At 50.3% G+C, this 57,521-nt stretch carries 48 protein-coding genes and 2 pseudogenes; 20 read left to right on the top strand and 30 right to left on the bottom strand.

The genetic code is table 11. The annotated features are described in order from the left end of the window. Positions 1-382: 382 nt before the first annotated feature. The 5 genes from BMY01_RS15360 to BMY01_RS15335 form a co-directional block, all read right to left on the bottom strand. Positions 383-2,713, bottom strand: coding sequence for a DNA translocase FtsK (locus tag BMY01_RS15360; RefSeq protein ID WP_074748995.1), 2,331 nt, complete (start codon positions 2,711-2,713; stop codon positions 383-385). A 399-nt stretch (positions 2,714-3,112) separates the two neighbouring features. Beyond that, complete coding sequence (gene glcF, locus BMY01_RS15350; protein WP_074748993.1) at positions 3,113-4,462, bottom strand: glycolate oxidase subunit GlcF; 1,350 nt, start codon at positions 4,460-4,462, stop codon at positions 3,113-3,115. Continuing rightward, positions 4,463-5,557 carry a glycolate oxidase subunit GlcE gene (gene glcE / locus BMY01_RS15345; protein ID WP_074748992.1) on the bottom strand — a complete coding sequence of 365 codons (1,095 nt, stop codon included), beginning with the start codon at positions 5,555-5,557 and terminating at the stop codon, positions 4,463-4,465. Between the two features lie 49 nt (positions 5,558-5,606). After that, positions 5,607-7,064: an FAD-linked oxidase C-terminal domain-containing protein gene (locus tag BMY01_RS15340; RefSeq protein ID WP_074749002.1), complete on the bottom strand. Its 1,458-nt coding sequence runs from the start codon at positions 7,062-7,064 to the stop codon at positions 5,607-5,609. A 24-nt stretch (positions 7,065-7,088) separates the two neighbouring features. Beyond that, a complete protein-coding gene (locus tag BMY01_RS15335; protein WP_074748991.1) occupies positions 7,089-8,027 on the bottom strand; it encodes a 2-hydroxy-3-oxopropionate reductase in 939 nt (312 codons plus the stop codon). Positions 8,028-8,465: 438 nt separating this feature from the next. Between BMY01_RS15335 and BMY01_RS15325 the strand changes: the two genes are divergently transcribed. Further along, complete coding sequence (locus tag BMY01_RS15325) at positions 8,466-9,620, top strand: NAD(P)/FAD-dependent oxidoreductase (protein ID WP_074748989.1); 1,155 nt, start codon at positions 8,466-8,468, stop codon at positions 9,618-9,620. A gap of 7 nt (positions 9,621-9,627) precedes the next feature. Here the strand turns inward: BMY01_RS15325 and BMY01_RS15320 are convergent, their stop codons facing one another. Next, positions 9,628-10,785, bottom strand: coding sequence for a glycosyltransferase family 4 protein (locus BMY01_RS15320; protein ID WP_074748988.1), 1,158 nt, complete (start codon positions 10,783-10,785; stop codon positions 9,628-9,630). A gap of 676 nt (positions 10,786-11,461) precedes the next feature. Between BMY01_RS15320 and BMY01_RS15315 the strand changes: the two genes are divergently transcribed. After that, the gene (locus tag BMY01_RS15315; protein WP_081353971.1) at positions 11,462-11,740 is read left to right on the top strand and encodes an MliC family protein; all 279 of its coding nucleotides are present in this window, start codon (positions 11,462-11,464) and stop codon (positions 11,738-11,740) included. Positions 11,741-11,974: 234 nt separating this feature from the next. Here the strand turns inward: BMY01_RS15315 and BMY01_RS17590 are convergent, their stop codons facing one another. Together BMY01_RS17590 and BMY01_RS15305 are read right to left on the bottom strand one after the other, a co-directional pair. Further along, positions 11,975-12,250 carry a hypothetical protein gene (locus BMY01_RS17590; protein ID WP_139176950.1) on the bottom strand — a complete coding sequence of 92 codons (276 nt, stop codon included), beginning with the start codon at positions 12,248-12,250 and terminating at the stop codon, positions 11,975-11,977. A 426-nt stretch (positions 12,251-12,676) separates the two neighbouring features. Next, positions 12,677-13,792 carry a hypothetical protein gene (locus BMY01_RS15305; RefSeq protein WP_074748986.1) on the bottom strand — a complete coding sequence of 372 codons (1,116 nt, stop codon included), beginning with the start codon at positions 13,790-13,792 and terminating at the stop codon, positions 12,677-12,679. A gap of 353 nt (positions 13,793-14,145) precedes the next feature. Between BMY01_RS15305 and BMY01_RS15300 the strand changes: the two genes are divergently transcribed. Continuing rightward, positions 14,146-15,180: a glycosyltransferase family 2 protein gene (locus BMY01_RS15300; RefSeq protein WP_254772786.1), complete on the top strand. Its 1,035-nt coding sequence runs from the start codon at positions 14,146-14,148 to the stop codon at positions 15,178-15,180. Here the strand turns inward: BMY01_RS15300 and BMY01_RS15295 are convergent. Further along, a complete protein-coding gene (locus BMY01_RS15295) occupies positions 15,177-16,154 on the bottom strand; it encodes a polysaccharide pyruvyl transferase family protein (RefSeq protein ID WP_074748984.1) in 978 nt (325 codons plus the stop codon). The two genes, BMY01_RS15300 and BMY01_RS15295, sit on opposite strands and share 4 nt — an antisense overlap. 340 nt (positions 16,155-16,494) lie before the next feature. Continuing rightward, positions 16,495-17,208 carry a DVUA0089 family protein gene (locus tag BMY01_RS18475; RefSeq protein ID WP_254772784.1) on the bottom strand — a complete coding sequence of 238 codons (714 nt, stop codon included), beginning with the start codon at positions 17,206-17,208 and terminating at the stop codon, positions 16,495-16,497. Positions 17,209-17,361: 153 nt separating this feature from the next. Here BMY01_RS18475 and BMY01_RS18660 point away from each other — a divergent pair, with 153 nt between their 5' ends. Together BMY01_RS18660 and BMY01_RS15285 are read left to right on the top strand one after the other, a co-directional pair. After that, complete coding sequence (locus BMY01_RS18660; RefSeq protein ID WP_302848435.1) at positions 17,362-17,496, top strand: hypothetical protein; 135 nt, start codon at positions 17,362-17,364, stop codon at positions 17,494-17,496. A 537-nt stretch (positions 17,497-18,033) separates the two neighbouring features. After that, positions 18,034-19,461, top strand: coding sequence for a TonB-dependent receptor (locus tag BMY01_RS15285; protein ID WP_081353974.1), 1,428 nt, complete (start codon positions 18,034-18,036; stop codon positions 19,459-19,461). A 111-nt stretch (positions 19,462-19,572) separates the two neighbouring features. On the opposite strand, the gene BMY01_RS15280 is transcribed toward BMY01_RS15285, so the two are convergent. Then, the gene (locus BMY01_RS15280; protein WP_074709224.1) at positions 19,573-19,866 is read right to left on the bottom strand and encodes an EF-hand domain-containing protein; all 294 of its coding nucleotides are present in this window, start codon (positions 19,864-19,866) and stop codon (positions 19,573-19,575) included. 654 nt (positions 19,867-20,520) lie between these two features. Between BMY01_RS15280 and BMY01_RS15275 the strand changes: the two genes are divergently transcribed. Both BMY01_RS15275 and BMY01_RS15270 read left to right on the top strand, forming a co-directional pair. Then, positions 20,521-23,703 carry an efflux RND transporter permease subunit gene (locus BMY01_RS15275; RefSeq protein ID WP_074748983.1) on the top strand — a complete coding sequence of 1,061 codons (3,183 nt, stop codon included), beginning with the start codon at positions 20,521-20,523 and terminating at the stop codon, positions 23,701-23,703. Then, positions 23,648-24,856 carry an efflux RND transporter periplasmic adaptor subunit gene (locus BMY01_RS15270; RefSeq protein WP_254772783.1) on the top strand — a complete coding sequence of 403 codons (1,209 nt, stop codon included), beginning with the start codon at positions 23,648-23,650 and terminating at the stop codon, positions 24,854-24,856. The genes BMY01_RS15275 and BMY01_RS15270 overlap by 56 nt, the downstream gene beginning before the upstream one ends. Positions 24,857-24,938: 82 nt before the next feature. Here the strand turns inward: BMY01_RS15270 and BMY01_RS15265 are convergent, their stop codons facing one another. Continuing rightward, the gene (locus tag BMY01_RS15265) at positions 24,939-25,523 is read right to left on the bottom strand and encodes a thermonuclease family protein (protein ID WP_254772782.1); all 585 of its coding nucleotides are present in this window, start codon (positions 25,521-25,523) and stop codon (positions 24,939-24,941) included. A 116-nt stretch (positions 25,524-25,639) separates the two neighbouring features. After that, positions 25,640-26,053, bottom strand: a complete 414-nt coding sequence (locus BMY01_RS18875) for a surface-adhesin E family protein (protein ID WP_368086251.1) — start codon at positions 26,051-26,053, stop codon at positions 25,640-25,642. 57 nt (positions 26,054-26,110) lie between these two features. Here BMY01_RS18875 and BMY01_RS15255 point away from each other — a divergent pair. Then, a pseudogene (locus BMY01_RS15255) lies at positions 26,111-26,440 on the top strand (IS481 family transposase); the annotation flags it as partial. 23 nt (positions 26,441-26,463) lie between these two features. On the opposite strand, the gene BMY01_RS15250 reads toward BMY01_RS15255, so the two are convergent. Both BMY01_RS15250 and BMY01_RS15245 read right to left on the bottom strand, forming a co-directional pair. Further along, a complete protein-coding gene (locus BMY01_RS15250; protein ID WP_074748979.1) occupies positions 26,464-27,111 on the bottom strand; it encodes a hypothetical protein in 648 nt (215 codons plus the stop codon). Between the two features lie 68 nt (positions 27,112-27,179). Then, the gene (locus tag BMY01_RS15245) at positions 27,180-27,578 is read right to left on the bottom strand and encodes a hypothetical protein (protein ID WP_074748978.1); all 399 of its coding nucleotides are present in this window, start codon (positions 27,576-27,578) and stop codon (positions 27,180-27,182) included. A gap of 327 nt (positions 27,579-27,905) precedes the next feature. Between BMY01_RS15245 and BMY01_RS15240 the strand changes: the two genes are divergently transcribed. From BMY01_RS15240 to BMY01_RS15230, 3 genes are all read left to right on the top strand, one after another. Further along, a complete protein-coding gene (locus BMY01_RS15240) occupies positions 27,906-28,382 on the top strand; it encodes a hypothetical protein (RefSeq protein ID WP_254772781.1) in 477 nt (158 codons plus the stop codon). 177 nt (positions 28,383-28,559) lie between these two features. Continuing rightward, positions 28,560-29,273, top strand: a complete 714-nt coding sequence (locus tag BMY01_RS15235) for a protein-L-isoaspartate(D-aspartate) O-methyltransferase (protein ID WP_081353970.1) — start codon at positions 28,560-28,562, stop codon at positions 29,271-29,273. A 5-nt stretch (positions 29,274-29,278) separates the two neighbouring features. Continuing rightward, positions 29,279-31,717 (top strand): spermine/spermidine synthase domain-containing protein, encoded by a 2,439-nt coding sequence (locus tag BMY01_RS15230; RefSeq protein WP_081353973.1) that lies wholly within the window; start codon positions 29,279-29,281, stop codon positions 31,715-31,717. Between the two features lie 172 nt (positions 31,718-31,889). Here the strand turns inward: BMY01_RS15230 and BMY01_RS15225 are convergent, their stop codons facing one another. Then, positions 31,890-33,338 carry a 3'-5' exonuclease family protein gene (locus tag BMY01_RS15225; RefSeq protein ID WP_074748976.1) on the bottom strand — a complete coding sequence of 483 codons (1,449 nt, stop codon included), beginning with the start codon at positions 33,336-33,338 and terminating at the stop codon, positions 31,890-31,892. 357 nt (positions 33,339-33,695) lie between these two features. Here BMY01_RS15225 and BMY01_RS15220 point away from each other — a divergent pair, with 357 nt between their 5' ends. The 3 genes from BMY01_RS15220 (at position 33,696) to BMY01_RS17915 (ending at position 35,861) form a co-directional block, all read left to right on the top strand. Beyond that, positions 33,696-34,205 carry a DUF2127 domain-containing protein gene (locus tag BMY01_RS15220; protein ID WP_254772780.1) on the top strand — a complete coding sequence of 170 codons (510 nt, stop codon included), beginning with the start codon at positions 33,696-33,698 and terminating at the stop codon, positions 34,203-34,205. Between the two features lie 520 nt (positions 34,206-34,725). Further along, positions 34,726-35,145: a hypothetical protein gene (locus BMY01_RS15215; protein WP_074748974.1), complete on the top strand. Its 420-nt coding sequence runs from the start codon at positions 34,726-34,728 to the stop codon at positions 35,143-35,145. Between the two features lie 62 nt (positions 35,146-35,207). Beyond that, positions 35,208-35,861, top strand: a complete 654-nt coding sequence (locus BMY01_RS17915) for a hypothetical protein (RefSeq protein WP_175463292.1) — start codon at positions 35,208-35,210, stop codon at positions 35,859-35,861. A gap of 444 nt (positions 35,862-36,305) precedes the next feature. Here BMY01_RS17915 and BMY01_RS18165 read toward each other — a convergent pair whose 3' ends face one another. Next, positions 36,306-36,632 carry a hypothetical protein gene (locus BMY01_RS18165; protein ID WP_139176947.1) on the bottom strand — a complete coding sequence of 109 codons (327 nt, stop codon included), beginning with the start codon at positions 36,630-36,632 and terminating at the stop codon, positions 36,306-36,308. A 164-nt stretch (positions 36,633-36,796) separates the two neighbouring features. Here BMY01_RS18165 and BMY01_RS17910 point away from each other — a divergent pair, with 164 nt between their 5' ends. Together BMY01_RS17910 and BMY01_RS15195 are read left to right on the top strand one after the other, a co-directional pair. Next, entirely contained in the window at positions 36,797-36,964 is a 168-nt protein-coding gene (locus BMY01_RS17910; protein ID WP_175463291.1) for a hypothetical protein, read from the top strand. Positions 36,965-38,186: 1,222 nt separating this feature from the next. Then, a complete protein-coding gene (locus BMY01_RS15195) occupies positions 38,187-39,146 on the top strand; it encodes a glycosyltransferase family 2 protein (protein WP_074748970.1) in 960 nt (319 codons plus the stop codon). On the opposite strand, the gene BMY01_RS18870 is transcribed toward BMY01_RS15195, so the two are convergent. The 12 genes and pseudogenes from BMY01_RS18870 to BMY01_RS15130 all read right to left on the bottom strand — a co-directional run bounded on the left by BMY01_RS18870 (position 39,143) and on the right by BMY01_RS15130 (position 52,935). Continuing rightward, positions 39,143-39,370, bottom strand: coding sequence for an adenylyl-sulfate kinase (locus tag BMY01_RS18870; RefSeq protein WP_074748969.1), 228 nt, complete (start codon positions 39,368-39,370; stop codon positions 39,143-39,145). The two genes, BMY01_RS15195 and BMY01_RS18870, sit on opposite strands and share 4 nt — an antisense overlap. A 202-nt stretch (positions 39,371-39,572) precedes the next feature. Beyond that, positions 39,573-41,081, bottom strand: a complete 1,509-nt coding sequence (locus tag BMY01_RS15185; protein ID WP_175463290.1) for a sialate O-acetylesterase — start codon at positions 41,079-41,081, stop codon at positions 39,573-39,575. Beyond that, the gene (locus BMY01_RS18155) at positions 41,071-42,909 is read right to left on the bottom strand and encodes a GSCFA domain-containing protein (RefSeq protein ID WP_217638687.1); all 1,839 of its coding nucleotides are present in this window, start codon (positions 42,907-42,909) and stop codon (positions 41,071-41,073) included. Before BMY01_RS18155 ends, BMY01_RS15185 begins: the two co-directional genes overlap by 11 nt. A gap of 306 nt (positions 42,910-43,215) precedes the next feature. Next, the gene (locus BMY01_RS15175) at positions 43,216-44,079 is read right to left on the bottom strand and encodes a class I SAM-dependent methyltransferase (protein ID WP_074748967.1); all 864 of its coding nucleotides are present in this window, start codon (positions 44,077-44,079) and stop codon (positions 43,216-43,218) included. A 156-nt stretch (positions 44,080-44,235) separates the two neighbouring features. Continuing rightward, positions 44,236-44,922, bottom strand: coding sequence for a class I SAM-dependent methyltransferase (locus tag BMY01_RS15170; protein WP_074748997.1), 687 nt, complete (start codon positions 44,920-44,922; stop codon positions 44,236-44,238). Positions 44,923-44,976: 54 nt separating this feature from the next. Further along, positions 44,977-46,110: a glycoside hydrolase family protein gene (locus tag BMY01_RS15165; protein WP_074748966.1), complete on the bottom strand. Its 1,134-nt coding sequence runs from the start codon at positions 46,108-46,110 to the stop codon at positions 44,977-44,979. A gap of 802 nt (positions 46,111-46,912) precedes the next feature. Then, complete coding sequence (gene rfbC, locus BMY01_RS15155; RefSeq protein ID WP_074748964.1) at positions 46,913-47,464, bottom strand: dTDP-4-dehydrorhamnose 3,5-epimerase; 552 nt, start codon at positions 47,462-47,464, stop codon at positions 46,913-46,915. Beyond that, positions 47,461-48,343, bottom strand: a pseudogene (rfbA, locus tag BMY01_RS15150) (glucose-1-phosphate thymidylyltransferase RfbA). The gene rfbC and the pseudogene rfbA overlap by 4 nt, the downstream one beginning before the upstream one ends. A 148-nt stretch (positions 48,344-48,491) precedes the next feature. Continuing rightward, positions 48,492-50,159, bottom strand: a complete 1,668-nt coding sequence (locus BMY01_RS15145; protein WP_217638686.1) for a polysaccharide biosynthesis/export family protein — start codon at positions 50,157-50,159, stop codon at positions 48,492-48,494. A 171-nt stretch (positions 50,160-50,330) separates the two neighbouring features. Further along, the gene (locus BMY01_RS15140; protein WP_074748963.1) at positions 50,331-51,497 is read right to left on the bottom strand and encodes a KpsE/RkpR family capsule polysaccharide export protein; all 1,167 of its coding nucleotides are present in this window, start codon (positions 51,495-51,497) and stop codon (positions 50,331-50,333) included. Continuing rightward, entirely contained in the window at positions 51,494-52,159 is a 666-nt protein-coding gene (locus tag BMY01_RS15135; protein WP_074748962.1) for an ABC transporter ATP-binding protein, read from the bottom strand. Before BMY01_RS15135 ends, BMY01_RS15140 begins: the two co-directional genes overlap by 4 nt. Further along, entirely contained in the window at positions 52,156-52,935 is a 780-nt protein-coding gene (locus BMY01_RS15130; protein WP_074748961.1) for an ABC transporter permease, read from the bottom strand. The genes BMY01_RS15135 and BMY01_RS15130 overlap by 4 nt, the downstream gene beginning before the upstream one ends. A gap of 358 nt (positions 52,936-53,293) precedes the next feature. Between BMY01_RS15130 and BMY01_RS15125 the strand changes: the two genes are divergently transcribed. The 4 genes from BMY01_RS15125 (at position 53,294) to BMY01_RS15115 (ending at position 56,503) form a co-directional block, all read left to right on the top strand. Beyond that, on the top strand, positions 53,294-54,055 hold the full coding sequence (locus BMY01_RS15125) for an Npun_F0296 family exosortase-dependent surface protein (RefSeq protein WP_074748960.1): 762 nt from the start codon (positions 53,294-53,296) through the stop codon (positions 54,053-54,055). Positions 54,056-54,721: 666 nt separating this feature from the next. Continuing rightward, positions 54,722-54,883, top strand: coding sequence for a hypothetical protein (locus tag BMY01_RS18470; protein ID WP_254772779.1), 162 nt, complete (start codon positions 54,722-54,724; stop codon positions 54,881-54,883). 53 nt (positions 54,884-54,936) lie between these two features. After that, positions 54,937-55,194 (top strand): LexA family protein, encoded by a 258-nt coding sequence (locus tag BMY01_RS18465; protein WP_254772785.1) that lies wholly within the window; start codon positions 54,937-54,939, stop codon positions 55,192-55,194. Position 55,195: 1 nt separating this feature from the next. Then, the gene (locus tag BMY01_RS15115) at positions 55,196-56,503 is read left to right on the top strand and encodes a Y-family DNA polymerase (RefSeq protein WP_074748959.1); all 1,308 of its coding nucleotides are present in this window, start codon (positions 55,196-55,198) and stop codon (positions 56,501-56,503) included. A 71-nt stretch (positions 56,504-56,574) separates the two neighbouring features. Here BMY01_RS15115 and BMY01_RS15110 read toward each other — a convergent pair whose 3' ends face one another. Then, complete coding sequence (locus tag BMY01_RS15110; RefSeq protein WP_439331412.1) at positions 56,575-57,318, bottom strand: DUF932 domain-containing protein; 744 nt, start codon at positions 57,316-57,318, stop codon at positions 56,575-56,577. Between the last annotated feature and the right edge of the window lie 203 nt (positions 57,319-57,521).

The following is a 57,521-nucleotide window of genomic DNA, read 5'->3' as shown; positions in this document are numbered from 1 at the left end:
TACTCCAACCTGACGGACGTCGTCTGGAACGGCCAGAGCAAAGTCATCCTCAACAACCGCATCGTACCGTACGACAAAGCGTTTTAGGACTGACTCGCTGACACACGCATAGCCGCCCGTTCTCCTGTCGGGGAACGGGCGGTATCATTTGAGCCATCCAGCGCACTTACTACCTGATGGTGTAATGGCGGGCGGCAGAGCTCCCTGCTTCTTGCCAAGCCGCATGATTTTGTCCCGCGCTCCGTTCAGTAATCCAGCTGTGGGATGGGTAGAGCTTAGCGCAACCAATCAGTAACAACGGGTTATGGCTGATCGCCTCCGCCCCATCCTGCCTTCGACTTGATCCCATTGCCAACACCGTCCTCGACGGCACCCTTCTATTCTATTCGTTCCGCGGAGGAACCAGGACCTCCCGGTTGCCGTTGCTTTGCATGGCCGAGACGAGACCTGCGCGCTCCATTTCTTCAATCAACCGCGCAGCCCGGTTGTAACCGATGCGCAGGTGCCGCTGCACCAGGGAGATGGAAGCGCGTCGAGATCTGAGCACGATGGCGACAGCTTCATCGTAAAGCGGATCGCTCTCGCCGCCTTCCTGTCCCGCTACTCCGCCATTTCCGCCTCCCCCGCCTTCCTCATCCGATGCGTCAAGCACACCCTCTACATACCGCGGCTCGCCGTGCTCCTTGAGATACTCCACGACCCGATGCACTTCCTGATCGGCGACGAAAGCGCCGTGAACCCGTTGCGGATACCCGCTTCCAGGGGGCAGATAAAGCATGTCGCCCTGTCCAAGCAAGGCTTCCGCTCCCATCTGGTCCAGGATTGTGCGCGAGTCCACCTTGCTTGATACCTGAAAAGCTACGCGTGTCGGAATATTGGCTTTGATAAGCCCGGTGATCACATCCACGGATGGCCTCTGAGTGGCGAGAAGCAGGTGGACTCCCGCCGCACGCGCCTTCTGGGCAAGCCGGGCAATCAACTCCTCGACTTTCTTGCCCACGACCATCATCAGATCCGCCAGTTCGTCTATCACCACGACAATCACCGGCATCTCCTCCAGCGGTTCCCGTGCTTCCGGGGTGAGGCTCAGCGGATTGAGGATGGGTTTCTCATTCTTGATCGCCTCGCGAATTTTCTGGTTATAGCCCCCCAGGTTGCGGACACCAAGCGCTGACATCAGCTTGTAGCGCCGTTCCATTTCGGCCACACCCCAGCGCAGGGCGCTGGCTGCCTGACGCATGTCGGTCACCACTGGGGCCAACAGGTGTGGAATGCCCTCATATACCGACAATTCAAGCATCTTCGGGTCCACCAGAATGAGACGCACCTGCTCGGGCGCAGCTTTGTAGAGCAGGCTAAGTAACATCGCATTGATCGCCACGGATTTGCCCGAGCCGGTCGTTCCCGCGACGAGCAAATGCGGCATCTTAGCCAGATCCGCCACTACCGGATGCCCGCCTATATCCTTGCCGAGGGCAATGGTCAGGGGCGATCCCATATCGGCATAAGCCTGTGAACTGAGAATTTCAGACAAGCGCACGACTTGCCGCTTGGGATTGGGAATTTCCAGACCCATACAGGTCTTCCCTGGAATGGTCTCGACGACACGAATGCTTACCACTGATAAAGATCGCGCCAGGTCTTTGACCAGATTGAGGATCTGGTTACCCTTCACGCCGACGGCAGGCTCAATCTCATAGCGTGTAATGACAGGACCGGGATATGCCGCCACCACCTTGACCTCTACCCCGAAATCCATCAGTTTCCGCTCGATCAGGCGGGAAGTGAATTCCAGTGTTTCCGTCGACAGAGTTTCCACTTCTTTCTTTGGCGGTTCATCGAGCAGGCGTAACGGCGGCAAAGTGGGATCAGGCAGGTCAGAAGAAAGCGGAGTCTGCTTTTGCCTGGTCACCTTGCGCGGTTTGGGGAGCGCGGCAACCGGTTGTTCAATGTGTAAAGGCGGATGTTCCAGCAGGCGCTTTTTTTCCACTTCCACCAGCTCTTCGCGCCTGATGGCGGAAACGGCGCCTACATGACGATCCTGCCTGCTCCGCCAGCCACGGCCGATAAACAGGAAGACGCTTTCTATACTGCGCCAGATAAGCAGGAAAAAACCTTCTATCGAGGCGCCTATCTGCTCGACCAGGCGCAACCAGGATAACCCCGTAAATAAACTGAAACCGATTGCAATCAATATCAGGAGTGCCAGCGTTGCGCCAGTAAAGCCCAGTACCTGGGATAGGCTCTTACTGAGCAGGAAACCCAGCACTCCTCCCGGCATCTGCGGTAAAACCACCTTGAGGGAGTAGAAACGCAGCGCTTCCATCCCGCTGCTCGCAACGAGTAACAGCAGAAAGCCGACCATCGAAACAAACCACGGGCGACGGTCAAATATGCTTCCATCGATGCGCCGATACATCCACCATACCAGGAAAAGGAAAAACAGCACCGACCACCAGGCAGAAACACCCAGCAAGTACAGCATCAGGTCGGACAGCCAGGCCCCTACCATGCCGCCAGGATTCTGCGCAGGCCCATCGCCACTGTGCGACCACCCGGGGTCGGCGCGCTCATACCCATAAAATATCAGCACCAGATAGAGCGCCACACCCAGCAAGGCAAGACTCGCCGACTCCCGCAGGAGCCGAACGACCCTGGGCGGCAAAGGGTCGGGACTGATTTTTTTTGCCATTGGCTTGTTGACGAAGCTCATGGATATAGCAGCAGGAACGGTAACAACATGGATTATATAAGAGTTGGATGGGGGGTTAAAAATAAAACCACTACAGCGGAATAAGCAACAGGAGGGCTCCTACCTCGCTTATTATCCCATTGGAATAAATCTTCCTTCCTTGAGGCTGGTCACTTTTGGCCGGTCACTTCCGAAAAAACTTCCTCGCAAGTTCGGCGTACCTCTGGTACGCCTGCCCTTCATCCCCGTTCCACTCTTCGACAGGCATATCACGAGCGCGGCTCGCCCCCTTCGACAGGCTCAGGGCAAACGGGAACAAGGGACTCAGGGTGAAGGCGAGAAAAAAGGATATGAGTCGAGAATCCGGCCTCGATACGCTCAGCGCGCACGAAAGAAGTTCCTGATAGAAGCATTGAAAAGCTAATCTTCAATCGTGCCAAGCTGAGCAGCCTCAAGTATCTCGTCCAGTATCTCGATCCAATGCTCGATTGGCAGTGCGGCTCCGCTGCGGATATGCATGAGGCAACCTATATTGGCGGTGGCGATCCGGTCCGGATGGCCCGATTCGAGTGCTACTACCTTGTTTTTCAGCAACTGCTGCGATAACTCCGGCTGCAGAATCGAGTAGGTCCCTGCGGAGCCGCAGCAAAGATGCGCATCCGGCACATAGGTCAAATCAAACCCGGCAGCAGTCAGAATCTTCTCCGCGACACCCCGGATGCGCATTCCGTGCTGTAAAGTACAGGGAGAATGGAATGCGAGCTTCTGCCTGGGGTTTTCCCTGCCGGCAGTCGATTTACTGAGAAGAGAAACGAGCGCTGGCATCTCCGCTTCCACGATCTCGCTGATGTCCCTAGTCAATTCTGAAATGCGCGCGGCTTTTTCCGCGTATGCGGGATCATGGCGCAAAAGATGACCGTATTCCTCCACGGTCGCGCCGCAGCCGCTCGCAGTCATGACAATTGCTTCGACGCCCCTTGTTTCCTCCTTTGCTCCTTCTGTTGCCCGCCCCTTTGTCCCCGGCTTCATTCCCGGCTCTTTTTCAGGCTTGGGCGCGATATAGGGCCACCACGCATCCACATTGCGGCGCATGTAATCCAATCCTTCCTGTTGGGCATTGAGATGGTAAGACACTGCGCCACAACACCCCGCATCCGGAGCGCTGATGAGTGATATGCCGAGCTTATCCAGCACACGTGCGGCCGCAGCATTGATATTGGGCGCCAGTGCCGGTTGAACGCAGCCCTGGAGCACGAGCATCCTGCGCTCATGCCGAGCAGCGTGAAGTGGCCGGCTTTCTTCCATGGGTGCAGCAGGGATCGAATCCTTCAGATCATCTGGCAGCAACGGACGGACAGCTCGGCCCACTTTCAACAGCGATGCAAACAGGCTCGGATTCGGCAATGCCTGCCGCAACACATATCGCATGCTTCCGGCAGCAAGGCTGCGTCCCACCTTCTTTTCGACAATGCCGCGGCCGATATCCACCAGATGACCGTAACGCACGCCCGATGGGCAGGCTGTCTCGCAAGCGCGGCAGGTGAGGCAGCGGTCGAGATGCAATTGCGTCTTTTCCGTCACCGGCTCGCCTTCCAGCATCTGCTTCATCAGATAGATGCGCCCGCGCGGGCTGTCGAGTTCGTCTCCCAGTAATTGATAAGTCGGACAGGTGGCGAGGCAGAAACCGCAATGAACGCACGTTCGCAATATTGCCTCAGCTTCCTTGCCCTCGGGAGTATCCTTGATGAAATCAGCGAGATTGGTTTGCATTTATAGTTCGGGATATAGACGGCCCGGATTGAAAATGCGCATCGGGTCAAATTTCTCCTTGAGCCGGCGGTGAATATTCATCATGACCGGCGGAAGCGGATGAAACACAGCAGCAGCGGGTATTTGACTACGGAACAGGGTGGCATGCCCCCCGGCATCCTTCGCGGTCTTGCGGACAAGCGCCTCCACAGTTTCATTATCCATCTCTGGATCGACGGAAAGCCATCGCACCGCACCGCCCCACTCGATCAACTGTTTTCCAGGCAAGGATAGAGGAACGGTGGTCGATTTAATAGACAAGCGCCAAAGTTGCTTTCCTGATCGAAAAAAAGGATGGGCCTGCTCCCGTATCGACTTCCAGAAAGACGAACTTTCGGCAATCTCTTCTCCTCCCAATACCGCACGCGCCGCACGCACGGCGGAAGTTGCGCCGGACAGTCTTACAGTGAGTTCACCGTCGCAGAAACAGGTTGCCGAAACCGGCAGCGGCTTGCCTGCCCAACGATTCATTGTCTCAATGGCTTCGGCTTCATTCATCGATAAACGCAGGGTGCGCTCCTCTGCCGGCAGGGGAAGCACCTTCAGGGAAACTTCCAGCAATAATCCCAATGTGCCCAGGGAACCTGCCATTAAACGTGGGATGTCATAGCCAGCCACGTTCTTCATTACCTGGCCGCCGAAACTCAGGTCGTCTCCCTTGCCATCGAGCATGCGCACCCCCAGCACGAAGTCTCGTGCGGCTCCTGCTGAGGCGCGGCGTGGTCCGGATAACCCCGTCGCGATACAGCCGCCGAGGGTGGCACCAATCCCGAAATGCGGTGGCTCAAACGCAAGCATCTGACCACGGGCATTCAATTCGGTTTCCAACTGCATCAGAGGGGTGCCCGCCCGAGCCGTCACGACCAGTTCGGTGGGTTCGTAATCCACTATACCCGCATAAGCTGTGGGATCGAGAATGCTCCCGCGCGCGCCATCTCGTCCTTTGTCCTGCTGGCCATAAAAATCCTTCGTGCCGCCGCTGCGGATACATAGCGGCGCATTACTTGCCGCAGCGGCGCGAATGGTCGCCGCAAGCTGATCAACGATTTCCTGCATATTGCGTCAGCCTGTCAGGCGATGAGGAATATATGAAATGGACATGACTTCAAAATCTCGGCAATTCGGGGAATTTCTCTTTGCCTCGATGCACGTGCATCGCTCCCTGCTCGGCGCAGCGCCGCAGGGTAGGTATGGCTTTTCCGGGATTCAATAAGCTCTCAGGATCAAAAGCCGCTTTTACCGCGTGGAACATTTCCAGTTCCCCAGTCTTGAATTGAGAACACATCTGGTTGATTTTTTCAATGCCAACGCCATGCTCGCCGGTTATGGTCCCCCCAGCCTCTATGCACATCCTCAGTATTTTTGCCCCGAATTCCTCGGTCAATTCCAGCTCTCCCGGATGATTGGCATCGTAAAGAATCAGCGGATGCAGATTGCCGTCACCCGCATGAAAGACATTCATGCAACGCAGCCCATACTCAGCAGAAAGCGCTTCGATTCCCGCAAGAACACTTGCGAGATTCTTGCGCGGGATGGTGCCGTCCATGCAATAGTAATCAGGGGAAACCCGGCCTGCGGCAGGAAAAGCAGCCTTCCGTCCCGCCCAGAACCTGACGCGCTCGGCTTCGTCGCGGGATGTCCTGACTTCCGTTGCGCCGCTCTGCCGCATAATCTCGTTGATGCGTTCGATTTCCTCCGCCACCTCTTCTTCCGCACCGTCGGATTCGCATAACAGGATCGCAGCCGCTTCGATGTTATAGCCGGCGTGAACATACTCTTCCACTGCCCCGGTCGTAATCTTGTCCATCATTTCCATTCCGGCCGGGATAATACCGGCGCCGATCACATTCGCCACCGCGTTCCCCGCATCGCGGATATCGTCAAACGCCGCCAGAACGACCTGAGCTTTCTCCGGGCGGGGGGTCAGTTTCACTGTCACCTCGGTCACGATACCCAGCATGCCTTCGCTGCCTGTCATGAGCGCGAGTAAATCGTAGCCGGGGGCATCCAGACCGCTGCCACCAATTTCGAGAATTTCGCCTTCAATGGTCAAAACACGCAGTTTGAGGATATTGTGCACGGTCAGCCCGTATTTCAGGCAGTGCACGCCTCCGGAGTTTTCCGCTACGTTACCCCCGATAGAGCAGGCAATCTGGGAGGAAGGATCAGGCGCGTAATACAGTCCGTAAGGGGCCGCAGCTTCGCTGATCGCGAGGTTGCGTACGCCTGGCTGCACCCTTGCCGTACGCCCTGCCGGATCGATCCCCAGTATGTTTTTCAGCTTCGCCAGCGACAACAACACCCCCTGAGGGTGCGGCAAGGCACCGCCGGAGAGGCCAGTGCCCGCCCCGCGGGCGACCACAGGAATCTTCAGTGCATGGCAGACTTTTAAAATTCCTGCCACTTCATCTTCAGTCCGCGGCAGCACCACGATCATGGGCGTTTGCCGATAAGCGGAGAGGCCATCGCACTCATACGGCCTCACGTCTTCGGTCTCATGCAGCACCGATTCCGCAGGCAGAAAGGTTCGAAGCTTTTTTACAAGTTCGAGGGCGTTGTTCATACGGTTCATTGCCGCCAATTCAACTCATTCAACCCATGATTTATCGTCCGAGCCTTCCGGGGGCTCGATCTCATGATTCGCCAATTTTTCCAGCATCCGTACCATTGCCGAACTATCCCATGCGGCACCACCGTGCGCAATGCACGCATTCAGCAATTCCTGGACAGTCGCCGTACCTGGCAGGCTCACACCCAATGTACGGGCATTGGACAAAGCAAGACCCAGATCCTTCTGATGCAGCTCGACGCGAAATCCGGGCTCAAACGCGCGCTCGATCATGCGCTCTCCGTGTACTTCCAGCACACGGGAGTAGGCAAAACCGCCCATTAACGCCTGGCGTACTTTCCGCACATCGGCACCCGCTTTTGAGGCAAACAACAGACCTTCACTCACCGCCTCGATAGTAAGCGCGGCGATGATCTGATTGGCAAGCTTGCAAACCTGGCCCGTGCCATTGGGACCGATCAGGGTTATCGTTTTACCCATTAACTCAAGAACCGGCTTCACCTGCACGAATGCCGAAGAAGTGGCGCCCACCATGATGGTGAGAGTGGCGTTTCGAGCGCCGATATCTCCCCCTGAAACGGGAGCATCCACGTATTCGCACCCAAGCTCATTGATTTCAGCCGCGAATTTCCGCGTCTCAGCTGGCGAGATAGTACTCATATCCATCACGATCCCGCCTTTACTTCGCGCCGTGCTCAATCCCTCCGCAACTCCCTTATCACCGAACAGCACCCGCTCCACATCACCCGTGTCCGGAAGCATGGTAATGATAAGGTCAGCATTCTGCGCGACTTCAGCCGGTGAAGAACACGCTTGCCCACCCTGCGTGAGCAATTCCGACGGCACACCGCTGCGGGAATGCAGAAATAAGGCATGACCGCCCCTGATCAGATGGCTCGCCATCGGCTTACCCATGATGCCAAGACCGATGAAACCAATTTTCGTTCTGCCCGTCATACCCGTGCCTGTGTACTGACTGTGATACCCGTGCCTGTGTACTGACTGTGTCAGTGATTATTCACCTTCGCTCCTCGTTTTCTGCCCCGATTTTCGCATGAGTCTAAGCTGGTCTGGTGTAAACTTTCGGTATCTGATGGAAATGGCAGTAAACATGAGCATATTCGTCTCAAATTTTTTCTCCATGCTCTGGAGCAAAAGCATCATGGGCAGACTGGAATTTTCCGGCACATCAAAAATCAAATCGACATTTTGGAGAAATCCACCCTGGAGCAGAATGATTGCATTTCAAAAATATCGTAGCAACTCTTACCGTATCGTCCCTGGCGATACGGTCCCCAACAGGGAAGCATTGAACGCAGCGCGAATCGAAACCGGAGCAGCCTCAGCAACACGTTGCAGTACGAGCAGCAACGTCAATAGGGCAAAAACTCAAGCATGAGCACACCACCAATCGTCATTATTGGCAGCGGCCTTGGCGGCTACACGGTCGCACGGGAATTCCGGAAACTGGATACTACAACGCCCCTTCTGATCATTTCCGCGGATCACGGCGGTTTCTATTCCAAGCCGATGCTTTCGAATGCCCTGGCGACAGGCAAAACACCTGCTTCCATAGTCACCGCGAGCGCCGAGAAAATGGCCGAGCAGCTTAAGCTGACAATTCGGCCTTATAGCCGCGTAAGCGCTATTGATCCATCCAGCAAAACAATAACTCTACAGGATGGAGAGAAAGTTTCCTACAGCAAACTCGTTCTGGCCATGGGAGCCGATCCAATCCGCTTGCCGCTGGAAGGAGAAGGTGCGAAAGACATTCTTTCGGTCAACGATCTGGAGGATTACCAGCGGCTATGCGACGCCCTGGGAGGAAAAAAGGATGTCACCATCCTTGGAGCCGGCCTGATCGGCTGTGAGTTTGCGAATGATCTAACGGCAGCAGGTTATCGGGTAAGGGTAATCGATATCAGTGTCCACCCGCTGGGTCGGCTTCTGCCCCAGACTGGAGGTGCTTTCATGCAGCGCAGGCTCGAAGCTGCCGGTGTCGTTTTTCACCTGGGCGCCACGACCGAATACGTGGAACGGATCCATGAAAGTTTTCACCTGACTCTGGCCAACGGGGAAACGCTGCAGACCGATATCGTGCTCTCCGCCGTCGGATTGCGCCCCCGCACCCATCTCGCCCAGGCTGCAGGGCTGGGGGTAAACCGCGGAATAGTGGTAAACCGCTCCTTGCAGACGCACAATGAGGATATTTACGCATTAGGCGATTGTGCGGAGGTGGAAGGCAGAATTTTACCCTTCGTCATGCCGATCATGCACGCCGCCCGCGGGCTTGCATCGACTCTCGCTGAAACACCCACTCCGATACGCTATCCGGCGATGCCTGTCCTGGTTAAAACGCCAGCCTGCCCTGCAGTCGTTTCACCGCCCGCCGCCGGCGCGCAGGGCGAATGGCTAGTGGAGGAAGATGAAAGCGGCGTGAAGGCCCTGTACAAAGCCGCCGAGGGCAAACTACTCGGCTATGCCCTGCTAGGGGCGGCAACCAAGGAAAAGAATGCACTGGCTGCCGAGCTGCCGGCGGTAATGGAGTAGACGGAGATCATACTTTAGGCTGAATCTCAGGGGCAGGCACCTCCCCTCCCTGCATCACTGGCTCCGGCTCCGGCATACCCGAGTCCACCCACAACTGTTCCAATTGCGGTTGCAGAACCTTTATAGAGAACTTGGACTCGATCTTGTGCCTTCCTCTTTCTCCGAATTCCCGGCGAAGTGATGGCGCAGCAAGCAGACGCGCTAACGCATGTGCGAGTCCTACGATATCACCAGAGTTTACCAGTAGGCCCTCTTGTCCTTCCGTTACCACCTCGGGTATGCCTCCAACAGGGGTAGTTACAATGGGAACCCCCCAGGACATCGCTTCCAGGATCGCCATAGGCACCCCTTCGTGGTATGAAGGAAGTACAAAGATAGCCGCTCGAGCGAGCAAATGATCTTTTTCTGCTTTACCAAGCCACCCCGCAAACAGAATCTTGTCACTGACACCCAGTTCTTCCGACAACATCTGTGCCCGCTGTAGTTCGCCATCGCCCCCGATAATTAACCTGAAGTTTTCGCTCAGTAACGCTACCGCTCGAATCAGGTCAAATGTACCTTTACGCTTACCAACCTGACCAAGAAATAATATAAGAGGAGGATCACATAGCTCGCTGCTACTTTCGTCTATCTCTTTCTCACGTAACATCGCAGTAGGTAGCGGTACGGAGTTAAAAAGAATTACTGTACGTGTAGCAGGAGAAATCTTCTTAATATCTTTAGCCCAACCTTGGGATAAGGCAATAACATATAGCGCCCGCGATAGCAGAAATCTGATTAACTTCTTTCTACGTTCTCCGCACTCATGCTCAAAAAAATCAACAAAATCCGGACTATGCAAGTGAATGAGATACGGGACCCGAAACATCATCCCCATCAGCAGAAAAAGTGACTTCCTCCATGTGCTTGCTCTTGAAGACATGTGCACATGAAGCAATCCGATCCGACCAGTAACCAGCATGTAAAGTAACTGTAGTATCGCTACTCCTGCCGCACATGCTTTTGCAAATCCCGAACCCTGCACATGCGTCACTATATACTTGACCTTCCATTTCTTCAGCACACCGCAATCTCGGTAGTTGCCGACTACAGTCGCGATTCCACCATGTGCTTCAGGCGATGTTCCGAGCATTATGATTGTCTTGTACTTTTCTTTTTTTATCATGATCGATTCAACTCAACTGCAAGTGAACAAACAGACTTAATGGCAGGAATCCATCGGCGCATGGGCTGCCTGAATGCCTATTGATGTTTCCCCCGAGGGTATCAATCGAGGGTAACAGGGTAAGTAAGCATCGCATTCCGGGGGGCGTACCGTCAGGATCGATGGGAGGATCAATCAGTTTGCCTTCCAAGCTGTAGCGCGCATTACAGTGCCCGCAGCTGCCAGGGCCATGAAGGATTGTTTTTTTATTTTTCCCTTTCCTGTAAGCACATCAGAAAATCTTCCTTAGATTCCCCATTGATCCAAGCAAATACTATGCCATGCATTATCAATGCATAAAACAGAGAGACTTAAAAGAAGATTTAGGCATATCTCTATCATTGAGTGTAAGAACCTTCGACAATGAATTGTGGATTAAATCTACCCATTCTTGAGCACGAGGTGCTCCCAAAACGGTGCTACCGGGTCGCTATACACCGATGGGATAGCAAAGCTTTCGGCGATATGGAGAACTATTCCATGGGGTGGAAGGAGAGGCCGCGGGAAGGCATTTATTGAACGAATTCATTTAGTGAGGCTAAGGTAAACTTCTTCGGTCTTTAGTTGATTAGGAAAAGTGAGCGGGGAGCTTTGGAGAGGGTGCGCAGGTATTGAACCCAGGAGTCAGAGCAGGCGTATGAAAATTCTCCTGCACACTATTTCTTTCCTGGCGATCACCATAACCGGTTGTGGACATTTTTCTCCGGCTAGCACGTCTGCTGCGTCTGGAACCGCTGCTGCCGGGAAAAGTATTTCCTATCGGTGCGAAAGCGGCCATAGCATTGACGCCGCCTATCGCCCGGGTACAACCGCCATCGTACGGTATGCAGACACATCACGCGAGATGACCATCGCCATTTCGGCAAGCGGCGCACGCTATGTCGGTTGGGTCTTGAATGGTGGACGAAAGGCATAGGGGCAGGCTCGACGAGCACGCTCTTTCGTCATGAAAGCGATGGTACAACAGGGGGAATAGTCGAGAGATGTAAAGAACAGTAATACTAGATGAGCATCCAGAGCAATGTTTACAAACCCTCAAACCTCCAGGTACCGGTAGGCAAGTCCCACCGCTGTTCCCAGTTTCACTGTATCAAAAGGGTTCCCTTTTGATACAGTCAGATTTAAACGTCCGAAAACATCCGCGACAAACTTAATATCTTGGCACAGATGGGGGGTTCTCCCCTGGGGGACTGTTCGATCCAGCGGCAGCGCCCCCTCGGGGCTTGACAGAGCTTCCCAGTCCGGGAACACCCTGCTCACGCCGGGGAGACTCTTTTCCCAAGCCAGGCAATTCTTTACTCATGCCAGACATTTCGCTGCCAGCCTGGCCTGTAGCGGCGCCACTGGTAGCGGGACCAGCCTGGCCTACCATGCCACCGCTACCGGCGCCACTCTCAGCACTTCCCCCGCCTGCTGCACCGCCCACTACGCCGCCCGCTGCACCGCCTGCGCCACCTTGTGCATACGCGGCACCTGTTATTCCAATACCAAGCCCGTAACGAGCATTGATCGCGCCATCTTTGTTAAGAGAATAGTGTTTTTCATGTCATGCCTCATGCTAACCCAGCGAATCTGCTGTAAGGAAATGATAAGCAACGCTGTAAATCATTCGTGCGTTAAGCCACGTACACCTAAACGAACGTCAAGCTAATCTCGTGCAATTTCTTCTTGGAAAGGGAACTACCAGAGACTTGCAGGGAGAAATCCATGATGAATTTGGGATACTTTACGCGCCTCCGATCAATCGTAATCGCGGGTGTGGGCAACGCACAAGGAATTCTTTGCTACATATACATAGTCAGCTAGAAACATCAGATACTGATGAGCCGAGGTAGGTAGTTCAGGTTTTCTACTAAAGACTGCCGTGAGTTATCTTTTTAATACTTTCTTCTGAGCGTCGAATCAGCTTCTGCAGCGCTCTATCCACAGGGGGATCAAGATGACCTACCAGTTCCCTGCGGAAGTTAAGTGATAAATCGTTTGGTAATGGGGGTAGCGCCTCAATAGCCTGAACTAGAGGTATATCTTCCGGCAAAGTACGAAGCTTTAAACCTGGTGCAAACCAAAGCAAAGTCATGCGCAACAATACGCATTTATGACAATAACCACAGTTTCCCAGTGACGATGGGTATTCCCAGCATACGCGTAAATGATCCTTCATCAGTGATCTCGCAACAGGATGATTTACCAATCGCCTTATCTTTTCTGATCTGGAAACTTCATGGCCTATGCTTCTGACTGAAAGCCGACTGGAGGACCAGTAAGGATCAAGATCAGGATGTGAACCCCAGGGACCTAAATGGTTCTGATCGTAGCTCGAGGAAATAAGCAAAGAACCGATATGTTCCTGCAACAGATGCCCCAAAAATGCGACTGCGGCCCCATGGGAAGCTTCCCAGGATACTCTCCGAAAGAGGCGATGCTTTCTCAGATCTGTTTCAATCACCGTCCAGTCTTTTCCAGATACCTCGGCTACTGTGGCCAATGAATTGCACATTGGTATCAGAATATCTTTTCTTTCTATGGGAACATCAAATCCGGAAGCCAGAATTAAAAGATTAGGAGGGGGATCGGCAAAAAAACAGGAATAAAACGAATCAACCCCCAAGCTGAACGCTAACCCAACACTCCGGCTTGGCTGGCCAGGGTTACCTGGTGCAAAGCCAGGTCGAATCTCCTGCCACCCCCACCACTCATTAACCTGTTCAAGGATCCGCTCCGTGTTTCCTAACCACACAGGATCACATGCGCCGCCCACAAGACGCCGACGCATGGCAATCGCGGGTAATAGAAAAACAGTGCCCAAGGCTTCAGGGGAGAGGATAAGCTCTGTGCGCTCACTTCGAACATGCAGAAAACCACCATCTACCTTGGTACGCAAATCGTTACCGTAATTCACAGGCGATGGTATATGAACGGGGATATCGAGAAAACTGGCTATCCGGTCACGTAATTTTGGGTAGCGCATGGCAAACGGAATTCATCTCTTGAGTATCGGTAACCGTATCTACACCCCAAGCAGTAATAAATTAAGGCGGAAAACAAGAATCTACTGTCGAGCTGATTAACAGCTGAATGTGTTAGCCTCATGAATATCCCTTAATCAATTGATATCCAATACTAATATTTTATTGGCATGAAAACTGCTTAAAAAGCTTCCACACTTGTATTATATAAACAACCCGTCTCGATTCCTTCATCGTGAAAAATTACATCGGATTGCAATTCATCGCCCGCTGGAAGCTGCTATGGGCTACTCCCTTGCTTGGAACTGAAGGTCAAGCTGGGGATCCTCCGAGAAACAAAACAACGCTCGTCACTATGATCAGGAATGAAAAAACCATCCTGGAGACGTTCTGTGCGCATGTTCTGTCTTTATTCGATCGAATTATTCTGGTGGATCATCTTTCATCTGATGGTTCAAGGGAATACATAAAATTGCTGTCGGAAAAATACCCGAATATTGAATGTTATTTTTTTGATGAACCTGGCTATTACCAATCTGAGTTGATGACCTGGGTAGCAAAAAACCTTGTGGATCAGAAGATGTCGGGATGGGTTTTCTTTCTGGATGCGGATGAGTTTCTGCCGTTTAAATCAAAGGAGGAGTTTGATCACAAACTGTCCGGGCTCGACTCCTTTCCTGTCATTTCCATGCCATGGCTCAATCTGGTACCCCTGGATATGGAAAGTGGTGAGGTTGTCAACCGGGTTTTCCTGAAACCACCCAAAGCGTCCCGTCACCCAAAAATAGCATTTCAGCCTAACCGTATTTTTCCGACTGATTATTTTATCGCTCAAGGCAATCATGCACTCTTCTTGGGAACAAGGTCATCGAAGGTAAAATTTCCAGCGAGAGACAGTTTCCCTATTTATCATTTGCCAATTAGAACAAAGCAGCAATTGCGGGACAAGATTCTGTACGGGGTGGAGTCATATCAGCGCATGGGGAGGGACCGCCGCGGCAAGAACGGCTCCCACTGGGACGAGATACATAGAATTATGGAGGCGACAAGTCTTACAAACGAACTCATGGCTGGCATTGCCTCCCAGTATAGCGATACGTTAAATCCCCCTTATGAAAAAAGTTTTGATGAGTTACGGGAAGCCGGTTATAGAGAGTTGCAAATGGAGATAAGTTTTTTGCACCCTCTCGCCTCCTTTGCAGATATTGCTTCCGAACAGGAGGAAAAAATTACCGTAGAAGGCACTGATTCTTTGCGGGAAATACGTACTCAAACCCTAAAGCGGAGAATAGACTTTGACCGGTCCACGCACTCAATGCAAATGATAGAGGGTACTGCGCCTCGCGACCTGCAACTACCGACTCTGGTATCGCCAACCCCTCAACCTTAAATATTGGGAGCTAAGCAGTAATCGTGGGGTGCTGGTATACCTTTTTCGCTTGAAAAATTCACAATATTGCTCGAGCCGGTCCACTCGCTGACGTAAGAGCAATTTTTGCCATAGGAGTTATTCAGGATCGTATTTGGAATTCCCATCAGACAAGACAAAATGTGAGCATGCAGCCTGTCAGTCGTTATCACTTCAAATCTGCTGAAAAGATCAATAGCTTCTCCTACAAGTTTCGTCGAATACTTGACCCAAAGATCTACCTCATTGAACAAAAGTCTTCGGTCAAGATGGGTTATGTGTAATGCCCTCAGCACACCCCTTATCATCCGGATCCACGTATTTCTGCACCCAACCAACTCCCGCCAGTCAGTGCGCACGTCGAAATTTGTCACATTTGCGCCTGCGGACTCGGCATCAGCTCTCAAGAGCGCGAGATGATGTTTTTCCAAAGAACAGGATCGCTGTATCGGCCATAACTGGTGCGCCATGTCGGGGAGAAGATAAACGTTCCGCGACATGGGAAGCGCCAATTCCAACGATTTACGGTCTCTGACACAAATATGAAGGTCAGGATGCATAGAGAAAATCTTGCAGCATTCTATATATGCATCTTGGGAACGAAAGTGGATGGTTTGAGGCAGGATGATTATTCTGTTTCCTGACAGCTTTTCAATTACATATTGACGCGCCTGCTGCGGCCCTTCGTAAAGGTCGCCAAAATTACCTCCTCCTTGGAATACAATCACGTCCCCTGCCCTTGCCCAACTCGACCGGTATGAAAAATATGCTGACTTGAGACTTATCTTCAATTTATGAAGCTTGAAGAAATGGAGCGTACCCAGCATGATTAGCAGATCACCGATATTTCTATGAACAGGCATATCAACATAGTGAACTGGAGCTGCTCCAATCAGGGAAATGAGGACATCATGCTTATCAGCCAGCGAGCACATTAATTCGGCATGGGATTTCATTATTCTTTGCTTTATCGATTAGAGTCGTTGCTCCTGTCCTGATATTAACTGATTCTTCCTGCTTCTGGCTCATACCCTGTTCCGATCTACTTCATTACACCTACCGTCTTTGGAGTTTACCAAGGATGAAATCTGCAAACTCTCTTGCCATAGGCAAGCTCGAATACCTAGCTTGATATAATGGCGTAGTAGTTGCAGTGGAGTCATTACAGCCCTTCCAAATGAAAAACCTTGTGGATGGAAATACGCTATCCACAAGGTTTCCAGCAGAAGATTGCCAATTCCCCGGATTCACTTATATAAGCTGGATCTCCGGGATTCAAAATAGGAAATCAGTCTGTTAACCAATAAATCCTTTTCTCCGCCGAACCATCGTTCCCATCAATCCCAGACCAGCAAGCAGCATGGCATAGGTTTCCGGTTCGGGAACCGGGGAGACCGTTACTCCTGAAAGTCTTATGCGGTAATCCCCGTTGAGCGCAACCGTATCCTCTAATTGTGCCCATCCCGTCAGGGGCGATGCTCCTCCAGGCCCTGTCGCGGTAAGGATCTGGGTATAAGGAGAGCTTACATTGGGAAACATATAGTGGTCGGGCGTAAAGCCATCGCCGCCGACGGGTGGCGTGCCAAGGGCAAATATTGCCAGATTATACCAGCCCGGTCCCTGCGGCCCATTCATGTGACCTGCCGGCAAGCTTGAGGTATGCATACCAAGCATGGCATCATCATTTCCATATAGCGCATACCCTCCCTCGTTAAACAGGATGAGTCCCGAATCAAGGTTGCCACTGGTAGAGCTGACACCCGCAGAGAATGTAGTGGGATTGGAAATGTAGATTCTGAACAGATCCACATCATTATTGGTCGAAATGGTTCCGTAGATGTTTCTCAGCCGGCCTTCATCACCTGTCGGCATTTGTGCCGTACTCACCAGTTGCCCTGCATCACCGATCTCAGTCCAGTCAACGGCGTGTACTGGATTGGCGAGAAGAGCCAATGTAAGTAATGGCACGGAAACGGCTATTTTTTTGAAATGGATCGTATTCAACTTCATTTGTTATCTCCAATCAGGTTATTAATTTTTGAAGTTCATCTATTTTTATCGCGGCATTCTTTGATCCAACTCGATTCGCAGATATCACCTTCCCTTTGAGTTATTAAATTCTTCTTTCAGTCCCGGAATTTCCAGGACTTTCTTGGAGCAAATATGCAGTCATCACTGTTTGATTCACAGGGGCTCGATAATCTGGGCGACCGATTGCGCGATGAAGGTGGATCTCAGGAATATCTTTTAATTAAACAATATGAAGCTCGCCCGAATAACGGGCGGCTTTCTGAATAAAAATATGGCTGGCTTGCCGCGGGCGGGGCTGGCTGGCTAAAAGACCGCTGGAAGAAGGAGTAACCAGCGGTAACGGATAACCTGTGTCTCCCTTAAGAAGAAATGATAATGATAATGATTCTTATTATATTTACAAGACTGGAGAAAAACAAGAGGAATTAGCAACCTCAGAGAACAAGAGGAACAGAACACGCAGTAGATTGGCGTGTAGCTGCGCTTGCAGTAGCTGCACTCTCAGTAGAACTGGCGACATCCGTAGGCTGCGACAATTTGTCGCATTCCTGCAGTAACCAAAATGGGTTACTCTCGCGCTCGATTTACTGAAAGGTATTGCTCGAAAGAGAAGTTATCCGCATATCTGAAAATAAGACCCACTCTAGCGAATCACAGCTTCCCCCCTCACGAACAGACTGGAAAAAGTTGCGGCAAAGCCTAGAAAAGGCTGCTAGTTAAGCAAATATAAATTGAATATCCAGCGAAGACTCACCCTTTTTGCTCTGGCTTGCGGAGCCGGCATATCCTTTGTCGCAGCAGCCGATGAGCCGGCGCTACCGCCAGAAGACAACAATAAACAATAGTCCCACTTTCGCCGGAAACCAGACTGATCAGAGAACCTGGTCGCACGGAATCAATCTTCGATCCAATACTGGGGGAGTTTTTGATTGGGAGTTGACCGGCAGCGTGATTGATTTTGGCAAGGATACGGTTCGGGCACCCACAGTTGATCCCACTCTCGCGTTTGGCGGCAATGCACCTGGCAGGATCACGAGCTTGACCGGCTCTGGTTGGCACACGGTGGATGCAAAAGGTATTTGGAGGCCGAGAACCGATCTTCTTGGTTATCATGAAATCAGCTTCGGTTTTCACCATGATTTATATACGCTGAAGAATCCCGTATTCAATACCGGCGATTGGCAAAGCGGCGGTGGTCAAAGTATTTTCACAAATTCCACCGGAAAGACCCAGACCGAAGGTTACTGGATTCAGGATGCCTGGGATTTCCACGAGAACTGGAACTTTACTATAGGTGGGCGCCTGGAATCCTGGCACGCCTACGATGGGGTAAACACGACTACAGTGGCAGGTTCGCTCCAGACGGTAAACCAGGCTGATAAAAGCTCTGTCAACTTTTCGCCCAAGGCGAAATTGACCTGGACTCCGATGCAACAAATCAGAATTGGTGCCGCAATCGGACAGGCTTATCGTTACGCAACTGCCACGGAATTGTTCCAGACCACTACAGTCGGTACTGGGGCTACGGCCATATCCGTTAATGGAAATCCGAACTTGAAGCCTGAAGAGGCATTAGCCTCGGAATTGTCCGGCGAGTACTTTGTGGACAAGGGAAGGTTTCGCGTGAGCCTGTTTCAGGAGCGCGTCAAAAATGCCATTTTTTCCCAGACCGGGTTAATCACCAATCCGCTTACCAATCAAACTGTTCAATCTACTTTTATATCGAACGTCGGAGAAATCGATACTTATGGCGTCGAAGTTTCCGGGGAAAAAACTGATGCGGTGATTAAAGGACTGGATATTCTTGGCAATCTCACCTGGGTGGATTCCAGAATAGAGGATAATCGAGCGGCGGACGCGGCAGCAGCAGCCTTAGGCCCTACCGCAACCAATCCCAACGCCGCGGTACCATCGACCGGAAAGCATCAGCCCCGACTCCCTACCTGGCGGGCAAACGCCGTAGTCACCTATCGAGCTAATGAAAATTTCAGTGCTTCAGTGAATGTTCGCTACAGCAGCGGCCAGTTCGGTCAATTGAACAACACGGATACCAATGGTTTTGCCTACACGGGATTGACGAGTTATCTCGTCGCCGATCTGGTCGCAAGATACAAAATTACGAAGCAAGTGACCGCGATTGGGGGGATTAATAATGTCAACAATGACAAATACTGGATATTCCATCCTTTTCCCCAGCGAACCTACTTCGTGCAGTTGAGGTTTAATTATTAAAAAAAGAAACCTTTATGCGCTCAGCCCGCCAATCACGCGATGCCTAGGCCTTGGTCGACAGCGTAAGAGATATCGACCAAGGCTTTGAATAAATTACGGATACGCTGCTGGCTAGTTTTTATGCCCAGAGTGCTCATGCCGCCCATGCATTTTACTCACCATTTTGTGCAGGTTTTTCATTTCATCTGGATCAAGCTTACCATTTTTGTCTTTGTCGTTCTGGTCAAACATCCACTCGTGGTGTTTCATGAATTCTGCTTTACTGACACTACCGTCTTGTTCTTTTTTCATTACAGAAGGATTGTCTCCCTCATCTCCACCTGCCGCACTGGTTGCGAAACCAGTCATGCCAATTAAAAAAGGAACGATTGCAATAATAGATCTCATTTTTCGTTTTTGGATCATGCTGATATCTCCTCGGTTAATTTCCAATAGTCCCTTAATGAGCTTTATAAGGAAAATAATATTTCCTCAATGAGGTATAAGATCGTCGTGCCAGCCCGTAATAGCATGATTTATCGACCAGATCATCCAATACCGGCCACAAAAATTATAAATCAAAATATCGCAATAAGATTTGGGATTAGTTTTTTTGTGATTGCGTCAATCAGGGGGATCAATCAGGGCGTCAATACCTCCTGATTCCATCATCGATAGGTGGCACTAAAAGGCATCGTGAGAAAAACTTTCACCTTGCAGGCGTGCGATACATTGCCAAACTCGCTGCAAGATTAAGTAGATCTGCCTTGTGCTTGATAACGTTTTGTTGAAAACTACTCATGGGGGCTATTCTTTTGCGTTTTCAGCGCTCAATTTGATAAAGATTCGCAAACCTCTATTGAACTGGTAACCCCGCTTTTGGCAAGGCTCTACTGGCAGATTAAATCCGAACTACTGCATTTTTAACGGTGCCGCATTGAGCCTTACCACCTATCCCGTGCTTAACGGGCCTGGAAAAATTCCTGATACCGGTAACTCGTTTCTCAAGAAAATTATCTACTCGTCTATGATTCCTGACACTCTTCCTTTTGGGAAGCTTGCTTCGATAGAAAGAATCTCGTGATTGAGATTGTCCGGGTTGCCTTGCGGCGCCCGTATACATTCATCGTACTGGCACTTCTCCTCCTGATTCTGGGCCCCCTTACAGTTTTTCGGACTCCAACCGATATCTTCCCGGATATTCGTATTCCAGTAATTGCGGTTGTATGGCAATACACTGGCTTGCCCCCGGACGAGATGGCGGGACGTATTACTACGCTGTTTCAGCGTTCATTGACGACGACAGTCAATGACATCGAGCATATCGAAGCGAATTCTTATGTGGGTTCTGGAATTGTCAAAATCTTTTTTCAGCCTGGCGTAGACATAGCAGTCGCCAATGCCCAGGTTACAGCGATCTCGCAAACCGTGGTGCGGCAGATGCCACAGGGAACAACGCCTCCACTGATTCTCAACTATAACGCCGCGACAGTCCCCATCCTTCAGCTCGCGCTATCTGGCAAGGGCATGTCCGAGCAGGCTCTCGCTGATCTTGCCCTGAACACCATCCGCTTGCGGCTGGTGACCGTACCCGGTGCTGCGATTCCGTTTCCATATGGTGGAAAAACCCGGCAGATACAGATCGATCTCGATCAGGAAGCACTACAAGCACGCGGGTTAAGCGCACAGGATGTGGGAAACGCCCTTGCCGCACAAAACCTGGTTACACCCATAGGTACACAGAAAATAGATGCATTTGAGTACACGCTTCAACTGAACAATGTGGCCACTGCAATCGAGGATCTCGGTAATCTCCCCATCAAGGTTGTCAACAACGCAACAATCTATATCCGTGATGTGGCGCATATTCGTGACGGCAATGCGCCGCAGACCAATATCGTGCATGTCGATGGCACGCGCTCGGTGGTAATGACCATATTGAAAAACGGCATGACCTCCACACTTGCCATCGTTGCTGGCATCCGCGCCAAGTTGGATGAAATAAAACCTGCTCTGCCGGAAAATCTCGAGATCAAGCCCATCAATGACCAATCGTTTTTTGTGCGGGCAGCAATCAATGGCGTCGTGCTGGAAGGGGGTATCGCGGCTTTATTGACAAGCATCATGATACTGTTGTTTCTCGGCAGCTGGCGGTCAACGGTAATCGTGGCGGTATCGATTCCCTTATCCATTCTCGGAGCCATCATCTGCCTTGCAGCCTTGGGGGAAACGATCAACATCATGACGCTTGGCGGACTTGCTCTTGCTGTTGGCATACTTGTCGATGATGCAACTGTGACCATCGAGAGTATCAATCTGCATTTGGAACAGGGGAAGGAAGTTGAGGAAGCGATCATGGATGGAGCTGCGCAAATCGCAACACCGGCTTTCGTGTCCTTGTTGTGTATCTGTATCGTTTTTGTGCCGATGTTCTTTCTGGAAGGAGTTGCGCGCTTTCTATTCGTACCAATGGCAATGGCAGTCATGTTTTCAGTTGCGTGGTCTTTCATTCTCTCTCGTACTCTTGTCCCAACCATGTCCAAGTATTTATTGCATCCGCATTCATCCAGGGATGAGAGTCAATCATCACGCAACCCGCTAGTCCATTTTCAGCGCCGCTTCGAAGCACGCTTTGAACATTTTCGAGCCCGTTACCGTGAATATCTGGAATTTACGCTGGCACACCGGTACCCGTTCATAGGTGGATTTCTCGTATTCGTGCTTGCTTCTTTTTTGTTGTTACCCTTTTTAGGGGAAAATTTCTTTCCCACAGTGGACAGCGGCCAGATTCTGATGCATGTGCGTACCCCGGTTGGCACCCGTGTGGAGGAGAGCGCCAATCAATTTGCCCAGATTCAGAAATCCATCCGGAAAATCATTCCACCCGATGAAATCGACGTAATGGTGGACAATATCGGTCTTCCTCCGAGTAGCATCAACTTGACTTACAACAACACGGGGGTGATGGGTACTCAGGATGGGGATATCCAGATTGCGCTGAATCCAGGCCATCAACGTACTGAAGATTATGTGCGCCAGCTGCGCGAAGAGTTGCCGCGCCAGTTTCCAGGGGTGGCATTTTCATTTCCCCCGGCTGATATCGTAAGCCAAATCCTGAATTTCGGTTCGCCTGCGCCAATCGAACTGCAGATCCGCGGCGCCAACCTGGAAGCAAATTTTGACTATGCCGGATCGTTGCTGCCCAAGATCAGGGCGATTTCCGGCGTTGTGGATGTTCGTATCCAGCAGTCCCGTAGAAGACCTGTTTTTAACGTGGACGTTGACCGAACCCGTGCACAAGAAATGGGAATAACCATGCGTGATGTCACGAATAGTTTGGTGGCCAATCTCGCTGGCAGCAGTCAAGTTGCACCCACCTTTTGGCTAAATCCCCAGAACGGCGTGCAATATCCGATAGTGATGCAAACACCGCAGTATCGCCTCGACACACTCGCCGCTCTTGCAGACATTCCGATCGGAGGTAATGACGGCAATTCACAAGTGCTTGGCGGACTTGCGAGTTTCACACGTACCAGCGGTAATGCATTGGTCAGCCAATATGATATTCAACCGATGGTGCAAATCCATGCGACGACGCAAGGAAGAGATCTCGGGGCGGTGGCAAGTGACCTTCGTCGCATCCTTGCCGATACTGCAGGTGAAGTGCCAAAAGGGTCAAGAATCTTACTGCTTGGCCAAGTAAAAACCATGGAAAGTGCCTTCTCCGGATTGTTGTTTGGTTTGCTTGGCGCAATCGTATTTATCTATCTACTGATCGTTGTGAACTTCCAGTCCTGGACTGATCCATTCGTTATCATCACCGCATTGCCTGCTGCGCTCGCTGGAATCGTATGGATGCTGTTCATTACGCATACTCCAATCTCGGTGCCAGCCTTAACCGGCGCAATCATGTGCATGGGTGTAGCAACCGCGAATAGCGTGCTGATGATCAGTTTCGCACGGGAACGGTTAGATGTGATTGGAGACGCTACCGCAGCTGCGCTGGAAGCCGGCGTCGTGCGTTGTCGGCCGGTCCTGATGACCGCTCTTGCAATGGTCATAGGAATGCTGCCCATGGCGTTAGGCCTCGGCGAGGGCGGTGAGCAGAATGCCCCGCTGGGCCAGGCTGTGATTGGAGGCCTGGTTTTTGCCACAGTTGCAACGTTGATTTTCATTCCTGTCGTTTTTAGCGTTATACATGAACGGCATGCCAAGAAACGCATATCTGCCACCTTCGACGCCCCAAAAGCCGATGCTACCTGACTCTTCCGAGTCCCGAATCTCAACTCGACGACTCCTTGTTTTTGGTACAGCTGCGATAATCATCCTCGTTGCTACAGTTACAATTGGTCTTATTAGTCGTGCCTCTGCAAGCAAGCAGCTGCGCAACTGGACGAGCGAACAGGCAATTCCCGTTGTCGCAGTCATTACACCCGGCATACAGGAAAATATTATCTCCCTTGATTTACCGGGTCGTCTGCAGCCATATTCCCGCGCAATCCTATATGCGCGCGTAAATGGCTATCTGAAAAGCTGGAAAGCGGATATCGGAACTCAGGTGAAGGCCGGGCAATTGCTCGCCGAGATCGAGACGCCAGATCTCGATCAGCAGTTGTTACAAGCAAAGGCTGATCTTGCCAGTTCAGAGGCGACCGCATCGCTTGCAAAGACTACTGCGGAACGATGGGAAGCGTTATTGAATTCCGGCTATGTTTCAAAGCAGGCAGTCGCGGAAAAAACGGGTGATTTCATGACAAAGCAAGCATTGGTTAATGCTGCTCGTGCAAATGTGGATCGCCTGCAGGCATTGAAATCTTTTGCCCGTATCACTGCGCCTTTTGATGGGCTCATCACTGCCCGTCTAACAGACATCGGTGCACTCATAAACAGCGGCAGTGGAGCAGGGCAAGAGCTTTTCGAGGTATCAAACACAAGAATGTTGCGTGTATATGTCAATGTGCCGCAGGTTTACGTACCCGACATCTCCCCCGGCACCACGGTAACTATCACTGTACCGGAACATCCAGGCAAGACCTATACTGCTGCTGTTGTTGCATCGGCACAAGCTGTCAATAATGTGTCCGGTGCAACCCAGATACAAATCCAGATCGACAATGCGAGGGGAGAGTTACTTCCAGGCGGATTTACAAATGTGAATTTCAAGTTGCCTAATAACAGACCTACGATGAGCGTACCGGCAAGTGCTCTGATATTCAACAAGGCAGGTTTAAGTGTGGCAACGATTGATCTTGATGACAGGGTTGTACTGAAACCTGTCATGATCATGCGTGACCTGGGCAAACTCGTCGAACTCGGCGCAGGTTTGAGGTCTGACGATCGTATTATCGAAAATCCACCGGATGGAATTTCAAACGGAGACAGGGTTCGTATCAGTAGTATTTCTTCACGAAACTGATGATGAAAGTGTGCGGCAGCGGATGATACGTTTCCTGACCTTTCTTCTTTCTTATATCCTCATTTTTTCATTGAGGACCAGATCAGCTCCGCTGGGAATGCCATCCCCGCGAATGCCATTCCCAGGGTGGTATGGGGGAGTCATATGACCATAATCCTCGCTTTGCAGCTTGCGCTTCTTCCTGAAGCTGAACGAGTTCTCTATCCTCCACCGACTGGTCTGCTACCCATGCCATTCCTCGCCGCACCTGCTCGGCGTTAACATTCACTCCATTACACTTAACCTTTGCCAACATGCGCCCGTAGTAATCCTTGCTTATCGAACTCAGCTCTGCTTCTACCCAGAAGCATAAGTCATGGAGGGATTGCCTGGAATCAATAGCAAATGGCTGATTTCCTTCCGGGGCGTCTACCCCTGCCAAGCGCACCCTTACCAGCTCCTGATTTATAACAACGCTGACCGAATCACCATCAACAATACTGACCGCTTTTGCCCGTATTATTTCATCGGCAGAGTCAGCGGCTGAAAGAGGTAAGGCAACAAGGGTTGAGAGCGCAATGATCGCCGAGGCCATCCTTGCTTTGAAGGGAGGTTGCTTGAGCTGCAGATACATTCTTTCAACAGGGAGGAGTAGTGCCGCAAGAATGAGAACAAGTTTTTTCTTCATCGCGGCGTGTCCTTTCAAGCGCAACTCACTTACAAAAAGCTGCACTTCCTATAAGTTCATCTTGGAGCAGGTTTATCGAATTCCCCTGATACTCCATATAGCCTCTTAGGAGGACACTACTTCTTACACACCAGCTCCAGCAGTGTCTCCCCTATAGTGCCGGCTATCACTTTCGTTACTGGCCCTTCCTCTATTGAGGAGGACATAATATCTCCCCTGCCTCCATACTGCGAATAGTGCGTGCTTTGCCGGGTGTAATAGGATCTATTTTTGCAATTGTACCTATATTGAAACTTGGTCGACTTGGAGGGAGTCCTGGTATTAGGGAAGTCGGACATTTCCCAAACATCCACAGTATTGCCGTGCCTCCTGATGCTCGGCATATGGACAAAAAAGACCTCCTTGTCAGTCGTCGCCACAACTTTCCATCCTGGCCCTGGGTGAGGGTTGTTCAGCGTATTATCCTGGCCTTGTGAAACCAGAGGGAAAGAAACAGAAATAACTAACAAAACCAGTCCAAATAAATACATCGTCATCAATTGAGTGTGGCGCATGCCACTTCGCACGTCTTGTTATTCTGGTTTAATTCAGCTCACCCTGGCTATCTTGACAGTCAGGACACTTTTTATGCAGGCACGATCAAGGGCGTTAGCAGATTCTATCAGCAGACCTTCATCGATACCTACTCCAAGTGGCCCAAGCCAAACTCGGCCAAGCTCCATACCAGCAGGATATCCATTACAGCTGCCGATCTGCTCAACGACCAGTGCCACCTTTCTTTGCCGAGCAGACCGGAGTATTGAGTACTGCGGGCAGCCCGAACCCACGATTACCAGCTCTACCTTGCGATCAACGACATCGAGCACTCACAAACCAGGGCAAATCATCCGGCGACCAACGGCATTCTTGAAGCATTCGTTTAACGATTGCAATTCAGGCCTTAATACCCCTTGGCACGCATGCAGGAAGAATAGGCAGCCTGATACTGTCCATCATGGGATTTGGTCTCGTTGAGACCATAAAGAGTTCCGCCAGCAACGCCTGTTATACTACCAATCGCAGCGCCCTTGCCGGCACCTTTTCCACCGCCGGCGATTGCTCCACCTGCAGCGCCTACAGCCGCTCCTAGCGCTGCGCCGAGCGCTGCATTCTTGAGCACTTCTTCAGCTTTGCTGTTCACCTGCTCGCTTGCATAGCGATTGCATTCATTCATGACGGATTGAGACGGGTAGGATGAACGTATCGGCTGCGGGGGATATGCCACCGGGGGAGCATAGGACGGGGGAGGCGGAACCGCAGCTGCGGTATTCTGACTCGATTGCGTCATCCTGCGGCGTTTTGGAGGCTCAGGTGCAGCTTGGGCGATTGGGGCCGGTTCGGGGACTGAAGCAAGAGGCGTTTTCTCTGCCTCGGAAACCGGAGTTTCGCCCGCAGGGGAAACCGCCTCAGTCTCAGCTCCAGAAGCCGCGAGCTCAGGCTTGGAATCGGAATCACGCCCCGTGACGAACAGAGTCGAGGCAACGCTTGCGCCCACCAGCAATATTCCAATCGTTGCAAACTTCCAATAGTTAACCGCTTCGTTCGACATCACATCTCCTTCCAAAAAGTCTTTTTCTGCTGTTGCTTCTGGTCTTTCCCGTCGCCTAGGGGCAATTCCTAGTAATCCGCATCCTTGCCATGGCCCTTGTGGCCTCCGTGACCATTGTGACCCTTGGATCCCTTACTGGATTTATCCTTCTTGCCCTTGTCGCTGCCCCCATGATCATGAGGGCCTTTACGCTTGCCTTTTCCGGCATCTCCATCGTCCGCTCCATGCCCATTCCCCCGCTCATTCTGGTTTCTCCAGTCGGCACGATCCTGCCCGCGTGCCGCATCAGTAGACCACTGCGCGTTCGAGTTCTCCATGCCGTGCTGGCCCATATGCTCGGATGCCGTTCCTCCGGCGTTTGCATATTCAACTCCCTGATGTCCGTCGTGCTTCCCGCCGCCATTTCGTGCCAGTACCGGAGTTGCATACGCAATTGCCGCTGCCAACAATATTGTCAAAATCCGCATCTTCATCTCCTCTTGTTGAAATTGTTTGAACTGAACTCACATCTCACTCGTGGCGATTATCTTCGTGTATTGCCGTGATAGCTATTGGACTTAAGTACAGTGTTGCAAGACAAGCTATCTGGTGAATGACTCTGGCTGCTCCTCCTGCACTATCCAATAACGTGATACTACCTCGTCCGTTTACCGTCAGAGAGAATATTGTGAAATTTTTGTGAATTTTTTGTAATGGCAGGACAACCGATTCGAAAGTGGCGCGTTATACCTTCTGCAGGTTGAAATAGTGAGGCTCGACTCTTCGTTAATTACTACTTTGGAATGGAGATCTTCATGACAAAAATAAAATTCGGGTGCTTTGCACTCATGCTGCTCATCGCAGTTCCCTTGAGTCCTGCGTGGGCCGGCAGAGGGCATGGTCACGGCCATCATGGTCACGGCCATCATGGGCATCACCATCATGGACATCATCACCATCGACACGGCGGAGGTGGGGGTTGGGGCTATGGAGTCGGGATCGGTCTGGGGCTGGGCCTGCTGGGTTACGGCTTGAGTTCCTATGCTGCTCGTCCCTCGTATCCGCCTGCCTACAGCTATCCTCCGGCAGGGTATGCATCCGGCTATGGATATGCGCCTGTCGTCTCGGTTCCTGCTGCTCCACCTGTCTATATCCAGCAGGGGGTCGTGCAGGCGCCCCAGCCTCAAGCCTCAAACTACTGGCATTACTGCCGGAATCCGGAAGGCTACTATCCTTACGTGAAAAGCTGCCCAGGTGGATGGCTGCAAGTTGCGCCTCAGCCCGGGCAATAGCGAAATTGCCATGATTACTCCCACGCCTCCACCTCGGTAGGGTAAGATTTTCAGTTTTGGATAACCTTACCCTTGGACCGCCTGCCGATCTTGAACATACCCTGAGCCAAGCAATGCGCCGCAACGAGTAAGGCGGCGCATTTCAGCAGGTTGCCGCAAATTTGCTTTAATGAATTGATGAACTGGCAATTTGCGGCGGCCGCTTTCGGCGCATTGATGTATTTTGGTTGTGTTATTCCGCTGTCAGCTGCGGAATATGAGGCCTTGCGCCAGCAAATGGTGAGGGAAGTGGTTGCCGCATCCGGTAATTCCCCTCCCGGAGCAAGTGTTGTAGCGGCAATGGAAAAAGTGGAGCGCCATCGCTTCGTACCTGCCTGGCTCTCCATATTTGCTTATCGCAATCATCCACTCCCGATCGGCCATGGACAGACGATCTCGCAACCCCTCATCGTCGCGCGGATGACCGAGCTGCTGAAGCTCAAGAAAGACGACAAGGTTCTTGAGATCGGGACGGGCTCGGGTTATCAGGCTGCTGTCCTGGCGGAGATCGCGAAAACGGTTTATACCATTGAAATCATCGAACCTCTGGGAAACGAGGCTGCGCGAAGATTGCAATCACTGGGCTACGACAATGTCAAGACCCGCATAGGGGATGGTTATTACGGCTGGCCGGAAGCGGCCCCGTTTGATGCCATCCTGGTAACGGCTGCCGCCAGTCATGTGCCCCCTCCTCTGCTCAAGCAACTGAAGCCCGGCGGACGCATGGTGGTGCCATTGGGCGCACCTTTCATGACCCAGTACCTGATGTTGGTGGAGAAACAGCCGGACGGTTCAGTTACCACCCGTCAAATTGTCCCGGTTCGTTTCGTTCCCCTCAGAGGCGGACATTGATCATCATGTCCTTGCCACGTCCGCCCTTTATTGCCATCGGACTGCTCTCCGCCTGCGTACTGGCATATGAGGTATTACTTACGCGCTTGTTCAGCATCGTGCTGTGGCACCATTTTGCCTACATGATCATCAGCGCGGCAATGCTGGGCTACGGAGCGAGTGGCACGGCTCTCACACTCTCACGAGAAAAAATTGCCGGGTACATAGGCCCTATCTATCTCGCGGCGGCCATCAGCCTCGCTTTTCTCATGCCCGCGGCATTTCTACTGGCGCAGGAAGTCCCATTCAACCCCCTCGAACTGCTATGGGATCCATTCCAGTTGACGCGCCTGCTCTCCATTTATCTGCTCATGATGCTGCCCTTCTTCTGCGCGGGAACAGGTATCGGCCTCATCCTGTCGCACTTTGGACAGCAGGCTGGGCGTATCTACGCCTTCGATATTGTGGGGGCGGGAATAGGCAGTGTATGTGTTATCGGCGTGCTGTTTCTTATACCACCACACAACCTGCTTATCGTCCTCGCCGCGCTGGCCCTGTTTGCCGCCGCTATCGCTACAGTCGAGATGAGGATACGACCCGAGTGGCTAGGGATTACCCTTCTCGGGCTGGCTTTCCTGGTATTGCTGGCAATTCCCCCCGACTGGTTCCGTGTGCATCCTTCCCCTTACAAGGATTTGAGTCAAGCCCTGAATATTACGGGCGCGCAGGTGATCGGGGAACGTTCCAGTCCACTGGGACAGATTGCGGTCGTGGAAAGCCCACGCGTTCCTTTCCGTTATGCGCCAGGCATGAGCCTTAATGCGCTGGAAGAACCGCCGGATCAGTTGGGCATATTCGTGGATGGAGACGGTCCCTCCGTGCTGACGCGCTTTGATGGCCGACGTGAGCCACTATCCTATCTCGACCAGCTTACCTCGGCGCTACCTTACCATGTGCTGCAACGGCCTCACGCAGGCCCCCATGTGCTGGTGTTGGGAGCAGGAGCGGGCAGCGACGTTCTACAGGCCCTCTACCATGGCGCGATCAGGATCGATGCAGTAGAACTCGACCGCAACGTCATCAATCTCGTCGAGAAGCGCTTCCATGACTTTGGGGGAGATATTTACACATTGCCCCAGGTGCATATACACGCGGCGGAAGCGCGCGGCTTTGTTAACGCAACCCGCAGCCGCTACGATCTGGTTCAGGTCGCCCTGCTGGATTCGTTTGGTGTTGCCGCCGCGGGTGTTTACGGCTTGAGTGAAAGCTACCTTTATACCGTGGAAGCGTTTCAAACCTATCTGAGAAGACTAATGCCGGGCGGAGTGCTGGCAATTACGCGCTGGCTGACCCTGCCACCGCGGGATGCGCTGAAATTATTCGCGACAGCGATAACCGCACTGGAGCGAAGCGGCGTAGACGATCCAGGAGCGCGCCTTGTAATGATAAGGGGCTGGAAAACAGTCACGCTGCTTGTGAAGCACAGCAATTTCACGGTGGCGGAGATCGAAGCGATCAGGAAATTCTGCCGCGAGCGCTCATTCGACATCGCCTATTACCCGGGAATGCGACCTGAGGAAGCAAATCGCTACAATGTGCTGGCGCAGCCCTATTTCTTCGAGGGAGCAACTGCGTTGCTGGCCGGGGAGCGCCAAACCTTTATCGACCGGTATAAATTCTTTATCGAGCCTGCCACCGACGATCAGCCTTTTTTTTTCCGTTTCTTCAAGTGGGATTCCCTGCGAGAACTGCTCGCCCTGCGGGAACAGGGAGGCATGCCGCTTCTGGACTGGAGCTATCCACTGCTGGTGGCAACGCTGATCCAGGCGTTCGTTGCGAGCGTTGTTCTCATTCTGGCGCCACTCCTGGCCTCAAAGGCACGCCGAGCACTGCCTCCCGCAAAAGTCGCTTTGTACTTCCTTGCCATCGGCCTGGCTTTCATGTTCATGGAAATTGCGTTCATCCAGAAATTTATACTGTTTCTGGCTCACCCGTTATATGCGGTCGCCGTCGTATTGTGCGCATTTCTGGTATTTGCCGGTGCGGGAAGCTGGCTCGCCGGGCGCTTGCAAAAGCGGTTCCAGCGGAGTGGACATCTGACCATTGCAGTAATGGCAATAGGGATCTTTGCACTGCTCTATCTCGCTATCCTGCCCAGCCTGTTTGATACGCTGATCCATTTATCCGATCCGGCAAAAATCGCTATTTCGGTAGCGTTGATCGCGCCGCTTGCGTTTTGCATGGGCATGCCCTTTCCCACCGGAACGATGAGGTTAGCTTCCACTGCACGCGAGGCGATCCCCTGGGCCTGGGCAATCAACGGTTTCGCCTCCGTCGTGGGAGCGGTACTTGCCACTTTACTGGCTATTCACCTGGGCTTCGCTTTCGTGATCCTGTTGGCGGTAGCGATCTATAGCTTGGCCGCGCTTGCGTTGAGAGGGTTTCCGCAGGGAGTCGCGGAGTAGGCTGGAACTCCTTTGTCACCTCAGCAACCTGCGCTGGCTGAGCATTGTTCGCCCTTCCCAAGCAATGCTGGATGCATTCGCCCTCTACGAGCCTATCCTGAATACCGTTCACCCCTTCGACAGATCTGACAATCCTCCTGAGACCTTTCTTCTTTTAATTAACGAAGCAAGATTAAAACGAGTGATAAACAGAGCGAGACGGAGATTCCAGCGAAATTATTGCCGCGCTCTTCCTCAGGCTCTTCTGCAAGAGATTATATACATCCAGGTCAAAGCTCAGGGATGAGCGCGTCTGTAAAAGATCTTCAAGCTCTTCGCCGTTTTGCACGGTTCCGAGGTGGCACCACTTGTCAAACACATGAAGTTGGCTGCGGCCGGAAACTTCATTAAATTCACGAAAGCCAATTCTGCCGGGATAGGGCCAAGGCCTCAGGCGAAGCGGGATCAGCGCCTGTTTGAGACGCAGATAGTGAAGCTCTGCCGATTCCTTGCCGGCACAGACCCCATCACAACGCTTGATCTGATAGGCAAAGCACGGGTTGCCAGTACCAGCACCTTGAGCACTGGCACCTTCGACTCCAATCAAGCGCGGGCACAATCTGTTGTCGAGGGCGATCTTGCGAAGCGTATCGATGGCTGCTTTTTTCGAGCGAAAGAAACCGAAGAGATGGTCGAATCTTGCCGGATCAATGTCATCTTCCGTTACGATGTTTATCAAGGGAACTTGATCAGGCCCACCCGCCAAACTCAGGGAGAACAAGGTACGCGTCAAACGTAAACGCCGGTTATGGATCGGCTGGCGTTCCTTGATCAGACTCGATTCCACGAGCAGAGCGCCCAACTCGCCTGCCGTTTCTATCCATTCCACGCGGTTTACCTGCTGGCCGATACGCATTGCCTTGCTGGATGAATGATCACCGCTGAAGTGCGACATGACACGGGAGCGCAAAGTGACGCTTTTGCCGATATAGAGCGGCAGATTGTTTTCGCCATAGAAGAGATATACACCCGCACTGTCCGGAATCTCATCCAGAAAAGCGGCATCCAAGCCGGCAGGCAGGCTCGGCCCTTTCAGCAAGGCGGCAACTTCATCCAGAACGCGCTTCTCCCCTAATTCGCGTTTGGCCAGCGCGAGATAAGCCACCAGCAGATTCACATCCCCCATGGCGCGATGACGGTCGCAGGTCACAAGCGAATGACGCTGCATGATTGCATCAAGACCGTGACTTCTATGCTCCGGATAGAGCCGCCGGGAAAGCTTTACCGTACACATGACCTTCTGCCGGAGTACCGCGCCCAGCCGCCTGAATTCACTCTTGAGGAAACCATGGTCGAACCGGACGTTATGCGCTGCGAGCACGGCTCCTTCAATATAACCATACAATTTGTGAGCGATTTCATCGAATGCAGGTGCGTCTTTCACCATTTCATTGGTAATGCCGGTCAGACGGGAAATGAAAGGCGGAATACCGACTCCTGGATTAACCAGTGTTTCCCAGCGATCAGTTTCAATTCCGTTTTCGAAGCGCACGAGAGCGACCTCCGTGATACGGTCGTGCAAAGGTGAATCTCCGGTCGTTTCGAGATCCAGGACTACTAAATGCGGCAGGTTGGAAAACATTGAGTTGTCGATCGCTGTCAGAACTGAACGCCCAACGAGACCAGGAAGAGAAAACTGCTGAAACTAGAACCTGTTAACACTTGTTCGCGCCAGCGACGGAAGCGGATTTTTTCACCGCAAGGCAGAGCCGCGCCACAGAGCAAGCTTCTGTAAGCAGCGAGTAACGATGGGCTGGACAAATCCGTCCCGTCCCTTCGGGTTGCGCCAGCACGAAAACCAGTGGCGGCCGCCTGAACTCTGAAGCCCGCTCTGAAGCCCGGGTCGCCAGTCAGATATTTTACCGCGATTTGAAAATTGAAGGCTTAACTCGCCGGGCAGGTTGCACTGCTGTAAATTGAAGGTGAGATAGCTGCCACTTTGGCTCGATACGACATTCCACTATCGCTTATGAAATTATCCGGTGCATTACGCACATTCGCAGTTTTTGAAGCTGGCAAAGGTGCCCTGGTATTGCTGGTGGGGTTTGATTTACTCTCCCTGGTACATCACGACATTCAGCAAGTGGTCGAGCACCTGCTGGTCCACACTCATCTGAATCCCGCCTCCCGTTATCCCCACATCTTTATTGACTTGGCCAACCAGCTCACAAACACCCGCTTGTTGCTGATCGCGGCTGGAGCTGGCGTCTACTCGCTGGCACGATTCATCGAGGCATATGGGCTTTGGCGTGCAAGGCGCTGGGCGCAATGGTTCGCAGCTGCAAGTGGGGCGATTTACGTGCCTTTTGAGCTTTTCGAATTGTATGAGCGTGTTACCTGGCTCAGCCTTGGCGCCTTGACGCTGAACCTGGCAATTGTTGCCTTCATACTCTACCACTTGTTCCACGCAGGTGACAAGAAGATAGCGAATGCGCCCTCATCGAGCTGATAGCTGCTTCAACTTGGCGTCGCAGGGCGGGACCTGCTCAGGGACATCAATCCAGCCCGGGCGTATCCGGTGTTACCGCTTTAAGGGTCGGAACAGTCAGTGTATCACTCTGCCATGCCCATGACTTTTCCATTGAAACCTTTCCATTGAACGTTGCAACCTGCGCCAACTATGAGAGACACGTGCAATTGCTCCGCGGGTAATTTCAAAAAACCGGCACGAACGTTAGAAAGGCTCGTTGAGTGGGATTCCGCACAGATTATCGGGTTTCCCGAATTTAACCTGTTTTTGGAAAATTGCACGCCATCTTCCAAGTACTGATGAGGAGATGAGATTCCTCATGGCAACAATACATGGAACGACACGTGGAAATGGGTAGGGAAACGGCCTCATCCTAGATCTCCTCGCCCTCGGGAATCGGCAGAGAAAATACGTCCAGCAGCTACCCGAAACTGGCTACAGGAAGCTGCGCCTATCACGCCCTCTCTATGCTCCTCTATTTTTCTCCATGGAGAATCTTATGCATCTGCCTCTTTTGATATCCCCTGCAAACCGTCTGGTCATTTCTACCATATTTTTTCTTGCATTCATCTCTCCTGCAGTGCTAGCGCAAGCGCGGCAATCGGCGCAGGCGCCACAGCCCATTGAAGCAACCATGAAAAACATGGTTTCAGCTATTCTGGCTAACTCATTGGCCGATTTTGTAGCGTCAGGAGATGAAGCATTTCAAGCCGGGATGACAAAGGAGATGCTCAGCAGCATCAACCAATCTCTCGCCTCGCGCCTCAAGCAAGGCTACACCACGACATTTCTGACCACACTGCATCAGCAGGGATTCGACGTATATGTCTGGAAGGTGGTATTCAAGGACGGGAATGATGACGTTCTTATTTTCATGGCCCTGAAGGACCAGAAAGTCGGTGGACTCTGGTGGCGTTAGTCCCAAAGGAAATAGGAATCAAGTCAAGCCTGCGATAAGGACCGATAGAGACCGAGATCTGTATGAAGAAGATTAAATTGATGTCCGTTGTCCTTCTCATGCTTGGGTTGATTCCCGCTGTTTCAGTATGGGCGCGCGGAGGTGGCGGGGGAGGACATGGAAGTGGAGGATTTGGGGGTGGCGGACATATGGGAGGGGGCGGATATATGGGAGGCGGCGGGCACATCGGGGGGGGGGGACGGGCGCACGGCGGAGGAATGCATTATGGGGGTGGAGAACATTTTGGCGGAGGAGGCGGTTATTATCGAGGCGGTGGAGTCGGCCGCTATCGTGGGGATGGATTCGGTTACTACCGCGGGCCGCGTGGTTTCTATCGTGGCTACGGTTACGGCCTGGGATTTGGATTTGGAGGATATGGACTAGGGCTAGGATTAGGATTAGGATTAGGATATGACCTGGGTTATGGTGCCCTAGCTTATGGGCCGCCTTATTATCCCTATCCACCCATGTATCCATATCCGCTCACGGTACCTGTGCCTGCAGCACCGCCGGTATACATCCAGCAAAACCTTCTGGAACAAAATGACACGCAAAATACGGTTCAGCCGCAATCGGGCTATTGGTATTATTGCCGGGAATCGGAAGGTTATTACCCTTATGTCAAGGATTGTCCCAGTGACTGGGTACAAGTCGCTCCACAGCCGCCGCCCCAATAATGTCGTTTACCGCCCATATACGCATTCGCATGAAAAGGTAAAAATTGGAGTCGAAACAAAGGGCGCCACGCGATGCGTTCGACGACGAACGGAACGCTTCTTCCCACGGGCACTAATTGAGCACGTCCGCCTTCAGTTCATCGCGGGCGGCCATGTCGCTGATGGTCTGAAGCATCAGCCGCTCGACATAGTCCGATGCGCATCACTCCTGAAACTGCTGATCCTGGAAGGAATCCGAGGTGTTGGCGGCACGCATCAGGGCATGATTGCTGACAAGCGTATCTAGCAGCGCATGGCTACGTGATGACGAGGGTGAGTTGCCCGTCCGCCAGCAGCAGCCGCGTCGTATCGGCGATCGCTCTACACCGCGACTACTAAGACAAAAGCCTGCGCGATGGTTTCGATGATCCGACTGTTCTCCCATCACGGCGTGCATACTCACCATCATGCTGACCTCAGATACCGAGGCAGTATCTTGCCATAACGCTTGTAGATCACGGATTGGGTCAGCATCCGTCCAATCAGCCAACGGCGATCATCACTCAACCAACAAGCAAATCCTCGAGCTAAATTACCCGGCGTACGTCGCACTGCAAGATCTGTTGGTAAGGGGTGTGCAGGAGCCGCTCCGCCATCGCTGCAAAAATGGCAGAAGAGAAAGCGGCTGCCTAATAGGTCGATGGGACGCTGCGAGACGTCCCGTCTATCATGATTTTCCTTCTCCCTCTCGACCTGAACATTTTCGTGATCATGCCGGGATGGTTGCGTCATTGCCATTTTCCGCATTTAAGCAAAAACTGCACAAAAAGTAGGCGATTATAACGCCCTGTAATCGATTATTTTGGATGAGTTAAGGCATGAGTATAGGCTGAAACTAGATCGCGAAGGCTGGGACGGTTCTCGGCCTGATTGTCGCTGTAATCGTCGTCGTATGGATGAACATCCATGCAATTCACGAAGATGGATGGTCTGTCGAACGTGCTGAATGCCTGGCTAGGGAAAACAAGCAGCTTGCCTGGAAACAGCAGCAGCTCGAGGAGGCAAACGCCAGAAATCTCGCGCTGATGGCCTCGAGCGGGTTTTTTGTTGTCTGCTATATTTAGATTGCAGGGCATCCCCTGCCGATACACTCCTTTTTCAAACCCGCTTCGGCGGGTTTATTTTTGCAGAGATGAAGACTCTACCAGAGGCTCTGAAATTGATTTAAATTAAGGGGTGGCTACCCTACTATTAAAAATAGGAAAAAACTCAAACAAGGGGGATGAAAATGAGCAAAAGCAAAGCGATGAGACCGCTGTTTATCAACGACGTTGAGTGTAATGTGGATGGCAAAACCTACTCGGGAACTTATACTTGGGAGGCTGGTTATATAAACGTTCCGTATGACGGAAATAGCAGAAAAGCGCATTGTCCAAGAACGAGCGCAGAAAGGACGGCAAGATTGATATTGGCAGATCTTGTTCGGGAATCGATAAGCAAGAGACCCGTATGAACATAATCTATTGAGATTTCTAGGTTACAAAACGGTTACATTTTCGGGAAAAAGAAAAATGAGTTACGTAAAGTAAGCGATAACTCCTTGTTTTATTGGTGGGTCGTGAGCGATTCGAACGCTCGACCTACGGATTAAGAGTATTCAATTCATATAATCTGATTACATCTATATTTTTCTCAAATGATTGATTTTTTAAGATTTAAGCTATGAAGCGAAACACATTAGTTCTCTTTAATTCTTGTGAATTGTGTAATTTTCGCTGCTCAATTACACAAGAATTACACAGGTAATTCTAACTGCGAATCCAATATGTCGCTCTTATTCTATGAGAGGTGATCCTGTAATCATTACATCAAAGACTCGAAGCACCTATCTCAACATTGTTGACTGCAGGAAGAACGCGTGTACGTCTACCCGCCTAGGCGGGTTATGGGACATACAAGCCTTTTCCCGTGCTAAAGGTTACCGGACGGGGCGACTGCCGTCGGCTTAAACTAAACCGTACCTCGATTTTAAGGCCCAAATACCCACGATAAAATACGTTATCATGGGTAAAAAAACAAGAGAGGGGAGAGGCAATTTTCTTGGCGACACAGGAACAATTACTTCCTTCAAGAAATCCGATTGATCCATCTTTCCTTATAATGTTTAATGCATGAGCGATGCAGTATATATAGTCAGCCTCTGACGCCTTAACAAACCTGATATCTTGATGATTCCTTCCCTCCTCAGTGACATCATAGTAGTCACTCAAGCAGTTCAGCGTGTATTCCTAGGGAACAAATAAACGATAGAACTCCGCTTGATTTTCCATGTAACACTCCTAAAGATTGAATACCCGACTCTCATTATCCATTGCGCTGACCACCTATAATGGAGAGCGTTATATAGCATCACAGCTTGACAGTATTTGCAGGCAAACCAGGCAACCGGATGAGTTAATCATATTTGATGATGCCTCAATCGATCGCACACCTGATCTTGTGCTCGATTTCGCCCGGCGCGCACCCTTCCCTGTGTCTTTTTCTCAGAACAGAGTACGCCTTGGATCTACCAGAAACTTCGAAAACGCAATCCGTGCGTGTACCGGGGATATCATCTTTCTGTGTGATCAGGATGACGTCTGGTACCCCAATAAAGTTGCCGTCATCCACGAATGCTTTACTGCCGAAGCAAATATAGGGGCGGTATTTACCGATGCGGATGTAGTAGACGCAAATTTACATCCACTTGGATTCAACCTATGGGAGTCACTCAGATTCAGCAGAGGTGAGCAGAACCAGATGAACAACGGTGATGCCTTGGGTGTTCTTTTCAAACACCCCGTTGTGACTGGAGCCACGCTGGCATTTCGAGCTTTTTATCGGGACCTTATTTTACCTATACCTGATATGTGGCATGACGCTTGGATTTCTCTCCTCATTGGCGCAACCTCACGCCTGCACGCCTTGCCATCCCCCCTTATTGCGTACCGTCAACATGCCACTAATCGCTTGGGGATCCCTCGTCGTGGTAGAAACCGTGGTAAAACTTGCGCAGCAATATATGGGCCGCAAGTTCAAAGCTATGAAATGACCTTGGAGCGGCTTCTACAAGAGTCAGCTGGATTTCCTGTGAGCGAAAATTGCTTGCATCGTATAGGCGAAATTTTATCTTTTTCTCGTGTGCGCGCTGCTCTGCCGCATGCTCGATTATTTCGCTTGCCTTCAGTCCTGCATCAGTTAGTGGCGCTACGTTATCATAAGTATGCTTATGGCTTATACAGCTTGTGCAAAGATCTAGCCCGTTAGCCGAAGATATTTGCAAGCCAAATGCTGACTGTGTGATAAGTAGAAGAAAAGGTAAGTGTGATTATGCCGGCTTCCAGGAACAGCTTTGCCATTTCTCCCACTCGTCGAATATTTTCCGCACGCTCTTGAGTGGAAAAACCCAGATCGGAACAAAGTCCATGACGCACGTTATCTCCATCAAAAACGAAGGTTCGACAGCCTATTCGAAATAACTGCTTTTCCACTGCATGAGTGAGCTAATGTGGACTTGCCTGCCCCAGAGGGCCAGTAAACCATAAAATCACACTTTGGTGACCACTTAGGTCCTTCCGATGCTCACGAGTTACAGGAGCTTGGTGCCAAAGGACATTAGTGGAATTTGCTGCCCTTGGCTCATCATCTTTTTGCACTTCTACTCGCTTTAAATAAAAATTGATAATCGTTAAATTACCACGTCATTCCTACGCTTTGATTGCGATTATCATTACTAATGATGAGCCCAAATGGCGTGACAGGTATGCCGCCCTCACAGGTCAATAATCCTAGCAATGGGTAATTAGACCAAGCGTAACGTACCTCTACTGGATGTGACACTTGACTACTTCGAACATAAATAGATGAATCCCTAATACTCACCTCTGCGCTATACCAACGATGATCTTCGCCTGATATAAAAATGGTATCAGGTAGAGCAGGAGTACTTTGCAGACACGCTTTGCCCCCTTCAAACTTAATTTGAACAGTGTCGCCTGTGATATCCATTGTTGTTGGCATAGGTATAAAAGATTCAGAGCCTTTGTTATATACCAACTCAAAAGCTATATTTGATGCCCTCTGTCCAAATGGTAATTTTTTCTTTGGATGCATCGTGCCATCACCTAAATCGACTGAAACAACAAGCCCGGCTGGCGCAGAAGAAGCTACTGCTATACGCTGTGCGTCACGCACTAAAGCCAAGTCGCTTCCTAGGTCTAGACCCGCCGTAGGCACTCCAAATCCTGGTAATTGCATGACAATAAAAGGCAATTGCGGATTATTCCATCTTGTCCGCCAATCCTTGATTAATAGTGATAGCAATTCAGCGTAGTTAGTACCATTTCTTCCATCCCCTTCTCCTTGGTACCATAGCACGCCCTTTATAGCTTGCTTCCCTAGAGGGGCAATCATCAGGTCGAATAACTGGGAAGGTTTATCAATCCCATACGTATCTGCTCTAAGATCTTTTATTTTTCGCTGCTTAGCAGCATTTTCAAAACGAGCAATGGCTGCTTGGGCTGATGAGGCGATGGAAATGCTACTTGCACTTATCCAAGACTCAATCCATGTTGCGCCTAAGGTTGCATCAATGAGACCAATGGGCACGTTAATACGATCGTAAAGTGAGGCGCCAAATGCCAGACAAACTGCTGAGAATCCTCCCCATGACAAAGCCTTCATCCACCTACCTGCGTTAGGTTGCGGAATCCTTATGGGTTTTGCAACTTGGAAAATATAAATAGCCTTACCATTTAGGGATTGAATAATCTCGTTCTTATCTGCTACTCCACCTAGCCCTAGAGCCATGTTAGACTGACCACTACATAACCATACATCTCCTACTTGTACTTTTCTAACAAGACGTCCTCCATCAATAATCAAGTGAACGGGACCTGAGAGATCGGAAGGAACATTAAACTGTGCTTTCCATTGACCCTCTGAGGGACGCACCTTGATTAGCTGCCCCCCAAACTCCACGTCAAAACTTATGTTATCACTTGAAGTACCGGAGATTTTCCAAGGCGCACCACGTTGAACAACCATCTGATCTTGGATATGACTGGCAAGTTCTATCTGTGCCAGTGCAGGCGCAGCTAAGCTCTGGGTGAGCAAAAAAAGAAAACAAAGGTACAACCTTTGGTTGAATCTCCAACATAGGTGAATTGATGAGTAAATTTTTGTGCTGTTCTTAGCGCTCAAGCAATTCTTCATCGCAGACAGTTTGGGCTAGCGCTACCATTTCCTGCATTTGTTTGTCATAAACTGATTTGGTATTCGTCATACCGCCTTGTGGAAGAGATACATCGCTGTCCTCAGTGAGATTGCGCATGAAAACTGTCATGACATGATCGATGCCTTCCTCCGTCACTGAGCGTAAATCCGAGCTAAAATAACTTCCCCGGTTATAGTTACCAGTTATGACTTCAAACGAGGGAAAATAGTATACTTCCTTATAAGAACAGCTCACCATGTCAGCTGCCACCCGTAGGACAGATTTCGAATAGGTTGTCGCGGCAAGAACATGGGTGGGTTCGTATGTGGCCACAAGTGGAACCGGCGAGACGGTTAGGATAAGTTTTGCTCGGGGATTGATAAGTCGTAATTTGCGGATGAAGGACTCGAGATCGGAAACTATCTCGTTCACACCGAAATTAACAAACTCATATTTCATAGAGTCGAATTCGCCTCCTGCCACACCAGGTGCTATAGGAAAAACGGCCCCGTCAAGACGAGACATCCAGCACTCGGTAAGCCCCAAAGTAAAGATAAAGATATCGAGCTGGGAAAACATTTCCCTAACGGCTGCCAAATGACATTGTCGATCCGCTACCAGCCTTTCAACTGACTCAAATCCACCCGGCTCGATTCGTGGTCTGAACGGGTCGCAGAAATTTCCATCTGATCGCAACCAGTGATCATCTAGGGGACAGAAATAACCAAAAGCTCGATCGAACAACTGGACGAGTTGACGGGCGGTGTAGATATTCCCATAGCGAGCAGAAAAATTGTAAAAGTCATTGCTGATGCAATTTTCTGTGACGAGAAAATGAAAACCCATGGAGCAAATTCGTTTTGAAATATGCTGGGCAAAACAACTCCCCGCCGTTGCAACTTTATCGGAACGCTTAATCTTGAACTTCACTTCTCCCACAGGATCTAGCTGGCTAGAAGGCGTTTCAGCAACAGCTTTTTTCCAGAAAGCCCGATCTGGAAGATGTTGATACGGATGTTGGCGATTGCGCTTTTCGAGGCTGACTTTGTCCATCTCAGGACCGTTGCTATCCCGACTCGCGGACAGCGAGATGTTCGTAATCCAGTTGGGTGTTCGTATAAGCTGAACGATGTGGTGGATCATTATTTCACCATAAGCCGCATTAGCATGATTTGGGTGAGGGCTTCCATAAATCTCTTTCAAATAACCATCCGTTAAAACAGCCTCAGGGGTGTCGATAAATCCAGTGGAGTTTAGGAGGCTTTGCTCCCGAAGCATTTGAGAATAAACGCGCCAGAGCTTCAATCTGTAAGATGCTGGCCGAATCCCATATAGCTTGAATCTTTCCTCTAAAGCACCAGGGTGAGCACGAATCCACTCCTCTGATTTAATTGGGGGTGGAGGGGGTATTATTACTTTTGTTGTTGTCGTGCATCGAGAAAAGAATCTCAACCACTTATTATCGATTTCTATATCTTCATGCAACAATCGTTGGATATCATCCGAAATTGTCGAACTTGTCAGGTTTAAGACCTTTCCGGGCAGAGGTGTCAGTCCTATCACAGAGAGAATGTTTCCACGTATACAAAGCACAATGAGATCAGCCCTATTTGCTGCCTCGGTAATTTCCCTTGAGAGTTGTGATCGATGATGATCGGCAAGGTCCTCAGGAGAATAGTTGGCATTTTCCATACCGAACTCATGCCGTCTTAGCTGAATGAATTGAAATCTAGCGTCATTAACTAAGTGAGGATTTTTAATCCAGGCATGCTGTAGCGCAGCAATGTGACTCATACCAATGACAGTTATTTTCATCCAGCACTCTCATAGAAATAATAGTTATTGCAATCTAATTGGGACGATGCGGAAGTATTTATTTTTTGATGTGCCCCGGAGAGTAGGGCAAGGTCCTTCTACAAAGTTTAGTTATCGATCCGCTCAGGGGCTTTTTGGGTCAACTTCCTGCAGCTTGTCTCCGCAATTAGCTTCTGAGCTTTCCATTCTCTTCCTGCAGTCGCTCTTCCTTGCAAACTCTCTTCTTTAAGATAAAGTACCAAAAAAGTTAGTTTCTGGCTGATCCTCAACTCCTAAAGCTGATCACCCAATACTTCATTCTATTCCCTATTCGTTTGAACACTGGACTGCTGCATCCGCCCGTAATTGCTCAATATTTACCCTTTTCAGCAAGGCGAGTCGTGACATACCCGGACCTTTACCGTGACTTCCTAAAGTTATGTAAAATTCATGCGTACCCGGATCGAAAAAATCTATTTCTCTCATATTGATAAAACCAAGCGCGTACAAATCCTCAATCATCAATCTGAACCAATGGGGTGTAAAGCACCAGACGTGAACATCAATATATGCTCTTTCTTCTGTAACTTTTTTAACTGCATTTCGTACCCCTTCTATTCCATGAATAAATGAGAACTCATTAGTATTATTTCGCGGCCAAGTAATCGTTCCTCCGCGTTTAACTGCATTGAGTAAAAACTCTGCAACCATACCGGGGGAATTTAACTTTCGCCCCTCCAGACTTGCATCTATGACGCTACCAAGGGACGAAACTGGCCTAAAGTGATCAAAACAAAATCTTGAATCTGGAATAGCTAAGGAGAGTACACCCTCATCCTTAAGAATCTCATCACAATCAGTTAAAAATCCTATCATGTCCGGAACATGCTCGATCACGTGTGATGCTATTATCCAATCGTAATACCCAGACTGCTGAGTCAATTCTGCGTACGATTCGCCTCGCCATACGAAATCCACTTCTTCGATATTTTCTAGAGCTACATTAGCGTTTTCATACTTAATCTTTAGATCATCTCTTGTCATATGATCTATTACATGAGTTCTATAACCCATCCTCTTCGGCGCAAGGGGGCGATGGCTAGGCCCAATCTCTATTCCAATTCCATCCTTATCAATATTTGCCAATATATAATCGGCCCGATTTTTAGCATCGCATGATTCGTACTGCATATCAGGTCGCTTTTTATCAAAATATCAATCGAAGCAAAATTATTGCTGTCACAGTCTTTCTATAGTCTTAAGCTCAGATAAATGTACGAAATCCAATTTCTATTTACCAAAACCCAAGCTCTGGCATTAATAATCTTCGTATCCTCGTTTTACCGATTACGGTTTCGTCAAAATGGCAATTGATTGCCCCAATGCCTGACCGTTCCACCGCTTATCTGTACTGTCGACAAATGATAGTTGATGAAAACCTAAGGCCTGACTCCACTTCTCAATAACATTACGTTCAATGAACATGTTCAAATGAGAAGTTTTGCCGAGATATCTATCATTTACCGTGTGCGCAAATATGCCCCAATGGGTGGGTTGATGAAATTCCAGGAAGGAAAATATTAGCTTGCCCCCCTGCTTTAAGCACCGATGAATTTCTCTAAGGTATATGTACGTCTCCTCATGAAGAAGATGAGTAAAGAGACTGAATGCGCATACCATGTCAGCTATTCCCTCCGGTTCCTCTATTTTAAGGTTCACGTTGCGCCGAAACTGATAATGCGAAGGGCATACTGTTTTAGCATAATCCAGTAGCATTTCCACAATATCAATCCCTAAATATTCAATATTCCGACGTTTACTGATAGCCTTTGCAGCCCGCCCGCTACCACAACCCAGATCGATCAACTTCATGCCATTTATCAACCCATTCTGAATTAATATCTCAGAGAGTATTTCTCCTATCTGGTCGTACCCTCCGCCGACTGCCAGAGACATTGCTTCATCAATAGGGTATCGAGCAACAAGATCTGATACGAGGCGTTCATAATCTTCTACATAATGGAATTGAGCCATCTTGTCCTTCTCCTCCTCCATAATAAATAAAAGTTTTCGACTGGCTCCTAAGCGTTACTGCTTTTTAATTGATGCTCCAGGAATGATTTTGATAGTTAGCGGTTCCTCAATTCTCTCTAGCTCAACTACAGTGGAATAAAGATCCCATGTTTGCGGTTTCTTGCGGTCTCCAACTGGACTAATTATCGTGAGAGTCACCATACCATTCGACGCTGGGCGAATATGGCCCAGTTCATCTCTCAAAATTCCTGGCCCTTCAGACCATTGATTTTCTACGGATACCCTATCACTTACAGGTTGAAAATCTCTATTAAAAAAATATAACCACGTTGCACCTGGTTCTCTATTAACTGCAACCATAAATAGATTCCACTCTTCAATAAACACCATTTCCGCCGTAAATCCATCTACAACTCTGTAATTTCTCTTAATTTCTCCATTAGTTGTCGGCATAAAACCTTCTTTCAACAGCTCTTCGAATGTTGAAAACAGTGGATCACGTGATCTGATGACAAAAAGATTGGCTCCGATATTGGAACCTGCAATTGGAGCTGTTGTATCTGTGAACAACATATAGTAGTAGGGAGAAACAAATACAACTGCAGGTTGGCCCGCACCATATGTATTTCGTTTTCCCTCGGTAGTACTAACCGCCTTCACGATAGGGACACCGTCATTTTCACGAGTCCAATGCAATCCATCCATACTTACAGCAACACCAATGGCGGTTGGATTAGGAAGCTTCAGTATCCGTTTCTTAAGAACATCGATCCCGCTGTAATACATATAGTAGTGGCCATCAACGCGAATAACAGAAGGATCGCAAGTATGTTCGCTATCAAATCTATCCTTATTTCCGGAAGGGCTGAAAACATTTTTTATTCGCTCATCGGAGCTGGTGTAATGAGTTTGATCATCAAGATTATCCAGATAAAGGATTTGATCACCCGAAAAGCCAGGCAAATTCCCACACCACCATATCTTATTTGATTCAGATTCATTCATTAATGCAGCGGCATAATCATAGCCAGGCCGAACTACTACGGCATTCGTACCTGAGTTTTCTGACGCTTTAAGCACATCGGCATAAGTTATGGTACTCAGAATTACCATTACAACGTAATACTTGACTAAGACGCGTTGTAGCTGAAAGAGCATCCTAAAAACGGCTGTAATCTGGCTAATCATTTTTTAGTCATTTACATCAAAGAAGCTGGCTCAGGTTTAGTTTTAAGTGAAACCTGACCCAATATCTTATTATTTTCAATAAAAACAGTTAGCTTGGAATTACTATCATTCAGCTTTAAGTTCTTTAGCTGTATATTGAATCCACAATATCCGGAGATATGTAAGCCTGCATTCTTCACATCCGGTCTGGGTAAACAAGCAATGTCCTGATATACCATTTGGTCATTACAAAATACTTGCACCTTTGCAGGTCGATACGATGTATAGTCTGCTGAGGTACTTGCGAGCTCAGCAATTATTAAATCCTGTGCAATGACCAAAGTTGACGAAGTACTAGATTGGTTTAGGATCCCAGCATCGATATTGGGACCCAATAGTATTCTGCAATTTGAGCCTTTATGGACGTTTACCCAGAGCACAAGCTTAAAGAAATTTACGATAAGTGTGGGAGGGGCAACGATTTTTACTCGAACTTGGTATGCGAAGACTGCCGAAGCTCCAATGATTATACTGGCAAATCGCAATTCACTCACTTCCCAGATTACCCCTTATTCAGATGGTTATATGTCAGGAGGAATTTGGAAACCTGCCACCTTCACTATCGATTTTACTCTAAATCAGATCGTAGAATTTAGAGGGTATAGGGAAAATAGCAATGACAGTTTAAATCTGGAGTACTACCGAGTGCTGCACCTCGTGGGTGATTGAAAATAGTTTCACGTAAAGCTCGACTGGCTTGATCACTTGGAGCTAATAAGATTTCAAAGACGACAAGCGGAAGACTCAGCGCAAAAGGCTTGTTTTAGGAAAAGACTTCGGCTTCGCTCAGTTTTGGTGCGGTTGCATCTTTTGCTGAGACAAGGGGTTGCGTGCCAATTTCAACAGGCCATGAAATAGAAATGCTCGGATCTGCCCAGAAAAGACTGCGATCAAGCTCGGGAAAGTAATAGTCTGTGGTTTTGTACAAGAAATCTGCGCTGTCGCTCAACACATAGAATCCATGAGCAAACCCTGGTGGCACCCATAATTGGCGATGGTTATCCTCCGTCAGCTCTACCCCAATCCATTGCCCAAAAGTCGGAGACGATCTACGAATATCTACCGCCACGTCAAATACAGCACCGCGCACTACACGTACGAGCTTGCCTTGTGGTTGACGAATTTGATAATGCAAGCCACGCAATACACTCTTCGCAGAACGACTGTGGTTATCCTGAACAAAACTCACCGTAAGCCCGGTAGTTTCCTGGAACATTTTTTGATTAAAGCTTTCCAGGAAGAACCCCCTACTGTCGCCAAATACTTGGGGTTCCAGAATGAAAACGTCGGTAATGGCGGTAGGCATTACCTTCATAGCAGCGCCTCATCCAGCACTTGCAATAGATACCGCCCGTAGCCATTCTTGATGAATGGTTGTGCTAGATTTTCTAATTGCTCTGCTGTGATAAACCCTTGACGATAGGCAATTTCTTCGGGACAAGCAATCTTAAGTCCCTGGCGGTGCTCAATGGTTTCAATGAACTTGCTGGCTTCTATCAAGCTCTCATGCGTGCCGGTGTCAAGCCATGCATGGCCTCGCCCCATAATCTCTACGTTAAGCTGATTGCGCTCAAGGTAAATTCGATTGAGATCGGTGATCTCCAGTTCACCCCGGGCAGAAGGCTTGAGTGCGCTTGCGACATCAATGACCTGGTTATCATAAAAATAAAGACCGGTTACCGCATAGTTGCTCTTCGGCTGAGCGGGTTTCTCTTCCAGAGAACAGACACGATTATGCGAATCAAAGGCAACCACCCCGTATCTCTCAGGATCCTGAACGTGATAGACAAATACCGTTGCACCCTCTCGCCTTTCGTTGCCCGGCGCAACTGCAAATGCAAATCGTGTCCATAAAACAGATTATCCCCCAGCACTAGTGCGCTTGGATTACTCCCGATGAAATCGCTGCCAATGATGAATGCTTGTGCCAGGCCGTCAAGGTTGTTCTGTACGGCATAGCACAGGTTGAGCCCCCATTCACTCCCATCCCCCAGCAATTGCTCGAAGCGTGGGGTGTCATCGGGCGTGGAGATGATGAGTATGTCGCGAATGCCTGCCAGCATTAGCGTGCTCAAGGGGTAGTAGATCATCGGCTTGTCGTATATGGGCAGTAATTGTTTAGATACTGCCTTGGTCACGGGGTAAGTCTGGTACCGGAACCGTCGGCGAGGATGATTCCTTTGCGCTGGAGCATTATGATGGCCTCAGTATTTCAGTAAGCATACGTTCCACAGCTCTCCTAGGATGGCAGGTTTAGGTGGAAGGTATGTTGTAGTTTGGAATTATCTAGGCGCGAATTCTTGGGGCGATGAATTCCGTCTCACCTGTTATTAAAGTCATTTTTAAAACCTTGTCGCCATTCTGGCGCTTAAAGCAATCTGGAAGATAATCTGGGCAACCTCCTTCGCGAACTGCCGCCACTTTTGATCCACTTTTGGCAGGACTAGTATTTCATCACCGGCCCGTATTTGCCCCCTGCCGCCAAAGCCGAAGAAACCACTTGTCATGTCATCAAAGCTGCCATCACGATGCGCGACGATTATCCGGCTGGTATTGGCGTTTTGCGTATAACCACCTGTGTGCTCAATGTACTCTTCGAGGCCTAAGCGAGGGTCAAATGCCACTGTGGTGGGAAAAAGCACCTCGCCACTTACCAGCACTAGTCCATCTTCCGCAGCAACTCGCAAAATATCGCCGTTTTCCAGCAGCAGTTCGTCTCGGTTAGGGGCCTTTGCGATCACTACCTGACCAGTGGGCTCGATCGATTTTGCGCGCTCCACCCATTGCAACATGAGATTTGCTTCTTCCGTGCGCAGATGCGCTTCCTCGCTAGTACCCGAACGAGCCGTGAGAACAGCAGCCTCGAGACTTTTAAGAGAAGTTTGGAGCATCTGTTTTTGCCGTTCTTTAGTGCTGAGCCGATAAAGTTGTAGGCTATCGGCATCTGAGCGGCTGGAAAACTCGATTTGGTCGAGGAGATCACCAAGTCTCGCTCCATATGGCAATACGTATTCCTGCACACTTAGGTGTTCGCCTTCTACCCGTACGGTAATCGTTCCAGGCTTCTTATCCGCGGTGAATTCAACCTCATCCCCATTTTGAAGAGATATGTGATTGGCATTAAGCAACGGATAGTATTCAACATTCCGGGTGATGCCGGTATTTCGCACTACCCGCACGTGCGTTGTCTGCGCTCCTGGTTTAGCGACTTTTATGAGATGACTCAAGGTGAGTCCCTCTCCTTCGAACTCGAAACGCTTGGCGTTCTCCGCGAAACCACCGACCTTGACGGTATGCTGTCTTGGGGCAACAAAGATGACGTCGCCATCACCAAGCTGGATGAGGGGCATAGTTCCGTCTAGAAGAAAATCATAAAGGTTGACTGTAGAACGTATCTCGCTGCCGCGCTTTACTTGTACGTTGAGGAAAGAACCTCGAGTCGGGTCGATACCGCCTGCTTGGTCAAGGTAGTGCAGAAGGCTATCCATGCTTGTGCCACTGTAGAGTCCGGGGCGATTGACAAATCCTCCCACGTAAACGCGCACCGGCTGAGCGGCAGCAAGACTGGCATAACTATTGACATTGGCGCGGAAGGTTTTGGCGACAGCGGACTCCACCACGCGCTGGAGATCCTGATTACGTACTCCCAGAACCCGGACAGGGCCAATGTGCGGCAGAAATATATTGCCTTTTGGATCAACCGTAAGCATGACCTCATGCTCGAAGGCACCCCAGAAACGCGCCTGGATTTGATCACCTACTGCAATGAGATAGTCTGGGTTGAATTGGGTTGCTCCCTGCCGGGCAAACGCTCCTGTAAAAAGATTTGCTCCAAAAACATCGCTGTTCAAATTGGCGGAATAATCAAAAAACTGAGGGGGCCGTGTCTGAATTTCAGAAGTAGCGGATTCTGCTGAATCCTTTTTTTGGGGTGCTTCTTTTGTTTTCTGTTCTTTCGATGTAAGAGCAGATTTTCCTGGTGCGGGAGTGCCTGCAAATGGCAGATTCAATATTTGTCCCGCCCCGAATGGGTCAGTGTTGGCACAATAGCTCGCAGGTGTTATCAGTGCCAACAATAGGACTTTGATGAAGAATACCGAGGGTAATTTCCATCCAGCCAGTCTATAGAAATTACGTAGCTTGGGAAAAGACGATGAATGAAAAGCAGACGAGAGCATCAGTTAGTCCTTGTGATCGCGGATGATCGCGGCGAGCAAGTGAATGATGCCGGCAACAAATAATGCAAATAGTATGGAGATTATGGAGTTATATATTCGCCGCGGTTCAAGTGGATACTGGGGTTTGCTGGGAGTTTGCAACACAGAAACTTTTTTTAGTGTTCGTGTTGCCTCGACTCTTCCTTTTTCTAGAGCCATCAGTGTTGTTTTATAAATGTCCTGCGCAAATTCTGCATTCAGTTGCAATCGCTGAAATTCCTCCACTTTCCTGTTAAGTGCGTTACCGTTAGGCGTTGCCAGTCGGGTTCTCTCTTTGTTTATCTGTTTCTCGACTGCGGCAATCTGCAAAGCAATCTCCTTGAGATCAGGGCTATTGGGCATTAAATAGCCCAGCATTGCGCTCCGACGGGTTCTCAACTCTGCAAGCCTGGATTCAAGGTCATTGACAATGCCAGCAATATTTTCAGCGGTACCTTGTGGAGAGAGCAGTCCATTCTCGTTTTGGAATCTTAGTACCCCCTGACGGCTTTCGATCGTACGTTCCCCCATTTTTGCCACCTGCTTCTCAAGAAAATCAACTTGCTCTTGAGCCAAGTCATGGGACATCGCGTTCATGAATTGCTCCCCTTCTGCAACCAACATCCCTGTGATTCCATGGGCTATTTTCGGATCGTATGCTTGAGCTTTGATAACTAAAATACCGCTATAGTCATCAAGTTCGACACTTACTCGAGAGAGATAATAGTCATGAAATTTTTCGATTGAGGCATTCTCGAACCACATTCGAGACAGAAGATCATGACTCCAGTCGCTATAATGTGAGCGCAGATTGAGCTTGGCATCGAGTTTTTGGAGCATGTCGGCAGACAGGAGATGGTCACGCAGGAGCAGTTGGTCCGCACGATTGATCCCACCTATTCCCCCAAGCAAGCTTGCAACATCTGTGCTCTGGCTCCCCGTGAGGTCCGTGTGTTGAATAACGATATGTCCCTCAGAAACATATCGATCCGACGCTATGAGTATCCAGTAAAGGGCAGCAGTAACGGAGGCAATAGCGGCTACTCTGAAAACGTGTCGCCGTAACAATTGCAGAGTGATCAAGTGTTGTACCCGCTCGATCAGGCTTTTTCGAATCTGACCGAATCGGCTCGGGTGGGGCAGCGTAGTCATACGGGCAAACTTTCTTTATATGCCCTCAAGGCATCCTCAATATTGTCAAACCAGTAAGCCATTCCCCCTTGAAGGACTATACCTGCTGTACAAAACTGCTTGAGAATCGCCTCTCCATGGGACACCATAATGAGACTGGCGCGTCCTGCCAGATTCTTGAATGCTGTTGCTGCTTTTTGCCTGAACGCGGCATCGCCTACCGAAGTTATCTCATCAGAAATATACGTATCGAAGTCGATGGCAAGAGAAAGCGCAAACTGCAGGCGCGATCGCATGCCGGAAGAATACGTGCGTACCGGCTCGTCAAATGCATCCCCAAGTTCTGCAAAATCCTGGATCTGGGCAATACGGTCCTGAAGATCCTCTTCATGTCCATGAATACGGCAAACGAATTTGGTATTCTGACGCCCGGTAAGAGAACCTTGCAGACCCCCGCCAAAACCCATGGGCCAGGAAACCCGGCCTCCCCTCTCTATACGCCCCCGGCTCGGCTGATCCACTCCTCCAATCAAACGAAGTAAAGTTGATTTGCCAGCACCATTACGACCAATCAAGCCCACATTGACCTTCTCGGGAATGACTAGAGATATCCCCTGTAATACCCATTTCCCCGGACCATGATCCGTTTGGTACCGCTTATATACGTCCTCAAGAATAATCATTGCGTGATCAGCCTGATTCGAAAGTGTTGATGCAGGCTCAATCCAAAGAATAAGGCTGCCAATGAGCAGCCGTAGAGATAGGTAATGCTGAGCTCTGGAATGGCATGATAGTAAGGCGCGAAACCTAGTCGCGCCGCTTCCAGCCCATGTGCTACAGGGTTAAATACGAGCCAGTCCCGATAAGGGGAAGGTACCGCAGCAATAGGGAAAATAGCTCCTGAAAGAAGGTAAACAGGCTTCGCGGAAAATTCGATGACTTTTCCAGCCTCGCGAATCAGCACAACTGCAACCGAAGCGATTAGCCCGAAAGCAGCCCCTAGCAGCCACAGTCCAAAAAATGCTAACAACACGGCCAGGGGATCTGCCGGACTGACGTCTAATCCGAATAGGCTACCTCCGCTAAGTAAAATAATGGTGATCAGAACCATTAAGAAACCTTCGAGGCAGATGCGTACCAGCACGGTATCCACGGGTTTAACCTGCCTATATGCAAAGAGGGCCTGGTTAGCGCTGATGGCACTCATTGAGCGCAGAGCGGTTCGATTAAACATAAAGAACGCCAGCATTCCGACCATGAGCCAGACAGCTGTGTCGATACCCCCGACCGTTCGCATACGAAAGAGGGTAAAGACAACCATCAGGGAAACGATATAAATCACGGGTTCCAGCAATAACCAAAACCATGCCGCACGCTCCGCCCGAAGCCGACTCACAGCCTCGCGGAGAAAAAGAGCCTTCCATACCGAGCAGGTAATTAAAAATGCAGATCGAGACACTATTGGCCCTGCAATTTTCGCTAATACTCATTTAACTACAGAGTTTGAGCTTGAGACAGCTGTAAAAATTTACAGGTTGCAAAGGCTTCGAAAAGGCAGTTGGCGGCAAGGAGAGATTGTCGCCAACCCTAACGAACTGGAGAGAATGGAAGATCTATCTTTAGCAAGATCCTGCAATCACTTAGCAAAGGCTGTATTTGACGCCTCTCTTCCAGGAGCTTCAATTAGCTCTTCATTAGTCCTGTACTTTCGTCCAATATCCAGATTATCCCTTAGTGCGTATATTCGCCCCATCCAAATCCTTGGATCTTTGCTTCATTACAGAATCAACAGTAAACGCACTACGGGGAGATTTTTAATGTTGGACAGGGCGATCCGAATCTATTCGATGGCGAGTATTTTTGCCGTTGGTGTCGCGACTACATCCTCTGCCGGCATGGCTGCTTTGATCACTGTCACAGCAGGTGGTGTTCCTGATGGTGGCGCGGCACTCTACGAAAATTTTGACAACCTCGCTGCATCGGGCGGGGTTACTGGCAACGGGATTACTGTGTCGTTCAGCGGAAAAGGCGCCGGCGTCGCCAGTCTTCCGGATCTGGGAGGTTATTATGCTGCCCCTATTATTATGGATAGCAGTGCAACGTTATTTGGTAACTATCAGGCCGAAGGCCCAAATGAAACCCAATATCTAACTACAGGTATGGGGCAGGTCATAATGGAATTGGAGGAATACCATCAATATTTTGGGCTCTTATGGGGTTCAGTTGATTTCCACAACTCCCTTTCTTTCTATGATGACCATACTCTTCTCTTCAGTCTAACTGGCCTCGATATTCAATCAATAGTCAATGATGGATCCCAGGATGGAGCAGGCAGCTATTATGTAAACGTTATTATTGATGATTACTTTAACAAGGTTATTGCTTCAAGCTCAAGGTATGCGTTTGAATTCGACAATGTGGCACTGCAACCTGATCTTCTCGCTCCTCCAGCTGAAATGGCCGAAATAGCTGAAATTCCCGAACCCGCTACCCTAGTTCTTCTAGGCCTTGGTGTGCTTGCGCTTATAGTTACTTGTCGCACTAGGCCTGAGGTGAATACGAAATTTGGTTTCGGCTAGAAGCTGCAATAATTGTTTCATGGGTTCAAAATACTATTTGAATTCATATGTGGCCTGTGACAAGCAGCAAACGGGGAAAGAGGAGAAGATTCTCCCGGGAGAAAATCTCTAAAACCGGGATGATATTAGGACTGTTTAATTGCCTATCCCCCCTTATAGCGGGGCAAATCCACCTGCCATGCTTACCCGAGGTCTCTCAGGTCTCTGTGACAAATTGTCACACGCGACAATTTGTCACATTCCCAGAGCGATAAAAAACGATTATTCTGCCGCCAACTTCTTCTGAAGTTACTAAGTATGATGTGGTACTGCGTTTGTTTTTACGCATTATTCTTCTTCTATATTTGGCTCATTATACCACCCCCCTCGGTATCACGATCCCTTTTTCTTTTTCTGATCAGTTATGCTGCGCCTTCTCCTGAATCATACTGTTCCGTCCGGCATTGAAGTATGACAGTTTACCTTGCATCTACAGAAACCTAAGCGAGGACCAGGCAGCCTAATTCGTTTATTCGTCTATTCTCGATAGCACGAAACTCCATAATTCCCGCGTTTCCATTACACCTTTACCTGCTGGCTCGCTGGACTCAGCTTCCAGCATGTCTCGATTGTAGTCTCCGAGACCCCTGCCTTATAATGGCACACATCCAAGAACAATTGTTCTCCATGACTATAATAATTCCACTGGCGTCCCCTGGTACCCGGCCATCATTGCCTGCCCTGCCGGCGGCTGCTGCCGCCCCCGAGCTCTGCCTCCTGCCCCTGCTGCTGCATCGTATCCCTGCCGGATTCCCTTCTCCCGCGGACGATTACGCGGATCCCCGCTAGACCTCAATACCTATCTCGTGCGAAACAAGACCGCCACCTTCTTTTTCCGGGTGATGGGCGATTCCATGACAGGAGCCAACATTCATGATGGGGACCTGCTGGTAGTGGACCGCTCCATTGAGCCAAAGCACGGGCATATCATTTTGGCGGTCATTAATAATGAATACACGGTCAAGCGGCTCTACAGCATGGATGGCATGATCGAGCTGTGGGCTGAAAACCCTGCTTATCCGCCCATTCGCGTGCGTGAGCATGAGGAATTGCGGGTTTGGGGCGTCGTGATTGGCGCCGTATCGCGTTTCGCTGTGTAACATGATTCAAGGATCCACTCAGGGAAGACTGTGCGCCCTGGTCGATGTCAACAATTTCTACGTGAGTTGCGAGCGGGTTTTCAATCCGGCCCTGGAAAACCGTGCAGTGGTCGTGCTCTCCAACAACGATGGCTGCGCCATCGCGCGCTCAAACGAGGTAAAGGCCTTAGGCGTGAAGATGGGCGCGCCGTGGTTCCAGATGGAGGCACTGGCAAAACAGCGCAATATTGTTGCCCTCTCCTCCAACTATGCGCTCTATGCGGACATGTCCAACCGGATCGTATCGATCCTGCGTGATTACAGTCCGAACATGGAAGTGTATTCCATTGATGAGAGCTTCCTGGAATTGAGCGGCTTGGACAGCCTTTGGCCATCTTTTGACGTTATGGGGCAATCCATACGGCAACGCGTGCGCCAATGGACCGGGCTGCCGGTGTGCGTAGGCATCGGGCCCTCGAAAACATTGGCGAAGCTGGCCAACCACATCGCCAAGAAAAATTCCCGCTTCAACGGCGTATGCGACTTGGCGTCCATGGACGAGGCACAATGTGCTGACCTCATGACCTCGATCGACGTAGGCGAGGTATGGGGTGTGGGCCGGCGTATCACCACGCATCTGCAAGCAGCTGGAATCAAAACAGTGAAAGACTTGCGCGATACGCCTCCCGCTTGGCTGCGCTCCCGCTTTGGCGTAGTGATGGAGCGCACGGGCAACGAGTTGCGCGGCATCTCCTGCCTTGCGCTGGAAGAGATTTCCCCTTCAAAAAAACAGATTGTCTCGTCACGCTCGTTTGGGCAACTCGTGCATGAGTTGCACGACTTAAGCGAAGCAGTGGCAAGCCACGCAAGCAGTGCTGGTGAGAAGCTGCGCGTCCAAGATGGCGTATGCAATGCCATCCAGGTATTCATCCAGACGAATCCCTTCCGCGAACAGGACCCTCAGTACGAAGGCAGCATCGTCATCCCCCTACCCAATGCGAGCGCGGATACGCGCCTGCTGGTGCGCGCCGCCCTGTTTGGCTTGAAGAAAATCTATCGGTGCGGTTTTGCCTACAAGAAGGCCGGCGTAATGCTCATGGGCATAAATGATGCACAAACCGCGCAAGGGTCATTGCTGCATGAACATGGCGTGGGCGAGCGGTCGCAACATTTGATGCAGGCCATGGACGCTCTCAACTCGCGCTACGGGCGCAACACCGTCTCCGTTTTTACTCCCTCTTCTCCCAAGCCCTGGGCCATGCGGCGAGAAGCGATGTCGCCCTGCTATACCACGCGCTGGAGCGATGTGCCGGTAGCGCACGCGCGCTGACAGTTGAATTTTTCGCGAGCGCGAAAACAATACTGAGGGCCAGTCGAAGATACTGGCCCCCTGTAATACAGCTATTTCAACTTTCTCATTTCCTCAGCCAGTACCCATAGGACGCGGTTGAGCTTCACGTTCTGGTCAATGCCGGTCACAGCGCGGGTAGTCATGGGGCGTCCAGATTTGCTCCGCCCCCTTATGCCGCCCTTGATAAGGTTTTCTTGAACACGGCTGAATGTCGTCCACATGTAGCTTGCACGATCCAAAAAACGCCGCGGCGTCAGTAAATCCTTTTCCGTAATCGGCGCCGGTTCCGAATCTTCATATTTGAGGGTCAAGGCGGCTCGTGCGAAAGCCTTTTGCTCGCCTTCATTCAGGGTGAGCGATTTCATTTCTTCAAGCTGCTCGCCCACTGTCTCGAAGCTCTCCAGCACGCTATATGCTCCATCGATGATGGTGTTCACGGCATCGCCGTTATGCCGCACCCGTATATCATGCAGGGTGTCTCCGCACACCATTCCATTGGCGCGCACGAAACGGGACATTCCGGCCATCATCTGGTAGGAACTGCTTCCGTCATGGCTGTTGAGCAGGACGATCTCGTTTGCTTCCTCGCCGTTGATCTGGCTTGCATTGCGCAAACGAAGCATATGCTTGGTGTATTCCCTCTTTCCTTCATCCCGCACCCGCGCCTGGCAAACCATGAAAGGCTCGAATCCTTCATGGCGCAGGCCCCGCAGGATTTGGCTGGTAGGGATATAGGCGTACCGGTTGGAGCGGCTGTAATGCTTGCTTTGGGCAAAGACGAGGGTGCGACCCACGCTATCTGCTCATCGGACAATGGATGTTCGGAACGGAAAACTACAGGATTACGGAAAGTGCTTACGAGTGTCATGATTGCCTCCTTGAAGAGTGATTGATGAATGAGAGGCTGTGAAAATCACATCCTCTCATTCGGACTCTCCTCGCCTCGCCCCTGGGGGCGACGGGAGTGGGGAGACAGCCCTTGCCCTCATGAGCAAGG

It is taken from the genome of Nitrosospira multiformis (genome assembly GCF_900110185.1).
GTDB classification, from domain to species: domain Bacteria; phylum Pseudomonadota; class Gammaproteobacteria; order Burkholderiales; family Nitrosomonadaceae; genus Nitrosospira; species Nitrosospira multiformis_A.
This window is presented reverse-complemented; position numbering and strand designations above follow the sequence as displayed.

Coding starts and splice junctions, on each gene's coding strand:
- BMY01_RS15360 (WP_074748995.1), bottom strand. CDS start 2,713: ATGAGCTTCGTCAACAAGCCAATGGCAAAAAAAATCAGTCCCGACCCT.
- glcF (WP_074748993.1), bottom strand. CDS start 4,462: ATGCAAACCAATCTCGCTGATTTCATCAAGGATACTCCCGAGGGCAAG.
- glcE (WP_074748992.1), bottom strand. CDS start 5,557: ATGCAGGAAATCGTTGATCAGCTTGCGGCGACCATTCGCGCCGCTGCG.
- BMY01_RS15340 (WP_074749002.1), bottom strand. CDS start 7,064: ATGAACAACGCCCTCGAACTTGTAAAAAAGCTTCGAACCTTTCTGCCT.
- BMY01_RS15335 (WP_074748991.1), bottom strand. CDS start 8,027: ATGACGGGCAGAACGAAAATTGGTTTCATCGGTCTTGGCATCATGGGT.
- BMY01_RS15325 (WP_074748989.1), top strand. CDS start 8,466: ATGAGCACACCACCAATCGTCATTATTGGCAGCGGCCTTGGCGGCTAC.
- BMY01_RS15320 (WP_074748988.1), bottom strand. CDS start 10,785: ATGATAAAAAAAGAAAAGTACAAGACAATCATAATGCTCGGAACATCG.
- BMY01_RS15315 (WP_081353971.1), top strand. CDS start 11,462: ATGAAAATTCTCCTGCACACTATTTCTTTCCTGGCGATCACCATAACC.
- BMY01_RS15305 (WP_074748986.1), bottom strand. CDS start 13,792: ATGCGCTACCCAAAATTACGTGACCGGATAGCCAGTTTTCTCGATATC.
- BMY01_RS15300 (WP_254772786.1), top strand. CDS start 14,146: ATGATCAGGAATGAAAAAACCATCCTGGAGACGTTCTGTGCGCATGTT.
- BMY01_RS15295 (WP_074748984.1), bottom strand. CDS start 16,154: ATGAAATCCCATGCCGAATTAATGTGCTCGCTGGCTGATAAGCATGAT.
- BMY01_RS18475 (WP_254772784.1), bottom strand. CDS start 17,208: ATGAAGTTGAATACGATCCATTTCAAAAAAATAGCCGTTTCCGTGCCA.
- BMY01_RS18660 (WP_302848435.1), top strand. CDS start 17,362: ATGCAGTCATCACTGTTTGATTCACAGGGGCTCGATAATCTGGGCGAC.
- BMY01_RS15285 (WP_081353974.1), top strand. CDS start 18,034: ATGAGCCGGCGCTACCGCCAGAAGACAACAATAAACAATAGTCCCACT.
- BMY01_RS15280 (WP_074709224.1), bottom strand. CDS start 19,866: ATGATCCAAAAACGAAAAATGAGATCTATTATTGCAATCGTTCCTTTT.
- BMY01_RS15270 (WP_254772783.1), top strand. CDS start 23,648: ATGCCAAGAAACGCATATCTGCCACCTTCGACGCCCCAAAAGCCGATG.
- BMY01_RS15265 (WP_254772782.1), bottom strand. CDS start 25,523: ATGAAGAAAAAACTTGTTCTCATTCTTGCGGCACTACTCCTCCCTGTT.
- BMY01_RS18875 (WP_368086251.1), bottom strand. CDS start 26,053: ATGTATTTATTTGGACTGGTTTTGTTAGTTATTTCTGTTTCTTTCCCT.
- BMY01_RS15250 (WP_074748979.1), bottom strand. CDS start 27,111: ATGTCGAACGAAGCGGTTAACTATTGGAAGTTTGCAACGATTGGAATA.
- BMY01_RS15245 (WP_074748978.1), bottom strand. CDS start 27,578: ATGCGGATTTTGACAATATTGTTGGCAGCGGCAATTGCGTATGCAACT.
- BMY01_RS15240 (WP_254772781.1), top strand. CDS start 27,906: ATGACAAAAATAAAATTCGGGTGCTTTGCACTCATGCTGCTCATCGCA.
- BMY01_RS15235 (WP_081353970.1), top strand. CDS start 28,560: ATGAACTGGCAATTTGCGGCGGCCGCTTTCGGCGCATTGATGTATTTT.
- BMY01_RS15230 (WP_081353973.1), top strand. CDS start 29,279: ATGTCCTTGCCACGTCCGCCCTTTATTGCCATCGGACTGCTCTCCGCC.
- BMY01_RS15225 (WP_074748976.1), bottom strand. CDS start 33,338: ATGTTTTCCAACCTGCCGCATTTAGTAGTCCTGGATCTCGAAACGACC.
- BMY01_RS15215 (WP_074748974.1), top strand. CDS start 34,726: ATGCATCTGCCTCTTTTGATATCCCCTGCAAACCGTCTGGTCATTTCT.
- BMY01_RS17915 (WP_175463292.1), top strand. CDS start 35,208: ATGAAGAAGATTAAATTGATGTCCGTTGTCCTTCTCATGCTTGGGTTG.
- BMY01_RS18165 (WP_139176947.1), bottom strand. CDS start 36,632: ATGACGCAACCATCCCGGCATGATCACGAAAATGTTCAGGTCGAGAGG.
- BMY01_RS17910 (WP_175463291.1), top strand. CDS start 36,797: ATGAACATCCATGCAATTCACGAAGATGGATGGTCTGTCGAACGTGCT.
- BMY01_RS18155 (WP_217638687.1), bottom strand. CDS start 42,909: ATGAAAATAACTGTCATTGGTATGAGTCACATTGCTGCGCTACAGCAT.
- BMY01_RS15175 (WP_074748967.1), bottom strand. CDS start 44,079: ATGCAGTACGAATCATGCGATGCTAAAAATCGGGCCGATTATATATTG.
- BMY01_RS15170 (WP_074748997.1), bottom strand. CDS start 44,922: ATGGCTCAATTCCATTATGTAGAAGATTATGAACGCCTCGTATCAGAT.
- BMY01_RS15165 (WP_074748966.1), bottom strand. CDS start 46,110: ATGATTAGCCAGATTACAGCCGTTTTTAGGATGCTCTTTCAGCTACAA.
- rfbC (WP_074748964.1), bottom strand. CDS start 47,464: ATGAAGGTAATGCCTACCGCCATTACCGACGTTTTCATTCTGGAACCC.
- BMY01_RS15140 (WP_074748963.1), bottom strand. CDS start 51,497: ATGACTACGCTGCCCCACCCGAGCCGATTCGGTCAGATTCGAAAAAGC.
- BMY01_RS15135 (WP_074748962.1), bottom strand. CDS start 52,159: ATGATTATTCTTGAGGACGTATATAAGCGGTACCAAACGGATCATGGT.
- BMY01_RS15125 (WP_074748960.1), top strand. CDS start 53,294: ATGTTGGACAGGGCGATCCGAATCTATTCGATGGCGAGTATTTTTGCC.
- BMY01_RS18470 (WP_254772779.1), top strand. CDS start 54,722: ATGACTATAATAATTCCACTGGCGTCCCCTGGTACCCGGCCATCATTG.
- BMY01_RS18465 (WP_254772785.1), top strand. CDS start 54,937: ATGGGCGATTCCATGACAGGAGCCAACATTCATGATGGGGACCTGCTG.
- BMY01_RS15115 (WP_074748959.1), top strand. CDS start 55,196: ATGATTCAAGGATCCACTCAGGGAAGACTGTGCGCCCTGGTCGATGTC.